Here is a 56,820-nt window from a genome sequence, read left to right as displayed (position 1 = left end):
GCGGTGCGCGAACGCCGTGACCAGCAGCTGGCGCGTGGTGATGCCGGTGATGTCGCGGTGCTGCTTGCTCAGCTGCGTCACCAGCTGCGGCGCGCCGAGCAGCCCGGCGAGAGTGCCCGCCTCCTCCGGCGCGAGCGGGATCGAGGCGGCCGTCGCGTCCGGGTCGTCCTGTTTGGACAATATGAGCTCGAACTTGCCGTCGCGGTAGGAGATCACGCCGATCCGGCGGCCGGAGCGGATGCTGAAGTCCTGCCTGACCCCGATGCCGGGCAGGGGCGTCACTTCGACGTTCACTGGCGTGCTTCCTGACTTGGGTTCTTGGGTTTTCTAGGGTTCGATCAGCCCGGCGCGGATCGCGTACCGGGTGAGTTCGAGGCGGTCCTTGAGACCGAGCTTCTGCAGCAGGTTGGCGCGGTGGCGCTCGACCGTCTTGACGCTGATGAAGAGCAGGTCGCCGATCTCCTTCGACGAGTGGCCCTCCGCGACCAGCTTGAGGATCTCCTCCTCGCGGTCGGTGATCGCCCGCGACGGGATGCCGCCGCCGTCCTTGGCGCGGTCGAGGTAGTTGCGGATCAACGAGTTCACCGCGCCGGGGTAGAGGAACGGCTCGCCGCGCATCGCCGCCCGGCACGCCTCCACGAGGTCGCGGTCGGCCACCGACTTGAGCACGTACCCGGAGGCACCGGACTTGAGCGCCTCGAAGAAGTACTGCTCGTTGTCGTACATGGTGAGGATCAAGATCCGCAGGTCCGGCAGCAGCCGCGACAGCTCACGCGCGGCCTGCAACCCGGTGAGCCGCGGCATGGCAATGTCGAGGATCGCGAGGTCGGGCTTCTCGGCACGGGCCTTGGTGACGGCCTCCGCGCCGTCGCCGGCCTCGGCCACGACGGTCAGGTCGGGTTCGTTGTCCAGGATCAGCCGGACGCCGCGGCGCACCAGCGCGTGGTCGTCGGCCAGCAGGATGCGCGTCTTCACCTGGCCGGCACCACCAGACGCACCTCGGTGCCCCTGGCCAGGGCGGTGATCTCGACCTCGGCGTGCACGAGCAGCGCCCGCTCCCGCATGCCGCGGATGCCGGCGCCCTCCTCGGCGTCGCCGATGCCCCGTCCGTCGTCGCGGATGCGCAGCTCGACCCCGGCGGGGTGGTTCTGCAGCGCGAGCTCGACCGAGGTCGCGCCGGCGTGGCGGACGGTGTTGGTGAGCCCCTCCTGCGCCACCCGGTAGACCACCAGCTCGGTCTCGGCGTCGAGGTCGGGCAGGTCCTTCGCGAACCGCTTGGTGACCGTGAGCCCGGTGGTGATCTCCGCGGTCAACGCCTTGAGCGCGCTGACCAGCCCCAGCTCCTCCAGCACCCCCGGCCGCAGCCGCCGTGCGATGCGCCGGATCTCGTCGAGCGTGCTGCGGGTGGTCTCCTGCACCTGCCGCAGCTCCTCGCGCATGTGCGCGGGCGCCTGGTCCGCCACCCGCTTCAGCTCCAGCAGCACCACGGTCAACGACTGCCCCACCTCGTCGTGCAGCTCCTGCGCCACCCTCCTGCGTTCCGCCTCCTGCGCGCTGAGCGCCCGCGCCGAGCTGAACCCGCGTTCGGCCTCCAGCCGGTCGATCATCGCGTTGAACGTCGTGATCAGCTCCGCGATCTCCCCGTGCCCCTTGGCGGTCAGTCGCGGCCCCGGTTTGAGCAGGTCGATCGTGGTCATGGCCTTGGTGAGCCGGTCCAGCGGCGCCAGCCCGACCCTGATCAGCACCGCGTTGGCGACCAGCATGGCCACGAGCCCGGCCCCGAGCACGACCATCTCCCCGGACACCGCCCGCGTCGACACCGTCACCGGGCTGAACGCCAGCACGGCCGTGGCGATGATCAGGACCAGGGCGTTGAGCAGGAAGATCCGCCCGAACAACGACACGCGCGCCGCCTTTCCGCGATCACTTCCCGCCACGCCTTGCGAGGCTGACGGGCGCACCCACCACGTGTCCATCCGTGGCAACACCCATGTTCGGCCTGCATGGGGGTCAGCGCTGGCCGGATCTGCGTGCCCGCCCGGATCGTTTTCCCCGGCAGCGCGGGAGAAGGTGGAGACGTCTCGACCGCACGGCGACGGGAGGCGGAGATGGAGACCACACGACGACCGCGCAGACCCGCACTGAAACGGGCCCCGAGGTGGACGCTGCTGGCCGTGGCGTTCTCGTCGGTGGCGACGGGGCTGGTGCTGCCGCACACGCTGCTGATCGCGGCCGGCCTGCTGCTGGCCGGGTGCGTGGCACTGCCCTAGCGGGCGCGCCGACACGAGGACCACGCCGGCGGAGGCCGCCGCTGTCAGGCAGAAGCTGACGGCGGCGGCCTGGTCTTCCCGGTCTCACCGGTTTTCCTGGTCTTGCTGGTCCGGGTCTACCCGGACGTGGGCTTGCTCAGAGCGCCAGCGCGCCTTCGATGCGCGCGAGCATCGCGTCCTCGGCGTCGACGACCACGCCGTCGGCCTCGGCCACCTCGCGCGCGATCGTCAGCACCGCGGCGGGGAACGACCTCGCGTCCTCCGGCGAGCGCGTGGTGAGGATCTTCATCGAGCTGCGCAGCGCCTCGAGGACGACCGGCTCGACCTCCTCGTCGGTGCCGGCGGGCACGGACGGGCGGGCGGCACCCATGACGAGGCGCAGGTCGGGCGACAGGTGCGACAGGGCGCGCAGGCCGGCGAACCGCTCCTCCAGGACGGGGCCGGGGTCGGCGTGGGAGACCAGCAGCATCGCGCCGTACACGGCGGTGCGCAGCGTGCGGCTCTCCTCGTCGGTGAAGAAGATCATGGCGTCCACTCTATGTCTTGTGATCAGGCGATTTCGGCGGTACTGGTACGAAGACTCGCCACCGCGCCGGTGGTTGCTCCCGGCGGCGAAACTGCGACGTGGCTCATCGGGCAGTTCTGCTCAGCGCGAAACCTCTCGTCACGCGGCGTACAAATGACATCTCCGGGCGTTGACATGAGTTGTCAGCCCAACCCCTGGAGGATCAGCGATGACGACCACCGTGGCCCGCCCCCGCATCACGGTACGGCGGGTGGTGTTCACGCTCGTCCTCCTCAGCGTCACGACGCTGCTGTTCTGGGTGCCGTTCGAGGGCCTGTTCGCGGCGTCGGCGCAGTGGCCGGGGCCGGTGCGGCCGATCGCGGCCGTCGTGTTCGCCGCGGCGGCGATCAGCATGATCGTGCTGTTCACCCGCAGGAACTCCGACCGCGCCGCGCGGATCTCGCACTTCCTGCTGGGGTTCGTGTGGATCGCGTTCGTCTGGACGCTGCTCACCGACGTGGTGCGGCTGGTGCTGGCGCTGGCCGGTGTGGAGAACCCGTTCCGCGCGCGGTTCATCGCCGTGCTGCTGGCGGTGCTCATCGTCGCCGTGACGGCGTACGGCGTGCACGAGGCCATGCGGGTGCCGCGGGTCAAGCGCCAGGACGTGACGATCCCCCGCCTCGACCCGGCGTTCGACGGGCTGACCGTCGCCGTCGTCACCGACACCCACTACGGCGCGATCAACCGCGCGAAGTGGTCGCGGGGCATGGTCGACGCGGTCAACGAGCTGAACGCCGACGTGGCCGTGCACGTCGGTGACATCGCCGACGGCACCGCCGAGCAGCGCCTGGAGCAGGCGACGCCGCTGGGTGACGTCACGGCGGCGCACCGGTTCTACATCACCGGCAACCACGAGTACTACTCCAACGCCCAGGGCTGGATCGACCTCATGACCCGGCTGGGCTGGAAGGCGCTGCACAACGAGCACGTGGTGCTCGAACGCGGCGGTGCCCGCCTGGTGTTCGCGGGCATCGACGACATCACCGCCGACCACTCCGGCGAGCCCGGCCACGCCGCCGACCTCGCGCTCGCGTTGCGCGGCACCGAGGCCGGCGACCCGGTGGTGCTGCTCGCCCACCAGCCCTCCGAGATCCGCAAGGCCGTCGAGGCCGGCGTGGACCTGCAGCTGTCCGGTCACACCCACGGCGGGCAGATCTGGCCGTTCCACCACCTGGTGCGGTTGCAGCAGCCGGTGGTGGCGGGCCTGAGCCGGCACAGCGACCGCACGCAGCTCTACACCAGCCGCGGTGCCGGTTTCTGGGGCCCGCCGATGCGGGTGTTCGCACCGAGCGAGATCACCCTGCTGACGCTCAGGGCCGCATGAGGTGCCCGGTGTCGTTGAACCTGACCAGCCGCGGTGACCGGCCGGCCGTGTAGCGGATGACGGTGAGGGCGGCGTTGTCGTTGTCCAGCGTCAGCCACTGCTCGGGTGCGGCGTCGAGCGCGTCGCGGACGAGCCAGCTGATCAGGAACGCGTGCGTCACCACCAGCACCGGGCCGTCACCCGGCCGAGCGAAGCGGGTCTCGGCCTCGTGCGCGAGCGCGGGCCCGCGGGTGCGCTCGGACTCGGGGAACCGGTCGAAGAACTCGTCGTGGTCGGGGACGAAGTGCGGCACGAAGTCGTCAGCGGCCGCCTCGGCCCGGCAGGGCACCCCCAGCACCTCGGCGATGATCGACGCGGTTTCGGCTGCCCGCGGCAGCGGACCGTGGTGCACGGCGGCGAACCCGGTGCCCCGCAACCGTTCCGCGAGCAGCTCGGACTGCCTGCGCCCGTGCGCGGTGAGCCGCGTCTCGTCCTTCGTCGCCTCGCCGTGCCGGACCAGGTGGAGATCTCTCGTCACGACGTGCAGTGTGCCTTGACGGCACCGGCGGCGTGATGGGCGTATGTCGGTCCGCGGCGGTTCCAGTCCTGACCTCGGTTGAGGAGCTGCACCGTCAGGGTTCCGCTGCTCCGGAACCTGCCGGCGGTGACCCACTGCCCGCGCCGGTCGACCTGCTTGATCGCGAACGACGCGACCGGCGCGCCCCCGACCCCGTTGCGGTCGTACACGAAGTACACGGTCGGGTTACCGCCGACGGCGGTCAGGTCCCCGCCGGGCACGTGCACCGACACCTCGCACGTGCCGGCGGCGGCGAACGTCCACATCGCGTAGGACGACGAGTCGTCCCGCCGCGCGTCACCCGACATCGGCACCGACACGAACGCCGACCCGCACCTGCCGTCGCCGTGTTCGACCCAGCCCCGCCGCCCGTCCCGGTAGGACCCGACGCTGCGGTAGCCCCCGCACCCCGGCCCCGACGTCACCGTCTTGGCACCGCTGGGCGCGCGCTCGACGGGAGGCGGCGGCGGAGCGGGCGGCGGCGTGGTCGTGGTCGGCACCAGCCCGAGCGCCGAGGAAGCGAACATCGGGTCCGTGCTCGCCGAGGACTCCACCGGCAGGTCCTCCGCGGGCGTGATCGCGCCGGGCAGGTAGCTGTGCGTGGGCATCGCCTCGGTCGGCGCACCGGGCTCGCTCAACCCCACGACCGCGATGCCGGCCACGACCAGCCCGGCGGCGGCGACGGCGATCACGACGAGCCGCCGCTTCACCGGCGGCGGCTTCTCCTCCGGCGCGGGCGCGGTCTCCTCCGCGAGGGCCCGACGTCCCTGTCCCCTTGCGCGGACAGCGGCGATCAACGCGGGATCGAGCATCACGTCGGTCGGGTCGTCGGGGTAGTCGGTCGGCACGCAGCGCAGTGTGCCAGCCGCACAACACCACCCGAACGCGTGGTTGTTTCACGAACGGGTCATTCGCGTTCAATCCACCGCACGCAGTAGCAGCCGCTCGCCGGTTCGGTCGACACGGTGTGCCGGGAGCGTTCCCGGCCGGTGTGCCGGGATCTCGGTGCGCGGGCCGTCCCACGTGCGGTCATCGGGTCGGCGAATCGCCGGGAAACGGTGGTGGGGCGGGAGTCCGCTCACGGTCTGGACACACCTGAGGATCGCGCCGATCCCGCCGCGTTCCGCGGCAGGTCAGGTGTCGAGCGGCACCGGCGAGCAGTCGCGGAGCTCGCGGATCAACGCCGAAGCGACCACCCACCGGATCTCGTGGTCGTCGTAGGACAGGTTCACCGCTTTCACCGCCACAGGACCAGATGGGCCTGCCCGGTGCAAAGCGCCCCGGACACCGGCAACGGGAAAGGCACGCGCTCGAACAGCCACCGCGCCGCGCCGCAACGCCGGGCACAGCGAGAGCGAGGTCGAGACGCAGGGCACGCAGACGGGCGGGTCGACGCACGCGGCGCCGTCCGGCCAACCGGGCCAGTCGTCGCGGAAGTCCCGCAGCAGCCACAGGACGCCGTCGGCGTTCCGGTCCGCGGGCTCGCCGCACACCTGGCACAGCAGCATCCGCATCGCCCGCCGTTGCCGCAGCGGGTGCACCTTGCCGAACTCGGGCCGGCCCACCTCCCGGCGGAGTGCGGTGCGAACCCACAGCACGCCGCGGGCATCGCGGTCGCCGATCAGCTCGTCCTGGTACCCGATGCCGCAACCGGGTCGTTCCACCACCCGGCACGGGAGGTCCGGCTCAGCGCTCCAGGCGGTGACGTACGGAACGATCATGGTCTTCACGGCGCCGAACGGTAGGACTGCGCAGCGTGATCGGTTGTACAAAATGTGTGACCGCCGGCTCGCTACAGTGGCTGCCTGCGGAACCGACCCGGCGAGGTGGATGTGGAGCACATCGGTGCGCGTGTCCGGTACTGGCGGCTGAGGCGGCGGTTGGGGCGCAAGCAGTTCGCCGACATGGTCGGTCGTTCGGCGTCCTGGCTCGACAAGGTGGAGACGGGGGAACGCGGGCTGACCCGGCTCCCGGTGATCCAGCGCGTCGCCGAGGTGCTGGACCTCGACCCGGCCGTGCTGACCGACGACGTCCGCGACCGGCGTGCCCGGCGGTGCGTCGACGGTGGCGAGGTCCGCGCGATCCGCCAGGCCCTGGCGAACCACCCCGGGCTCTGCGGCCCGTCGGTGCCGGACCTGGCGGCGGTGGCGCGGCAGGCGACCTATCTCGACCACGCGTGGAGCATGTCCCGCTTCTCCGTCCTCTCCCGGCACCTGCCCGAGCTGATGGGCAGTGCCCAGGCGGCGGCGGACCTCGCGACCGGGGCCGACGAACCGGCCGCGCACCGGGTGCTGGTGACCGTGTACCGGTTGGCCTCGTCGATGCTGCTCAAGTTCGGCGACGACGACATCGCCTGGCTGGCCGCGGACCGCGCTCTGCACGTGGCGATGCGGACCGGGGACACCTGGTCGCTGGCCCGCGCGACCCGCAGCACCGCTCGTGCGATGACGGGTGTGCACGAGCAGGCGCAGGCGGTCGCGACGTTGCTGGCGATGGCGGACCGGATGCGCGGTGAGGTGAGCGCCGCCCCGGCGGACCTGTTGGCGCTGCACGGCATGCTGTACCTCGCTGCGTCGATCGTCGCGGCCGAGCGGGAGGACGCCGATCTTGCCCAGGACGTGCACGACGCCGCCCTGGCGGCCGCGCGGACGATGCGGCCGGAGCACAACGACCACGGGACGTGCTTCGGCGTGACCAACACGCAGATCCACCGCGTCTCGGCCCTGGTGCGGCTGCACGACTGCGGCCGAGCACTGGAGTTCGCCGCCACCATCAGCCCACGCGAGGTGAAGGCCTTGTCCGTCGAGCGCCAGGCCGGCTACCTGCTGGACCTCACCAGGGCGCACGCGGGCGTCGGGGACCACCGGCAGGCCGCGCGCCTGTTGGGCAAGGCCGAGCAGATCGCACCCGAAGAGGTCCGTTGCCGACCGTTGGCGCACGGCCTGCTCCGCGCACTGGTGAACCACACCTCGGGCGAACCGGCGAGGCTGGTGCGGCGGATGGCCGGCCGAGCGGGAGTCGAGGCATGAGCGCCCCGGTGCTCTACCTCGTGGTCTGCGGAGCCGGACCCGCTGACCACGTGGACCGCGTTGTCGAACTGGCGCAGGCCGAGGGGTGGGACGTGTGGTGCGTCGCCACACCGGCCGCCGTCGAGCACTTCCTCGACCTCGACGCCCTCGAAGCGTTGTGCGGCCACCCGGTGCGAACGGGTCACCAGCGGACAGGACAGCCGGCACTGCCCCCGGCGGCGGCGGTGGTCGTCGCTCCCGCCACCTACAACACGATCAACAAGTGGGCGAGCGGGATCGCGGACACCTACGTCCTCACCCAGCTCGCCGAGCTCACCGGTCTGGGCGTGCCGATCGCCGTGCTGCCGTTCGTGAACACGGCGCTCGCGAACAACCGCGCGTTCCACCGCAGCGTCGCGGAGCTGCGCGAGTCCGGCGTGACGGTGCTGTTCGGCGAGGGCGGCTTCGTGCCGCACCCGCCGCGAACCGGCGGCCAGGCCGTGGAGCACTACCCGTGGAACGCGGCACTGGACGCGGTCAGGAGCGCACGCCACTCCTCATCCGCCCGGCCACCAGCAGCAACACCAGCCCGAGCACGCACATCCCGAGCGTGAACGCGTACACCGACCGGAACCCGATCCCCTGCGCCACCCCGAGCAGCGGCCCCGCGATCATGGTGCCCACGATCTGCGTGTTGCTGAACATCGTCGTGGTGTGACCGGGCCGGCCGGGGTCGAGGCTCTGGAAGTACGTGATCCCCACGCCCATGATCAGCGAGATGACCGTGGCGTGCAGCAGCTGCGCGGCCATCACCTGCCAGACGGAGTCAGCGACGAGCATGACTCCGTGGTAGCCCAACGAGATCGCGGCGCCGATGACGACCATCATGTGCAGCGACTTGCGGTTGGCCAGTGCGCCGAACCAGAGCATCATCGGGATCTCCAGCGCCGCGCACAGGCCCATCACCAGGCCCGCGTCGCCCGCGGTGCCCTCCAGGTTCGTGGTGACGAACAACGGCAGGCCGCTCACCGCCAGCGCGACGGAGCCCTGCAGGAACGTGAACGCCACCGAGACCACCGAGATGCGGCCGCGCGACGGGCCGGCGGGTGCCTCGTCCTCGACCACCTCCTGCGAGGCCTCGGCGGGCACGGGCAGGAACCAGGCGATCACGGCCACGCCGAGCTGCAGCGCGGCGGTCGAGGCGAACAGGCCGAACCAGCCGACCTTCGACACGAGCAGCGCGGCCACCGGCGGGCCGGCCACCCAGGCGACCGACAGCAGGGTGCGCAGGACGCTGACGACCATCGACGGGCCCTGCGAGACCGCGCGGCCGTAGGCGAACAGCTGTGGCAGCAGGGAGGAGGTGATCGCGATGAACAGCACCGAGGTGCCGAGCAGGAACCAGTAGTCGCGCGACACGGCGAACAGGCCGTAGCCGACCGCGCCCGCGACACCGCCCGCCACGAGCATGAACCGGCGCTGCACGCGGCCGTCGGACAGCCTGCCCATGACCGTGCTGGCGACCACCGACGCGATCGGTGAGGCCAGCAGGAAGAAGCCGAGCTGGAAGGGCGTGACCCCGATCTCGGAGGTCAGGAACAGCGAGCCGAACGGCAGCGCGAACGCCATCGACACACCGGTGACGACGCTGATCACCGCGAGCTGGAAGAAGGAACGGGACAGGAGCGGCGAGGGGGTTTTCTCGCTGATTGCCGTCACGAACGGATACTGCCTCCTGGCCGGTGAATCAGGAAACCAAATATCCCACTGTGCGGGCAACATCTCACACGACGACGACCGCGCCGTCGCGACGGTGATCTCCACCACCCCTGAGCAGGCCGGATCCGGTGCGCTGCACGACCTGGCAGCCGCCGAAGAACATGTTCGGCGCGCGGAAGAACGTCACCGGCAGTTCACTTTCCGGTCGAATTCCCGGTTCCACGTGGAGGTGGTCGCCGCTCAGGTGCAGGCGGGGTGCGTCGACCGCTTCCTGCGCGGGCATCCCGCGGTCCAGGACGTTCACGAGCACCTGCAGGATCGCGCCGCTGATGCGGCTGGACCCGGCGCTGCCGAGCACCAGTTCCACACCGTCGCGGCCGGTCACGACGGTCGGCGACATCATCGACGGCAGCCGGTCGCCGGGTGCGTGGCTGAAGAAGCCGTCGGGCGAGAGCTCCTCCTCGCCCATCATGTTGTTGAGGTGCACGCCGGCGATCGCGATGCCGGAGCCGGCGCCGTTCGTGGTCGTGACCGAGCACGCGGTGCCGTCGGCGTCCAGCACCGAGATGTGCGTGGTCGAGCCGAGCCGGTTGAGGGGCACCTTCGGCGTGGCCATCGCGCGGATCAGGTCGGCCTGCGACGGGTTGTCCGGCACCGTCTCCAGCATCTGCGCGAGCAACGCACCACCCGCGGCGGGCGGTGGGTTCGTGTGGACGTCACGGCCGCGGTGCCGCGCGTGCAACGGCTCGCGTTCGATGACCTCGTACGCCGCGAGGTCCGCCCTCGTGAGGTCACCGCCCGAGGAGCCGATGCGGTCGGCGATCGTGGCCGCGATGTCGCCGGTGTAGAACGGCTCGGCACCGTCCTGTCCCAGGCGCAGCAGGGACTCGGCGAGTTCGGGCTGCACGAGCAGCTCGCCTTCGGACAGCGCGGTGAGCCCCGCGCTGCGGGCCAGCGGCAACAGGATCGAGGTGACGTAGGCCTGGTAGCGGTTCACGCGGTGGCCCTCCCGCGCGTGCATCGCCGCCGTGGCCACGAGTTCGCTCAACGGCGCCGTGCCGTACCGGGCGGCGGCGGCCGCACCGGCGGGCATCCCGAACGCGGCGACCGACGACGGGCCGACGTGGAACTCCTGCTGGGCGTCGCCGAACCGGACCACGATCGGGTCGAGCGGCGCCCGCTCCGCCGTGGCGCCGCGACCGGGTGCCTGGGCGGAGAAGTCCAGCAGCACAGGGGGTTTCCCGGCCGGCGCGATCATCATGTACCCGGCCGCACCCAGACCCGTGAGCAGCGGCTCGGTCACGCACGACGTGAGCATCGCCGCGACGGCCGCGTCCACGGCGTTCCCACCGGCGCGCAGCAGCGCCGCACCTGCCTCTGCGGTGAGCGGGTGACCCGCCGCGATCGCTCCACGCACCGTTGTCGACCTCCACTGAAGAGACCGTCAACGGTAGCCCCGGTGGCGATCGCCGAGCCACCCGGCCCGGCGGGGCCGCTCACCGGATCGGTCGACGGGGTTGAAAGGCGGAGCAAAACGGGTAAATCGACAACCATGGACTGGATCACGAAGCTGATGGAGGCACTGGGCTCTCCCGGCGCGGGCCTCGCGGTCGCGCTGGAGAACGTCTTCCCGCCCGTGCCCAGCGAGGTGATCCTGCCGCTGGCCGGGTTCACCGCGGGGCAGGGCAAGATCTCGCTGGTCGCCGCGATCCTGTGGACCACGGCCGGCTCGGTCGTCGGTGCGCTCGTCCTCTACGGCCTGGGCGCGTGGCTCGGGCTGGAGCGGCTGCGCAAGGCGGCCGACAAGATCCCGTTCGTCACGGCGTCCGATGTGGACAAGTCCGACGCGTGGTTCGACAAGCACGGCAACAAGGCCGTGTTCCTCGGGCGCATGGTGCCGGTGGTGCGGAGCCTGGTCTCCATCCCGGCCGGGGTGTCCGGGATGCCGATCGTGAAGTTCACGGTCTACACGGCGGCGGGCAGCCTGCTGTGGAACACCGCCCTGATCCTCGCCGGGTACGCGCTGGGCGAGAACTACCAGCTCGTCGACCGCTACCTGGGGTGGGTGTCCACGGTGGTCATCGCGGCACTGGTCATCGCCATCGTGTGGTTCGTGGTCTCGCGGTCCAAGGCCCGCCGCTCGTAGAGCACCGACGCGACCGCGACCGCGAGGCCCGCCAGCGACAGCCCGACGCCGACCCACGCGGTGGACACGTAGCCCCAGCCCGCCGCGATGGCCAGGCCGCCGAGCCACGCGCCCGCGCCGTTCGCGACGTTGAGCGACGAGTGGTTGGACGACGAGGCCAGCACCGGCGCGTCCGGTGAGGCGTCCATCAGGCGGATCTGCAGGGCAGCGGCCAGGACCTGGATCACGAACCCGAGCAGGAACAGCAGCCCGAACAGGAACACCGGCATCGTCGCGGTGAAGCCGAACAGCACGAGGATCACGCAGACCGCGACCAGACCGCCGAACACCGACCCCATCGCCGAGCGGTCCACGAACCGGCCGCCGAAGGTCGCGCCCAGGGTCATGCCCAGCCCGAACACCGCGAGCATCCACGGCACCACGCCCGCGGGCAGACCCGCGACCTCGGTGGTCAGCGGCGCGACGTAGGAGTAGACGGCGAACATGCCGCCGAAGCCGATCATGCCGGTGAAGATCGCGAACCACACCGTCGGCCGACGGAACGCCCTGACCTCGCCCTTCATCGACGCGTCCGCGTCCAGCGGCACCCGCGGCACCCACGCGGCGATCGCGAGCGCCGTCATCACGCCGATCACCGAGACCGACAGGTACGCGGTGCGCCAGCCGATCTGCTGGCCCGCCGCGGTGGCGAGCGGGACACCGACCAGGTTCGCCACGGTCAGCCCGACCATCACCCGTGCCACCGCCGTGCCGCGGCGTTCCGGTGCCACGAGCGTCGCGGCGACGACCGCCGCGATGCCGAAGAACGCGCCGTGCGGCAGTCCCGCGACGAAGCGGGAGAGCAGCAGCATGGTCTTGTCCTGCGCGACGACGGACAGGCCGTTGCCCAGCGCCACGGCGAGCATCAGGCCGATCAGCATGCCTTTGCGCGGCAGCTTGGCGCCGAGCACCGCGATCAGCGGTGCGCCGACCACGACACCGGCCGCGTACAGGCTGATGGCGTGCCCGGCCTCGTAGTCGGGGATGTCGAACGTGGCAGCGATCTGGGGCAGCAGCCCCATGGTCGCGAACTCGGTGGTGCCGATGCCGAACCCGCCGAGCGCGAGCGCGGTCATGGCGCGGGTGGTGTTCACATTCGCTCCTGATCAGGTGTCCGGTCGGCGCTGACGCAGGACGAATTAGTTAGCAGCAGGAACCATCCTACGGTTCTTCTGACGCGCTTCAGAAGCCTCGGGCCGGTGCCTCTGCTCACACGCGGCCCGCCTGCGGCGCGCAACCGAACGCGTCTGCCCGGTGTCTCTGTCCGCAGGGGAGATCACACCCGGGGGAAGACGAGATGAAGGCTCATTCGTGGCTGGACGCCGCGCCGGCGCCGACCAGCGACCGCCCGTTCACGGTGCGGCGCTCCAGCGCCATCGAGGTGACGGCGACCGCGAGACCGGCGACGGCGAGCAGCGCGCCGATCCAGTTCGGGGCGGTGTAGCCGAGCCCGCGTTCGATCGCGAGACCGCCGAGCCACGCACCACCGGCGTTGCCCAGGTTGAAGGCGGCGATGTTGGCCGCCGACGCGAGCGCGGGCGCGCCCCCGGCGGTCTGCATCACCCGCATCTGCAACGGCGGCACGGTGGCGAACCCGGCGGCACCGAACAGCACGATGGTGACCGCGGCGGCCCACTGCGAGTGCGCGGTGAACACGAACGCCGTCAGCACAGCGGCCAGCGCGACCAGGATGACCACCAGGCTCTTCAGCACCGACCGGTCCGCAGCCCGGCCGCCCAGCAGGTTGCCCGCGAACAGGCCGACGCCGAACAGCACCAGCAGCCACGTCACGGCACCGGAGGAGAACCCGGCCACCGACGTCATCATCGGTGCGATGTAGGTGAACGACGCGAACACGCCCGCGAACCCGAGCGCGGTCATCAGCAGCGCCAGCCAGACCTGCGGGTTGCGGAACACGGCCAGCTCACCGCGCAGGTCACCCGCCCGCGCCTGCTGCCGGGGCACCAGGAACGCGATGCCGAGCAGCCCGACCACGCCCAGCGCGGTGACCGCCCAGAACGTCGAGCGCCAGCCCAGCTCCTGCCCCAGCGCGGTGCCCAGCGGCACCCCCAGCACGTTCGCGACGGTCAGACCGGTGAACATCAACGCGATGGCGCTCGCCCTGCGGTGCGGTGCGACGAGGTCGGCGGCCACCACCGAGCCGACGCCGAAGAACGCGCCGTGCGCCAGCGCCGCCACCACCCGGCCGCTCATCAGCGCGCCGTAGCTCCCGGCCACCGCGGACAGCAGGTTGCCCGCGATGAACAGGACCATCAGCCCCAGCAGCATCTTCTTGCGCGGCAACCGGCCGCCCAGCACGGTCAGCAGCGGGGCGCCGACCACCACGCCGAGCGCGTAGCCGGAGATCAGCAGGCCCGCGGAGGGGATGGAGACGCCCAGGTCACCCGCCACCTCGGGCAGCAGCCCCATGATGACGAACTCGGTGGTGCCGATGGCGAAGGCGCTGATCGCGAGCGCGAGCAGAGCGACAGGCATGTCACACAGTCCTTGAAGTCGTAGGTTGTCCGCGTCAAAAATAGTTGCACACGCGGGCAATTGCAGGCGACTTCTGAACCGGTGAAGCCCATCACGTGACGAGGCCGGCCCCCTGCGCGGGGACCGGCCTCGTCGGCGGTGGGTTCAGATGCGCGGCACCTCGTTGAGCGTCCGGCCGTTCAGCGGCTGCACGGGACGGGCGTCACCCGCCGGGAACAACGCCTGGAACCGGGCGATCGACGCGGCCGACACGGTCTGCTCGGCCGTGAGGTACCACTCGACGCCCTCGGTGAACGGCGCCGTGGTGAGCGAACCGGTGTAGTGCAGCGTGTGGTGGCTCGCGGGGAGCAACCGGTTGAGGTCGATCGGTGCGATGTCCACCGGCTCACCGCACTCCGGCGACAACGCCGACAGGACGGTGTCGACGGCCGAGCGTCCACCGGCCCGCAGCGGGACGCCGACGACGAGCAGCCTGCCCTCGGCGCTGCGGTGCACCAGGTGCATCTCCAGCGGGTAGCGCCGGCCGGAGAACTGGTGCTCCGACGGCGTGTGGAAGTGGAACTGCACGAGGTCGTACCTCGTACCGGCGACGGTGACGTGACCGGCACCCGGCTCGACCCCCGCCTCCTCGGTCTCCTCGTGGTCGCGGACCGCACAGCCGTCCGCCTCGTCCGCGTCCTTGCGGACGTACTTCAACTCCAGCGCGGAGTGCCCGTAGGTCACGTCGAGCTTGGGCGCGTGCGGGTCGAGCCGGATCGCGCCGGGCGTGACGTTGACGGGACTCTGCCTCGGTGTCCCCGACTCGGCCGGGCCCGCCGCGAAGAACGACGTGGCGAGCACCAGCGGCAAGAGAGCCGGAAGGGACCGTTTCAGGTTCATCGCGCCACAATTCACCCGATAGAGTGAAATGAGGAAGTGGAGTGTGTCCGCGCTCTCATTGAGACGTCTTTCGTCTTAGCACAAAAATCGGACTTAACCCCCAATACAGGAGCACAACCGCAGGTGAACCGCTTCAGAAAGGCGCGGCAAACAATACAAAAGTCGGAATTCAAGAACTTCGGAGTTCCCGTTTACGGACGCCCGTTTCGTTCCGATCGGGAGCAATTACCCAATGGTCACTATCGCCCACGACCGAACCAACGTCGACCGACTTTCTTTCAGTCAGCACTGAATCACTGAGCACATCGCTGTGGAGCGAGGCGACCGGCTGGTCCCACCAGTACGCGCGCCGGGTCAGGGTGCGCTCTCGCGGGTGGCCGAGGCGTGCAGCGCGGGCACCACGTGCCGCAGCCGGTGCGGCGTGGCCGCACGCCATCAGTCCATCACCGGAACTCGTGCACCACTTCGATCTCGCCGACGATGTGCTCGTTGAACTCGGCCAGCTCCTTCCGCGGGCACCCACAGCTCCAGGATCGTGCGCCCACCGGCCTGCTGCACCGGGTACCGCCGCAGGAAGCCGGTCTCGACGTGAAACCGGGTCACGTACCCGACCCCGCTGTGCGGCACGTTCCACTCGCGGGCGATCTTGACCGCGTACTCCTCGTTCAGCACGGGGTAGAAGATCGGCTGGTCGGGCAGGCGCGGCGGCCAGGCGCGCCAGCCGGACTCCCGGACGAGCTCCAGCTCCTCGGGTCCGGTCGGCCGCCACAGCGCAGTCGTGTTCACACCGGTGGACACTACCCACGGCGGCACCGCGCCTCATCGGGTTCTCGGCAGGCGGACAGGTGTCCGCATCGTGCTCACCCCCACCGGGCACTACCCGCCGGCGCGGCAGTCGCCTGCCGGCCCCACCCGCAACCACCACGCGGCCAAGGCGCGCGCCTGTGCGGGAACACGGGTGTCGGCGTGCATCTCGCGGAGCAGGCACCGGTGCGCGTCCGTACCGATGCTGTACACGAGACCGCGCAGGATGTCGTCGTCGAGCGGGGACGGCCGGTTCCGGAACAGCGCCGTCTGCGTCGCGACGATCGCCCGCCACACACCCTCGTCGAGCCAGCCGGGGCTGTGCGTGGAAGCCCATGCGGCGGCATGCCTGTTGCGGGCCGAGAGCGCGGGGTCGAGCAGCAGGGCGCGCACCAGGACGCGGTGGGTCGGCGCGCCCAGCTTGTTGAGCAGTCCCAAGCCCCGTTCGACCAGCAGCTCGTCGCGCAGGTCCTCTGCGGCGAGCCAGTCGGTGACCGCGGTGGCGAGCGGTTCCCGATAGGGCGTCGCGGTGATCAACGCGGTGGCGTAGAGCCGTGCGTCGGGGTTCTGGCGGAACATGGCCTCACCGACGAGCTCGGCCAGCACCTCGTCCACGCCGGGCTCCGCGGCCGCCGACCGGGCCTGGGCGGTGAGCGCGAGGTGGGCGCTGACCCGGTTGTCCACCACGGGCTCGGGGGTGTCGCGCAGTCGCAGCACGTGGCCGAGCTCCACGGCCATCGGGGTGACCAGCGGGTGGTCGTGCCCCTCGGCCAGCAGTGCGGTGGCCAGGTGCCGGAGCTCTGCGGTCTCGGTCACCGTGAAGTGCCCGCGCCGCACTTTGGCCACGGCCGCGAGCAACGCGCCGTGCAACGCCCGGACGCCGTCCGGGTCGCGCAGCTGGGCGAGCACGTACCGGCTCGCGCTCGGAAGAACGCTGTTGTCCAGCAACGAGATCGGCTCGATGCACACCGGCGTCGCCCGGTCGTCCGCCATGCCGGTGCAGATGTCGAGGGCGTGCGGTGCGCTCGCCCGGTGTTCGAGCAGTCGGCTCATGGCCTCCTGGCGGACGAGCCACTCCGTCTGCTCCGCGATCACCAGTTCTCCCAGCAGGTTCTCGGCGATCGCGACCCACAGGCGTGGCGGGTGCAGCAGCAGGTCCGGCCGGGCGGCGACCGCGCGGGTCAGGTCCCGCCAGTCCGTTCCCGCCATCGCGCCGGGGACGCACGCCCGGTCGAGGAGCTCGTGCAGTGCCGCGTCCGGCAGGTCACCACCTTCGGTGGTCGGCTGCTCGTCGTTCAGGAACCGGCGCGCTGCCTCGTTCGCCACGGTGAGCATCCGACCGGGAACCTGCAGAAGAGCTTCGTACCGGTGCAGGACCGTGCCGTCGGCGAAGGACTCGCCCTTCTCCCACCGGGTGATCTGCGACGGCGACAGCGCACTTTTCCCGTCGGCGCGGAAAGCCCTGGCGAAGCTCCTCGCGGATCGGAACTCGTCCCGGCGGCCGAGAATTCTGTTCGTCCGCAGGAGCCACGCCTGTCTTCGTCGCGCGCGCCTACCGATCATTTCCGCAGTGTTGCACGGAAAATGCGTTCCACTCGGGGGAATCCGCCGGAAGACGCCGTGCCACCGGCCGGATCGCACCGGTGGCACGGCAGCGGCGAGATCAGCAGTGGCCCACCGACGGCTGGTGTGACACCACGCCCGAGCTCAGGTAGCCGACGTTCGCGCAGTAGGTCGCCTTGAACCACCGGTTGGACCCGAAACCGTTGGGACCACCGTCGATCCAGCAGTTGATGTCCACCCACTGGTCGTGGATCGTGACGATGAGTGCCGCGCCCAGGTTGGGGTCTTTGCGCAGGTTGCCCTCGTCGACGTACCCGCGCGCGGCGAGCGCCCCCGCGTCCGGGGTCGCCGACGCGACGCCCGCCGTGCCGCCGAGCAGTGCCGTCACCAGCAACGCCGAACCCAGCAGTTTTCCGATCATGTGTCCTCCCTCGTCCGGGCTTTGTCCGCCCGAGAACAAGTTATGAGGACCGCACGCCGGGAATGCCGACCGTTGCACGACAATTTCACCGTGCAACAGCAGCACTGGACAAAATCAAGTCACAAAAGGCAAACAGAGGACAGATTCAGGACGTCACCTCAGCCGCGCATGCCCGCCGTCACCGGCTCGCCGAGCTCGTGTCCCAGCATCTCCTGCACCGCCAACGCGATCCGCTCCGACGGCGACCCGGTCCCGTACGGTGACGGGATCTCCCGCAGCGCCGCCCGGTGGGCCGGCACGTCGTCGAGCCACCGCAGCACCGACGTGCCGATGCGCGGACCCGGCGGCACGAGCGTGCCGAACGTGCCCTCGATCTCCGGGCGCTCGGTGCTGCGCCGCACCACGACCACGGGTCGCTTGAGGACGCTGACCTCCTCCTGGATGCCGCCCGAGTCCGACACGACGACCGCGGCGCCCTGGGCGAGGGCGAGGAACGCGCGGTACGGCTGCGGTTCCACGACGCGCAGCGCGGGCAGCAGGCCGTCGAGGCCGAACGCGCCGATGCGCTGCGCGGTGCGCGGGTGCAGGGGCAGGACGACCGGCAGCGGCAGGCGGCCCAGCTCGCGCAGGACGGTCTCCAGGTTCGCGGCGTCGTCGACGTTCTCCGGGCGGTGGACCGTGGCCAGGACGTACCGGTCGCGCGTCACACCGGCGGTGGCCAGCGCGGTGCGCTCCTCCTCCGGTGACGGGAGTGCGTGGGCGAGGGCCTCGACGACGGTGTTGCCGGTGACGACGACCCGGCTGTCGGCCATGCCCTCGGCCAGCAGGTTGTGGCGGTTCAACGGGGTCGGGGCGCAGCACAGGTCGGAGAGGTGGTCGATGAGCACCCGGTTGTGCTCCTCGGGCATCGCGCGGTCGTAGCTGCGCAGGCCCGCCTCGACGTGCACCAGCGGCACGTCGCAGGCGTTGGCCGCCAACGCACCCGCCAGCGCGGAGGTCGTGTCGCCCTGCACCACCACGGCCGCGGGGCGCTGGCCGGCGAGCACCTCGTCGACGGCGGAGACCGCGCGGCCCAGCTGGTCACCGCGGCGCAGGCCGCCGAGGCACAGCTCGTGGAAGGCGCCCGGCTCCGGCACGTCCCGCCGGATCTGGGAGTACATCGAGCGGTCGTAGTGCTGACCGGTGTAGATCATGGTGCACGCGCTGCCGAGGTGGTCGACCAGTGGTGCCAGTTTGATCAGCTCTGGCCTGGTGCCGCACACGATCGTCACGGTGTTCGTTTCCCGCACGGCGGCAAAGTACTTCATCGATCTTGAAGAACTCGCCTCGTTCACCCGAAAGCGTTGCTTGGCGTATCGCTCGAAAGTGTTGCGGCACAGGGGTGTCTATTGTCGGCCCCCGTTCAGTGGCGTAACGCGTCTTCGCCGAAACCAACGGAGAGTCCTTCGTGTCCGGTCATCTGGCCCTTGCGGTGTCGACTGTGCTGTACGGGCTGGGGATAGTCGCCCAGACCGTCGCGGCGCGCAGGGCGGACCAGCGCGAGGGCACCGGCGTCGGGCTGCTCGCGCGGCTCGCCTCCGACCGCCTGTACCTGCTGGGGTTCACCGGTCAGGTGGGCGGTTTCCTGTTCGCGTTCCTGGCCCGCGCGGAGCTGCCGCTGTACCTGGTGCAGGCCGGGTCGTCGTGCGCGGTGGGGCTCGCGACGGTGATCGGCGTGCTGGCGCTGCGGTGGCGCATCCGGGCCGTGGAGGTCGCGGTGCTGGTGGTCATGGCGTGCGGCCTGCTGCTGCTCACGGGTGCGGCGGCGCCGTCGACGGCCCGCGAGCTCCCCCTGCTGCCCAGCGTCGTCGTGCTCGGGCTGCTCACGGTGGTGGTGCTGCCGCTGGCCCGCACGTGGAAGGCCGCGACGCCGGTGCTGGCCGGGCTCGCGTTCGCCGTGGTCGCGGTGGCGGCGCGGACCGTGGCCGGCAAGCCGGTGCTCGACGTGGTGCTGCACCCGTTGACGTGGGTGATGGTGCTGGCGGCGTTCGTGGGGCAGGCGTGCCTGGCGACGGCGTTGCAGCGCGGCTCGGCCACGTCCGCGGTGGCCTCGATGGACGCCACGACCGTGGTGCTCGGCTCCGTCGCCGGGCTCGCGCTCATGGGCGACCGGATCGCGCCGGGCCGGGAGTGGTGGGTCGGGCTCGGCGTGCTGCTGGTCGTCAGCGGTGTGCTGGTGCTCGGGTCCGCGGCACGCCCGGCGCCCGCGCTGGTCGGAGCCGAGCGGTGAAGCCCGTCGCCAGCGTGTCGCTGGACCTCGACAACCTCTGGGCGTACCTCAAGACCCACGGCGACCCGCGCTGGGAGCGGCGGCCCAGCTTCCTGCCCTCCGCGGTGCCCCGGCTGCTCGACGTCTTCGGCGAGCAGCGCCTGACCACCACCGTGTTCGTGGTCGGCGCGGACGCGGAACGCGAGGACGGCGCCGCGGCGGTCGCGGCGATCACGGCGGCGGGACACGAGGTCGCGAACCACTCCTTCCGGCACGAACCCTGGCTGCACCGCTACTCCCCCGCCGAGTTGGAGGCCGAGGTCGTGCGCGCGGAGGACGCGATCACGGCCGCCGGGGCACCGCGCCCGGTCGGCTTCCGCGGCCCCGGCTACAGCGTCACGCCGCAGCTGCTCGACCTGCTCGCCCGCCGCGGCTACCACTACGACGCGAGCGTGCTGCCCACGTGGATCGGACCGCTGGCGCGGGCGTACCACAACCGCACGGCGGGCTCGACCGACGGCGGCGCCGACCTGTTCGGCGGCTTCGGCCGGGTCAGGGCGCCGAACAAGGCCTACCGGTGGCGCGACGGGCTCGTCGAGCTGCCGGTGACGACGATGCCGTTGCTGCGCGTGCCGATCCACGGCGCGTACCTGTTGCAGCTGCACCAGCTCTCGCCACGGCTGGCGCGCGGTTACTTCCGCACCGCGCTGCGGTTGTGCCGTGCCCGCGGTGTGTCCCCGTCGTTGCTGCTGCACCCGACCGACGTGCTGGCCGCCGCCGAGGCTCCGGGCATGGAGTTCTTCCCCGGCATGGCGGTGCCCGGCAGCGAGAAGGTCGCCCTGCTCGACTGGGTGCTCGCGTTGCTGCGCGAGCACTTCGACGTGGTCGGCACGGGTGAGCACGTCGCGCGCGTCGCGGCGACCGGGCTGCGGGAACGTGACCCGGTCGCATGCTGACCGTGCTGCTGCGGGTCCTGGCGTGCGGGACGGTGGCGCTCGCGCCGGTGGAGGGCTACCTGCTGCGGGTGCACGACCAGTCGGCCAAGGTGGTGCCCGCCGCGCTGATCGGCGTCTGGCTGGTCTCACTGGTGCGCGACCGGCGGCTGCCCGCACCGCACCCGCTGCACCTGCTGCTCGCGTTGCTGGCGGTGGTGCTGCTGACGACGTCGGCGGTGCACGCGGCGGAGCCGTTCACGTTCGAGTACCTGGTGCGGTGGGCGCCTTTCCTGGTGGTCGCGGTGGTGCTCGCGGACGTCGCGGCGCGCGCGGTGCCGGTCAGGGAGCTGCTCGCCGCGGTCGTGGCCGGTGCGGTGGTGGCGGCGGCCGGCGGGCTGCTCAGCGTCGTGGGCGGCGAGCTTCGGGCGACCGGGCCGCTGGAGGACCCCAACGACCTCGCGTTCTTCCTCGTGGCGGCGCTGCCGTTGCTGGTGGCGCTGCCGGCGGGGGGCCGGTTCCGGTTCGTGCCGCTCGTGCTGGGCGCGGTGCTCGCGGCCGGTGCGCTGGCGACGTTCTCCCGCGGTGGCGGCATCGCACTGGCCTGCGCGCTGGCGTGGCTGGTGCTGCGGCGGGTGCTGCCGGTGCGCGCGGTCGTGGTCACCGCTGCCGTGACCGGCCTGGCGGCGCTGGTGTTCGCGCAGGTGGCGCACGCCGAGCTGGACCGGGCGTTGCAGGAGAAGAGCCACATCGCGGGCACGAACGCCGACACGCGGGTGCTGCGCTGGCAGGCGGCGGCGCGGATGCTCGCCGACGAGCCGGTGCTCGGCGTCGGACCCGGCGGGTTCCGCCAGCACTACGCGGCCGCGTCGCACAACGCGGAGATCGACGAGCAGACACCGGTGGCGCACAACCTCTTCCTCGAAGTGGCGGCCGAGCTGGGCCTGCCGGGGTTCGCGTTGCTCATCGCGGTGATCGCCGCCGGGTTCGTCGCGGCGGAACGCGCGGTGCGGCTCGGCGCGGACCGGCGGCAGGTCGTGGCGGTGCAGGCGGCGCTGATCGCGGTGCTGGTCGCGTCGGTCTTCCTGTCCGAGCAGTACTACCTGCCGCTGTGGTCGCTGGTGGCGATCGCGGTGGCGCTGCACCAACGGGCTCGGGAGGGTCGATGCGCGTTCTCCACGTGATCAGCGAGATGGGCGCGGGCGGCGCGGAGGCGCTCGTGGCCGGGATGGCGGCGGCCGGACCGGACGTAGGCTGGGAGTCGGCGGTCGCGACCGCGGGCGGGTTCCGGGTGGCGGCGCTGCGCGACGCCGGTGTGCCGGTGTTCGACGTGCCACTGGCACGCCGGTCGGCGCTGGGCGTGGTGCGGGCGGCGTGGGCGGTCTCGGCGGCGGTGCGGCGGTTCCGGCCGGAGGTCGTGCTGGCGCACAACGTGTCCGCGAGCCTGGTGGCCCGGCTCGGTGCGCCGCGGACGCCGGTGGTGACGGTGTTCCACGGCGTGGCCGAGGCGGACGTCGCCGGTGCCGTGCGGGTGCTGCGGCGGGTGTCGGACCGGGTCGTCGCGGTGGCGGCGGCGTCGGCGGACCGGTTGCGCGCGGCCGGACTCGCCTCCGAGGTGGTCCCGAACGCGGTGTTCCCGTCGGCACCGGTCCACGACCGCGCCACCGTGCGTGCCGCGCTGGGCACCGCGCCCGACGTGCCGGTCGCCCTGTGCCCGGCCCGGCTGGAGCCGCAGAAGCGCCACGACGTGCTGCTCGACGCGTGGGCGTCGGTGGGCGGCGCGGTGGAGCTGTGGCTGGCCGGTGACGGCAGCCTGCGCGCCGAGCTGGAGGAGCACGCGGAGCGCGTCGGCGGCCGGGTGCGGTTCCTCGGCACCCGCACCGACGTGCGCGACCTGCTCGAAGCCGCCGACGTCACCGTGCTGACCAGCGACTGGGAGGGCATGCCGATCGCGCTGCTCGAGTCGCTGGCCGCGGGCCGGCCGGTAGTGGCGTCCGATGTGGACGGTGTGCGGGAGGTGCTGTCCGGCGGTGGCGGGGTCCTGGTGCCACGCCGCAGCCCGGCCGCGACCGCGAAGGCGCTGCGCGACCTGCTGCACTCCCCCCTCGCCCGCGAGGTCGCCACCGCGCGCGACGGGTCCGGTGACGCGCACGCGTTGATGAAGTCCTACGACGAGCTGCTTCGCACCGTGCTGGAGGCACGAAGAAGATGAGGGTTCCCCGAGCTGTTGTTGAAGGCGTGCTGGCCGCGGTCGTGGTCGGCGCACTCGTGTTCCTCGCCGTCGCCCTGCGCGACGGCGAGAGCGAGGGCAGGCTCGCCCTGCTCGCCACACCGTCCACTCCGGACAGCGCGCAGTTCGGCGAGGTCACCTCCCTGGCCACCCCCGCCGTCGTCCAGCTGGTCCGCAGCCCCTCCGTGCTGGACGCCGCGGCGCGCACGGCCGGTCTGCCCGCCGACCGCCTGGCCGGCGCGATCGCCGTCGAGCTGGTGCCCGCCTCCGGCGTCGTTCGCGTCTCGGTGCGCGCGGCGTCCCCGGAGCAGGCGGCGAAGGCGGTGTCGGCGGTCGCGCAGGCCGTGGTCGACGCGGACCTGCTGGCCCCCGCCGCCCGCTTCCGCCTGGTGGACCCGCGCCCGGAGACGACGGCGGTCGCCCCGGACCTGCGGCTGGCCACGGGCCTGGCGCTGGTCGCCGCGGTGGTCGCGGGTGCCGCCGCGGCCGCGGTGCGGCGGTTGCGCGGAACCGGGAGCGTGGTGCGGCAGGTGCTCAGCACCGCCGGCGTGCGGCACCCGGTGGTGGTCGCGCACGACGGCGAGGCTGGTTTGACCGAACGTCTGACGGCGCTGTGCGTGGCGGCCGCACGGCCGGTGCGGGTGGTGCCGGTGGGCCCTGACCTGACCGCGCGCGCCGAGGAGCTGGCGCGGGCGTTGCCGGACAAGGCCTCCGAGCCCGCCGACGGCACGGCGGTGATCGCGGTGGCGGCGAACGACCGGATGCGCCGCGACGACCTCGCGACGGCGCTGGCGGTGCTGCCGGCGTCGGCCGTGGTGGTGGCGGTGGTGCTGGCGTGATGACGGTTCTGCGTCCGGGCCGCGCACCGGCCGTTCCGGCAGCCGGTGGTCGCGGCGCGGACCCGACGAAGCTGCCCGTGCACGCACCGGAGAACCCGGACGAGCCTCCCGGTCCCGGTGCGCGAGCGGGCCGGTTCGACACCCCTTCCACCACGGCGGTGCCCCAGTGATCACCACCACCAACCGGTCCGGCCTCGCCAGGACCGTCCTCGTCGCCCTGGTCGCACTGGCCGGCACAGCGAGCGCCGTCCGCGCACTCAGGCCCGCCTGGGAGGTCCCGCTCCCCACCGAGGCGAACCTGCCCGAAGAGCGCATGCAGGACTTCCGCGACGCTCTCTACTTCCCGATCCGGGAGTTCCTCGCCGGTGGCAACCCGTACGACCCGGCGGTGATGTTCGCGCACTGGCCGGTGCGGCAGAACTTCAACCTCTACCAGCCGTACCACCTGGTGCTGCACCTGCCGTTCGCGTTGCCGGACTACCGGGTCGGCGCGGTGGCGTTCGCGCTGGCGTGCCTGGTGCTGCTGGTCGGCCTCGCCGTCATGGCCGCCGGTCACGCCAGGCTCCCGCTGGTCGCGGGCACCGCGGTGGTCGCCACGCTGCTGGTCACGAGCCAGGTCGGCAAGGCGCAGATGTACGTCGGGCAGGTCAACCCGCTGATCGCCGTCGGCGCGGCCGGGGTGTTGCTGCTGCGCCGCTCCCACTCGTGCTGGGCCGCGGCGGCGCTCGCGCTGGCCTGGTTGAAGCCGCAGTTCGGGTTGCCGCTGGCACTGCTGGTGTTCGTGCGCGGGGACAGGAGGGTCGCGCTCACCGGTACCGCGGTCGCCGCCGCCGCCAGCCTTCCGGTCGCCGCGCTCCTCGTGCTGCGGGACGGGCTCGGCGGGTTCCTCGACATCATCCAGCGCAACCTCGCGTGGGCCGGCAGCACCGGGTACGGCGCCGTCGACTCCGTGACGGCGCAGCGGATCGACCTGCCGGCGGTGTTCTTCCGCACCACGGGCTGGCTGCCGCCGGCGGCGGAGCTGGTCGCGCTCTGCGGGGTCCTCGCCGTCACGGCGGTGCTGGCGCGCAGGCTCGACCGGCGCGCGGACGGGGGTGCGGCGGCGGACGTGCTGACGTGCCTGGGGGTCGTCGTCGCACTGGTGCACCAGCCCGGTGACGTGCTCATCGCGGTTCCCGCGCTCGTCGCGCTCGCGGTCGTGTGCTGGCGGCGCAGGCAGGAGGCGCACTGGCGGTGGGCAGGGGCCGCGGCGCTGCTGCTCGCCGTGCCGTTCGCGCACCTGCACTTCGTCGACACCGCGGTCAAGGCCGCGCTCGGGGCACGGGCCGCCGTCACGCTCGACGGGGTCGCCGTGGTGGCCGCGTGGCTGGTGCTCGCGGTGTTCGCGGTCAGGCACACCCGGCGCGCGGCATGACCGACGTGGCGGTGCGGGGCTCGCTGTGGCTCTTCGCGGTCAACCTGGTGAGCAAGAGCAGCCAGGTCGTCGTCACGCTGGCGCTGGCGCTGTTCTTCAGCGAGGCGGAGCTGGGTGCGGTCGCGCTGGTCGTGTCGGTCGTCAACGTCGGTCAGGTGGTCCAGTCGATGGGCGTCTACGACATCATCAGCCGCACCGGACGCGACCCGCTCCTGACCGCGGGCACGGTGCTGACGATGAGCGTCGCGGCCGGGGCCGTCCTCGCCGTCACCGTCGTCGCCGCAGCCGACCCGATCGCCCGTGTGCTCGGCGCTCCGGAGGCGGCCGGGATGCTGCGGCTCGCGGCGCTCACGCTGCCGTTCACGGCGGCGGGCGGTGTGCAGATGGCGTTGATGCACCGCGACCTCGACTTCCGCCGCCGCATGCTGCCGGACGCGGGGAGCATGCTGCTGGGTGCCGCGGTGACGGTCGCGCTGGCGGCACGGGGCACCGGGCCGAGCGCGTTCGTCCTCGGCCTGCTGTGCACCGCCGTCGCGCAACCCGTCCTCGCGGCCGTCGCCGGTGCCCGCATCCGGCCGGTCTGGGACGGCGCGGCGGCACGGGAGGCCGCGGGCTGGCTGGCGGTCGTGGGGCCCGGCGCGCTGATCGCCGTGCTGCTGGTCAACGTCGACTACCTCGCGATCGGGCACGTGCTCGGTCAGGAGGCGGTCGGCGGGTACTCGCTCGCGTTCCGGATCGCCTGGGTGCCCTACATCGTGGTCGCGGTCGTGCTCGGCGGGGTGCTGTTCCCGATCTGCGCCGCGAAGGTCCGGAGTGGACGGTCCGGTGAGCTGCCGGAGGAGCTGCACCGGTTCACGACGGCGACGCTGGTGGTCACCGGTGGCCTCTACGTCGTGGTCGCCCTGAGCGCCGACGCGATCACGCTGCTCGGTGCGCAGTGGGCGGACGCCGCCGCGATCCTCGTCCTGCTCTGCGGCTACGGCCTCGGCCTCGGCCTGCTGCACGTCTGGTACCAGGTGGTCAGGGCCGCCGGGCACGCCCGCCAGTACCTCGCCCTCGAAGCCGCCCACCTCGTCACGCTGGTGACCGCGCTGGTCTTCACCACCCCGCACGGCCCGCAGGCCGTCGCCGTCACCCAGGTCGCCACGGTGTGGCTGCTGGTCCCCGCGACGTGGCTGGTGCTGCACCGCAACGGTCTCGCGGCCCCGCTCCCCCGGCTGGCCCGCACGGCCGCCGCGGTCGTCGCCGGTGCGCTCGTGAGCTTCGTGCTCAGCACCGTCCTGCCGGCTCCCGCGAGTGTCGCGGGCCTCGCCGCCACCGCCACCGCGCTGCTCGCCGGCTACTGCGCGGTGGTGCTGCCGTTGACCCGCACCGTCCTCATCGGACTCAAGGAGCGCACGTGAAGGTCGTCCACGTGACGCAGCCGGTCGAGGCCGGGGTCGCCGCCGTGGTGCTGGAGCTCGCCCGCGCCCAGCGCGACCGCGGCTGGGACGTCGGGATCGCCTGTCCCCCAGCCGGTTGGCTGGCCGACCAAGCCCACGCACACGGCATCCCGGTCCACTCGTGGCAGGCGACGCGACTGCCGGGTCCCGGTACCGCGCGGGAGCTGGTGTCCCTGCGCCGCACGCTCGACCGGCTCCGGCCGGACGCCGTCCACCTGCACAGCTCCAAGGCCGGGCTGGCCAGGCTGGTGCTGCGCGGCCGCGTCCCCACGCTGTTCCAGCCGCACCTGTGGTCCTTCCAGGTCGCCGGCGGGCTGCTGCGCACCGCGTGCCGCCGCTGGGAGGGGCTGGCGTCGCGCTGGACGGACCTCCTCGTCTGCGTCAGCGACGACGAGCTCGCCGCCGGTCGTGCCGCCGGGGTCACCGCACCGGCCGAGGTCGTGTGCAACGGCGTCGACACACGGCGGCTGCACCCGCGCCACCACGACCACGACGTCCCGACCGCCGTGTGCGTCGGGCGCATCGCCCACCAGAAGGGGCAGGACCTGCTGCTGCGGGCCTGGCCGGAGGTGCTGCGGTCCGTTCCGGACGCCCGGTTGCTGCTCGTCGGCGACGGCCCGATGGCCGCCGGTCTGCGGGCCGCGCACCACCACCCGTCGGTGCACTGGCACGGCCACCGCGCCGTGGTCGCCGACTTCTACACCGAGGCCGACGTCGTCGTACTGCCCTCCCGTGCCGAGGGCATGGCCCTGGTGCCGCTGGAGGCCATGGCCTGCGGGCGTTCCGTCGTCGCGTTCGACGTCGAGGGTGTGCGGCAGAGCCTCGGCGACGCCGGGGAGGTCGTGCCCGCCGGGGACGTGGACGCACTGGCGCACGCGATCGCCCTGCGCCTCACCGACCGCGAGCTCGCCGCCGCGGAGGGGAAACGCGGCCGGGTCCGCGCCGAGAACCTGTTCGACCGCGAGCGCATGACCGACCGGATCGTGACGCTCACCGAGAAGCTGCTGTCCGGGAGAGGACGAGGATGACACGGATCGCCTACCTGCTCACACAGGACAGCGGTGGCCCGGTGGACGTGACGGTCCGGCTGGCCGCCGCGCTCGCCGGGTCCGGTGACGCGGAGGTCAGGGTGTTCGGACCGCGACCGCGGCGCGGCGCCGAGCTGGTCGACCCGCACTTCGAGGAGATCCTGGTCCCCAGCAAGGGGGACGTGCGCGCCGCACGGCAGGCGCGCGCCGCGATCAAGGCGTGGCGGCCGGACGTGGTGCACGCGCAGGACCGGCGGTCCGGGCTGGTGAGCGCGGGCCTCGCGACGGCGGGCACCAAGATCGTGCACACCTACCACGGGGTGCCCGACGACGTGGACGAGTCGTGGTTCCGGTGCGTGCGGGGCTCGACGCCGCCGTCGCACTACACCCGCGCCGTGCTCGCCGGTGACGCCGCGGTCGCGCGGGTCGTGCACCGGACGGTGGTGCCGGCCAGGGAGATGGGCCGGTTCCTGCGCGAACGCCTGTACGTGCCACCGCACCGCATGACCCACATCGACAACTGCGTCGACGTCGGTGAGGCGCACCCGCCGACGGCACCGGTGCGCAGGCTGATCTTCGTGGGGCTGCTGGTGGAGCGCAAGGGGCTGCTGACCCTGCTCGACGCGCTGGAGACCACCATGCCCGCCGACGCCACGCTCACGGTCGTCGGCGACGGTCCACAACGGACCCAGGCGGAGGGCCGGGTGACCCGGCGGGGGTTGCAGGACCGGGTGCGGTTCCTCGGTTTCCGCACGGACGTCCCCGACCTGCTGCGCGAGCACGACGCGCTGGTGCTGCCGTCCACGATGGAGCAGCAGCCGCTCGTCGTCGCCGAGGCGATGGCCGCGGGCAAGCCGGTGGTGGCCACGGACACCGGTGGTGTGGCGGACATGCTGGGCATCCCCGCCGTCGAGTGCCCGCGTCCCGGTGACGTGACCGCGTTGCAGCAGCGGCTCACCGAGCTGTTCGCCGACCCGGAGCCCGGCCGCACCGGCCAGGCCCTGGCCGCCAGGGCGCGCGAGCGGTTCACCGCCGAGGTGTGCGCCCGCCGCCACCTGGAGCTCTACCGCGGGCTCACCGCTTCTGCGCGTTGACGTAGACCGCCGCGTCCGCCGGAGGCAGGTCGATCTCCGGCGGCACCGGCTCGCCCCGCAGCGTCGCGAGGCCCTGCGGCGGGGTCATCCGCACCGCGGCCTTGGTCGGGTTCACCGCCACCCAGCCGTTGCTGAACCGGCGGGTCCACGCCCCGCTGGGCAACCGGTTCGCCGCTTCGACCGCCTCCCCCAGCCGCGCGTCCTGGTAGATCGACCAGTACGGGCTCTTGTAGCTGGGATCGGCCTGCGTCCAGCACGTGTGCGGGCTCGCGAGCAACGCGGCCGAGGCGTACCCGACGCGTTCCTCCTGGTCCGACTTCGTGTGCGTGATCAGCAGCAGCCACGACTCGCCGAGCGCGGCCTGGGCGCGCTGCTCCTTGAACTGGTTGCCCTTGAACGTGATCAGCTCGCCGGCGCCGTTGTCGCCGCGCAGGCCGAAGTTCTCCTCCATCGCACCGGCGTACCGGGAGTGCGCCGACCAGCGGCCGGGCGTCAGCTGCGACTCCGAGACGTTGGGCACCAGCATCTTCCCCGACTTCTCCAGCGCGGTGCCGGCGAGGTCGAGCAGACCGTCCAGGCCCTCGCGCAGCAACCGGTCAGTGGCCGCGGTGTCGGCCGTGCCCGCGATCACCGCGGGCGAGTAGTACCGCAGCGAGCTGAAGTCGTTGTCGGCCAGCACGCCGTCCCAGCCCTCACGGGTCACCTCGGCGACGACCGCGTTCACCCAGGCCTGCTGGTACTCCCTGTTCCACACCGCCATCTGCCAGTGCTTGGGGTACCCGGCCCACTCGATGCGCTTGCCCGCCGTGTCGACCGCGAACCACGCGGGGTGCTGCTGCTGGGCGGCGTAGTACCCGATGCCGGTGGGCAGGTACTTGGAGTCGCGGTCGCCCTCCACCGCGCCGGGGTAGTTGCGGGTGCTGGCGAAGTCCTTGTAGACAAGCACCTTGATCTTCGGGTTGAGGTCGTGGAGGCGGCGCATGGCCGAGGTCTCCCACGCGTTGAGCACCACGACGTCGTAGTGCTTGGCCGCCTCGCGGATCTCCCAAGCGGCCGGCGAGTCGCCGATGCCGTACCACCAGGCGCACGGCGCGACCGGTTTCGGCGGCGGGCCGGTCGTGATCGGGTCGCTCGCCGCGGTCACCGAACAGGCCGTCGAGAACAGCACCAGCACAAGTGCGGTGAATCGGCGCATCAGCGATTTTTCCGGCAACACAACTCACCCGCCGTCATCAGTAGAATCCTCAGGTCGAGCCACAGCGACCAATTCGCGATGTAGTAGTTGTCGTATCGAGACCTGTCGGCGATCGAGGTGTCACCCCTCAACCCGTGAACCTGGGCAAGACCGGTGAGACCGGTCGGGACGCGGTGGCGCGCCCAATATAGCTCGTGAATGGCGGAGAACTCGCGAACGAAACCGGGACGCTCCGGGCGCGGCCCCACGACGCACATGTCGCCGCGCAGGACGTTCCACAGCTGGGGCAGCTCGTCGAGCGAGGTGCGGCGCAGGAACCGGCCGACCGGCCCGACCCGGGAGTCGCCCTCGACGGACCAGCGGACCTGGGAGTCGTCCTCACCGGACTGGCGGACGCTGCGGATCTTGTAGAGGACGAACGTCCGGTCGTCCATCCCCACCCTGACCTGCCGGAAGAACAGCGGGCGACCGCTTTCGACCAGCACGGCCAGCGCGCACAGGCCGATCACCGGGGACAGCACGACGAGCGCCACCGCGGCCAGCACGAGGTCGAGGACGCGCTTGACCCACCAGGTCGGGCGCCTGGTCGGGGACGTGCCCAGCCGCATCAGCGGGTAGCTGCGCAGCCGCTCGATGCCGGGGCCGTCGGGGTGCAGCTCGTACATCCGCGGCACCACGAGCGTGGAGCAGCCCAGCCGGTGGGCGGTGATGGCGGCCTCGACCAGGCGGGACTCGCGGGTGTGCGAGAACGCGAGCACGACCGTGCCCGCCCGCAGCCGCACGACGGCCTCCGCGAGGTCGCCGTCGATCACCTCCAGCGGCGGTCGCTGCTGGTCGGGGTCGGGACCGGCGTCGGCGAACGCGACCGGGCGCAGGCCGAACTGGGGGTGCTCCAGCATGGTCCTGGCGAGGTTCACGCCGACCGAGCCCGCGCCGACGATGATCGTGCGGTCGCAGCGGTCGAACCGCCGCCGGCACCACCGGCCGAACGCGAACACGCACCACCGCACCGGCTCGATGACCAGCGCGTACGTCATCATCGCCCACTGCGCGGCGCTGATGTCGGCCGCCGGTGCGGCCCCGAGCAGACCGGCGCAGGTGAGCAGCGCGAAGGCCAGTGCCGTGCTCGCGGCGGAGCGGGGCAGGTCCTGCAGCCACGACAGCCACAGCCGCCTGCGGTAGAGCCGCCAGCCCGCCCTGATGCCCAGCACGGTCGCCGCGATGGCGGCGGTCCAGCGCCAGTCGACGCCGCGGTGCACGCACACCGCCGCCAGTGCCGTGCTGTCGGCCAGCACGAGCAGCACGGCCACCGCGTTCACCCGGCTGAGCAGGTCCCGCGAGCGGCGGCGGGGCGTTGCGGCCCGCCCCAGGGGCGGCCTTCCGCGGTCAGCCGGCCGGACCTCGTCCGCCTGCGGTGGTGCGGCGGGAACGGCCACCGCCGAGAGTCGCCTCATGGAAGATCATCCGATCGATGGAGAGTGGACGGCACAGCGACACGAAAGAGTTAACGAGGGGCTTAAATTCAGCTCTTCGGGTATCAAATTTCCCTCTTCGGTGTGCTGAGCGAATGCAATTGGTGAGCTTTCGGCGTACTACTGCCCTGGTCTACGCCAGGGGCGTCTCAAAAGCTTTAGCACGTCGTGTCAATAATTCATGGCACCAACCGCGAGCCACCGAAGTGGGGGCATTGAGTGAAAGTCGGCGAAAACGGCGTCCGGCAATCGGCCGGGCACGCGACGACGACCGTGCAGGTCGTGCAGCAGCCCGTCCGGCAGTCCGTGCAGACGGCCCAAGCCGCGCAGAACGACGCCCGGCCGTGCGGCGACGTGCACGTCGTGCTCCCCGCCTACAACGAGGCGGTCGCACTCCCGGCGCTGCTGCGGCGCATCGCCGGCGTCGAGCTGTCCGACCGGATCACGGTGTGGGTGGTCGACGACGGTTCCTCCGACGGCACCGGCGACTGCGTGGCGGGCGTCCGCGGCCTGGACGTCCGGCTGGTGCGCCACCCGGTGAACCTCGGCCTCGGCCAGGCCGTCCAGTCCGGGCTGCGTGCGGTGCTCGACGCGGCCGCGGCGGACGACGTCCTGGTCGTGATGGACGCCGACGACACGCACGACCCGCGACTGATCTCCCCGCTGCTCGGGGAGATCGCGGCCGGCGCGGACGTGGTGATCTGCTCGCGCTTCGTCGACGGCGGCGACGACTCGACCGCACCGCGCTTCCGCCGGTTCCTGTCCCGCGGCGCGCGCGTCGTGTTCGGCCGGGTGCTGCACTTCGACGGCATCCAGGACTTCACCAGCGGCTTCCGCGCCTACCGGGTGAGCCTGCTGCGCCGGGCCGCCGCGCACTGGGGCGAGCGGCTGGTCGAGGAACGCGGGTTCGCCTGCATGGTCGAGCTGCTGCTGAAGCTGCGCCACTGCGGGCCGGTGGTCAGCGAGATCCCGTTCCGGCTGCGCTACGACCGCAAGCCCGGCGCCAGCAAGCTCCGGCTCGGCCGGACGCTGACCCAGTACCTGTTGCTGCTCACGCGTGACCGCCTCGCGCCCGTGCCGTACCGGAAGCTCTGATGGCGACGCCAGTGCGCAACGTCGTCGTGATCGGCGGAGGCATCTGCGGCCTCGCCACCGCACACCGGCTCGTGCGGGCCGGCCTGCCGGTGACGGTGCTCGAGAGCAGCGACCAGCTCGGCGGGCTCGGCACGTTCTTCCCGTCGCGGGGCCGGTGGGTGGAACGCTTCTACCACTGCGTGATGCCGACCGACGACGCGTTGCTCGGCCTGTTGGACGACGTGGGCCTGCGCGAGAGCATCGGCTGGCGGCGCACCACCATGGGCATGGTCGTCGAGGGCGCGCACCACCCGTTCAACTCCGCGCTGGACCTGCTGCGGTTCCGGGCGCTGAGCCTGCCGGACCGGGTGCGCTTCGGCGTGGTCTCGCTGCTGCTGCGGCGGTTGGGCAAGGGCAAGGACCTCGACCGCCTGCGCACCGAGGACTGGCTGCGGGGGTTGTACGGCGACGCCGTGTGGAGCACGCTGCTCGCCCCGCTGTTCGGCGCCAAGTTCGGTTCGGCGTTCGGCGACGTGCCCGCGCTGTACCTGTGGCAGCGCCTGGGCCGGGAGAGCAACGACTCGGTGCGCGGCTACCCGGCCGGTGGCTACAAGAACGTGGTCGACGCGCTGCGCCGGTCCATTGAGGACGGTGGCGGTGTCGTGCGCACCTCGGCTCCCGTGGCCCGCGTGGAGACCAGGGGCGAGCGGGTGGTCGTGACGCTGGCCGACGGCGAGTCGCTGGTGGCGGACCACGCGGTCTCCACCGTTCCGCTGCCCGCGTTGCGCGGTATCGCCGACGAGGAGCTGGCCCGGCGGCTGCCCGACGTGCGGTTGCGCTACCAGGGCGTCGTGAACACGTTGTTCTTCCTGCGCAAGCCGTTGTCGGGGCACTACTGGGCGCCGGTGCTGCGCTCGGGCACCGACTTCGACGGCGTGATCGAGATGTCCGCGCTGGCGGGCACCGAACCCTACGACGGCCGCCACCTCGTGTACGTCATGCGCTACACCGACCGCGACTCCGCGCTGTACCGCGAGGACGAGACCTCGATCGCACGGCGGTGGACGGAGCAGCTGCTGGCCCTGCACCCTGGCTTGTCGCCGGCGGACTTCGACGAGGTGCGCACGTTCAAGGCGCCGTTCGTGGAACCGGTGTACCCGCTGGGCTACCTGACCGACCGGCCGGCCGTCGAGGTGCCCGGCACCCGGCTGCTGCTCGCCACGACCGCCCACGTCTACCCGAACGTCACCAGCTGGAACTCGAGCGTCGAGCTCGCGAACTCGGTGACCGACCGCCTCCTGCGCGCCGCCAGGAGGCCCACGCCCCAGGAGATCGACGCATGGTCAGCAGAATCGGCGCGGTGATCACCGCTCTCACGGTCACCGCAGCCACCCTCGTTTCCTCCCAGCAGGTCCACGCCGACTCCGCGCCGCTGCTGCCCGACCTGCGGCAGGCGCCGATCGGGTGCCCCGGCGGGTTCGCCGGCAACCCGGACACGTGCCGCGACTGGGACGTGTGCCTGGTCGAGGACGCCTCGAAGCCGCGCGGCAAGTGCGCTCGCGAGGGCGGCCGGATCGAGGCGGTGCGCCTGCGGTTCACCACGTCCATCGACAACGTCGGCGACGGTCCCCTGCTGCTGCACGCGCACCGCGACAGCACCGACGTGCCGACTATGAAGGTGCGCCAGTCGATCCAGTCCGGTGTGGATGGTTCGATCGCGCGCACGTACGCCGAGGCGCGGCGCGAGACCACCTCGAGCGCCTACTACGAACCGGCGGAGTCGCACCAGCACTGGCACCTGCTCAACTTCGAGTACTTCCAGCTGCGCAGGCCCGACGGCGGCGTGGTCGTGACCGACCGCAAGAACGGCTTCTGCATCGGCGACCGCTACGACGTCGTGGACGACCTGCCGCGGCGCCCGCTCGACCCGGCCACGCCGGAGGGCCAGCTGGCGGCCCGGCTCAACGGGCACATGTGCGAGCACCACAACCCGGCCGCGCAGGACGTCCTGTTCGGGATCTCCGTCGGCTCCGGCGACGACTACAAGCACCGGGTCGACTTCCAGTGGCTCGACCTCACGCACGTGCCGTCGGGTGTCTACGACGTGGTCAACGCCGCGAACTCCGACCGGGCGTTGCTGGAGAAGGACTACAGCAACAACGCGTCGTCGATCGCGATCTCGCTGCAGTGGCCGCGCGGCGCGGTGCAGCCGCCCGCGACGATCACGTTCGCGCCGTCGGTGAAGCTGCTGCGCAGCTGTCCCGGCCGGGAGCGGTGCGCCGAGTCGAGGTAGTACCGGTTCGAATACCGAAACGGGGTGTCCGCAGTCGCGGGCACCCCGTTTCGCGTTTCTCGCGCGCTTTACCACACAACCAGTTAGCAGCACAAACTACTCACTCTGCGAAACCGCGTTCACCACTAGCACATCGGCACTCCGAACACAATTCGCCAGTTCGCGCAACCGAACACTGTTCGAGAACTGCATTCGCGCTCACGTCAATAGTCCGAGCAGTGCAATTTTGATCACAGTGGAGAGTGCCACACGCAACCCCGTTGGACCTTGACCTGGCCATGTGGTGAGTTGAGAGAATTCACTTCGCATTCCACCCCGACCGGACTGTGCCCTGACCTGATTCCCCAGCCGATCAGGAGACCCTGTCTTGAGCACGGCAGACTTCACCCTGCGCGATTTCGCCGTTGGGCAACTGCAGAGCCTGTTGCGCGCTGTCGGATTAGCGGATTCGGCGCGCAGTTCGACGGCGTTGCTGGGTGACGCATTGGGACCCGGCGCACTGCGCCCGTTGTCCGCTGTTCCGTCGTGGCCGTCATCGGTCGCCGACGACCACACACCTGTTGAATTCTCGGTCGCTTTGGCCAGGAACGAACCACCCGCGGTGCGGATGATCGTGGAGTCGCTCGCCGAACAGCCGGACAGCCGGGCCAACCTGACCGCGGCGCTGGCCGTGCTCGACCAGCTCGCCGCCCGGTACGACCTCGACCTGCGCCAGCTCGACCAGGTCCGCGACCTCTTCCTGCCGGAGGACCCGCAGGGCGCCTTCTCGTTCTGGTACTCGCTGATCGTCGGGGCCCACGCGGCACCGGCGATCAAGGTCTACCTCAACCCCGACGTGCGCGGCCCCGGACGCGGCACCGAGCTCGTCAGCGCGGCGCTGGACCGCCTCGGCCTCGGCCCCGCCTTCCCCGCCGTCGCCCGGCACGCCCTGCGCCGTGAGGGCCTGGACCGGTTCTCGTTCTTCGCCCTCGACCTGATGGACGACCACCGCGCGCGGGTGAAGACCTACGTCTCGCACGACTCCGCCGAGATCGCCGACGTCACGCACGCGGCGGCCGCGGTGCCCGGGGTGGACCTGGAGCTGCTGGCGGACGTCTGCGCGATCGCCGGTGCCGGCCCCGGCCCGTTCACCCGGCGCCCGCTGATGTCGGCCTACAACTTCCTCGCCGGCGACACCGAACGGCCGGGCGGCTACTCGGTCTACATCCCGGTGCGCGACTACGTGCAGGACGACCTGGAGGCGTGCGAGCGGGTCCTCGCGATCATGACCAGGTGCGGCCTCGACCCGACGCCGTTCGTGCTGGCGCTGACGAGCATCGTGCGCAGGCCGCTGGGTGACGGCGTCGGCCTCATCGCCCACGTCTCGCTGCGCCTGGGCCGGCCGCGCCCCGGCGTCACGGTCTACCTGTCCTCCGAGGCGTACGACGTGACCCCTCCCCGAACCACAGCCATGTCGTCGTAGTGCCGCAGTACGAGGAAAGAAGGCAGTGTCGTGGAGCCGTACCGCATCAAGGTCGTCGAGCCCATCCCCATCACCACCCGCGACTACCGCGAGCGCCGCTACGCCGAGGCGGGGTACAACCAGTTCAACCTCACCGCCGACGACGTCACGATCGACCTGCTGAGCGACTCCGGCACCGGTGCGCTCTCGGCCGAGCAGCAGGCCGCGGGCATGCGCGGTGACGAGACCTACGCGGGCGCCCGGTCGTTCTTCCGGTTCCGCGAGGTGGCCGAGGAGCTGACCGGCTTCCCGCACATCTACCCGGTGCACCAGGGCCGTGCCGCCGAGCGGATCCTGTTCTCCGCGCTGCTCAAGCCCGGCCAGCTCTCCGTGGGCAACACCCACTTCGACACCACCCGCGCGAACGTGGAGCTCGTCGGCGGCGTGGTGCGCGACCTGCCCTGCCCGGCAGCGGCCGACCTCGACAGCGACGCGCCGTTCAAGGGCGACATCGACCTCGTAGCGCTGGAGGCGGTGCTGTCCGGGCCGGAGGACGTCGGCCTGGTGCTGATGACGATCACCAACAACGGCGGCGGCGGGCAGCCGGTGTCGATGGCGAACCTGGAGGCCGTCAGCGCGCTGTGCCGCCGGTTCGGGGTGCCGTTCTTCCTCGACGCGGCCCGGTTCGCCGAGAACGCGTGGCTGGTGACGCAGCGGGAGGAGAAGTACCGCGACCACAGCCCGCGCGACGTCGCGAAGCTCGCGTTCCGGCTCGCCGACGGGTGCGTGGTGAGCCTGAAGAAGGACGGCATCGTCCACATCGGAGGGATGCTCGCCCTCACCGACCCCGACCTGGCCGAGCAGTGCGAGCTGCTGCTGATCGCCACCGAGGGTTTCCGCACCTACGGCGGGCTTTCCGGTCGTGACCTGGACATGTGCGCGCAGGGCCTGATGGAGGTCACGCACCCGGCGTACCTCAAGGAGCGGGCCGAGGCCACCGCGTACCTGGCCGAGTGCGCGCGCCAGGCCGGTGTGGAGAGCGTGCGTCCCGCCGGTGTGCACGCGGTGTACCTCAACGCGGGCCGGTTGCTGCCGCACATCCCGTCGCACCGGTTCACCGGTCACGCGCTGGCCTCGGAGCTGTACCTGGCGGGCGGTGTGCGGTGCGCCGAGCTGGGGTCGCTGTACCTCGGTGAGATCGACGAGTCCGGTGAGCTGCTGACGCCGGCGCCGTTCGAGCTGGTGCGCCTCGCGATCCCGCGCCGCGTCTACACCCGCAGCCACCTGGAGTACGTCGCCGAGACGCTCGCCGGCATCGCCAAGGACCCCGAGTCGGTGCCCGGCTACCGCCTCACCGAGGCACCCGCCGTCCTGCGCCCGTTCCGCGCCCGCCTCGCCCAGGTCCGCTGACGCGAGAAGGCCCCTCGGGTCACCACCGAGGGGCCTTCCGGTCCTGCGCGAAGATCAGGCGGGCACGCCGATGCGGCTCATCGCGTGCTCGATCACCCGCACCAGCACCGCCTTCGACGACTCGCGGTCACGGGCGTCGCACAGCACCAACGGCACCGCGTCACCGACGTCGAGGGCGTGGCGCACCTCGGCCTCGGTGTAGGAGTAGCTGCCGTCGAAGCAGTTCACCGCGACCACGAACGGGATCTGGCGGCGTTCGAAGAAGTCGATCGCCGCGAACCCGGTCTCCAGCCTGCGGGTGTCGACCAGCACCACGGCACCGATCGCACCGGAGGCCAGCTCATCCCACATGAACCAGAACCGGTCCTGGCCCGGTGTGCCGAACAGGTACAGCACCAGCTCGGTGTTGATCGTGATGCGGCCGAAGTCCAGCGCGACCGTCGTCGTGTTCTTGCCCTCGACGCCGACGATGTCGTCGATCTCCTCACCCGCGGCGGTGAGGAGCTCCTCGGTGCGCAGCGGGGTGATCTCGCTGACCGACCCGACCAGCGTGGTCTTGCCCGCGCCGAACCCGCCGGCGACGACGATCTTGACGGCGACGGGGACGGCGAGGTCGTCGTCGCGCTGGTCAGATTGCACGGACACCATCCAGCACCTTCTGCAGTAGGTTCATGTCCATCGCGGTCGCCATCCGCGACGGGTCGCGGGTGATGACGTCTCCGCGCTGGATCAGGTCGCTCAGCAGCACCTTCACCACGACCAGCGGTGCGTGCAGGTACGCGGCGACCTCCGCGACGGACAACGGCTTGCGGCACAGCTTCATGATCTCGGTGTGCTCCACCGAGAGCGAGGCGGGGTCGTTCGAGGTGCGGATCGACCGCACCTGGGTCGTGAGGTGCAGATCGCCCCACACCGGCCGGGTGCGGCCGCTGACCAGCGCGTAGGGCCGGACGAGCGGGCCGGCCGCCTCGTCGTACCACCAGTCTCCCGAGTGGACGGTCATGACAACCCGAGTGCGCTGGGCAACGGGGTGCGCGGCGCGGTGGACAGGTAACCGCCCACGCGCTTCACGAGCATGTTCATCTCGTAGGCGATCATGCCCATGTCCGCGTCCTCGTCACCGACGACGGCGAGGCAGGCACCCTGCCCGGCCGCGGTGACGAACAGGTACGCGCGCTCCATCTCCACGATGGTCTGGCGCACCTGGCCGCCGCCGAAGTGCCGGCCGGTGCCGCGGGCGAGCGACTGGAACGCCGACGCCATGGCGGAGAGGTGGTCTGAGTCGTCCTTCGACAGCTCGGGCGAACGGGCCAGCAGCAGACCGTCAGCGGAGAGCACCACCGCGTGCCGAGCACCGACCACTCTGCTCACGAGGTCGTCCAGCAGCCAGTTGAGCTTGGCCTGCCCGCCGGTCATCTCTTCCATGGGAAATCGCCTTTCGCTTTCCGGAGTCCCAGTGCGCATCACGGTTCGAGGTCGTGGGGGTCCGCGGTCCTGGCGTCACGAGCGCCGCGCTGGAACGCGGACAGGCCGTCACGGGCGCGTTCGGCCCGTTCCTCGGCGTCGAACTCGGTGAAGTCGGGATCGGGACGCAGGTCGTCGGTCGCCAGCTGGGGCACGAGGTGCTGCTGCCGCTGCCGGCGCGGCAGCTGCGGCCGTTCGTCCTGGCGCACTTCGCCACCTCCCGCGGCGGTGTCGGTGTCGGTGGGCCAGCTCTCCGGCCGGGTGTGCGCGCGGGACAGCTCGGTGCCGTCGGTGCCGGTGACCGGCACGTGGCCCTTGGTCGAGGCGCCCGCCCAGAACTGGTCCAGCTCGGACCCCGACTCCGCCGGCGGGCGTGCCTGCGACGGCACGTGGGTCTCAGGGCGCACCTGCTGCACCTGCTGGCGGTAGGAGGGCCGGGGAAGCTGCGGCACGTCCGTGGTGTCGGCCGCGCCCGCGTCGCCCGCGAGCAGCTCGGCCGGGATGAGCACCAGCGCGATCGTGCCGCCGGAGGAGCACTCGCGCAGCTCGACCCGGATGCCGCGGCGCGCGGCGAGGCGTGCGACGACGAACAGGCCCAGGCGCGACTCACCACGCAGGCGCATCGCCTCGAAGTCGGGCGGCGCGGCCAGCATCTGGTTGTGCAGCTCGCGGTCCTCGGCCTTGATGCCCAGGCCTTGGTCCTCGATCTCCACGACGATGCCCTGCGGCACCTCGCTGGTGTGCACCTCGACCTGCGAGCGCGGCGGGGAGAACGAGGTGGCGTTGTCGACGAGCTCGGCGATCAGGTGGATCGTGTCGGCGACGGCGGCACCGGTGAGCGCCACCTCGGGCACCGGGTTCACCTTGACCCGCGCGTACTGCTCGGTCTCCGCGACGGCCGCGCGCACCACGTCGAGCATGCGCACGGGCTTGCGCCACTGCCGGCCCGGCTGCTCGCCGGTGAGGATGATCAGGTTCTCCGCGTTGCGGCGCGCGCGGGTGGCGAGGTGGTCGAGCTGGAAGAACGCGTCGAGCTGCTCGGGGTTCTCCTCCTCGTGCTGCAGCCGGTCCAGGATCTTCAGCTGGCGGTGCACCAGGCCCTGGTTGCGGCGCGCGATGTCGAGGAAGACCCGGTTGACGCCCTCACGGGTCTGGCTCTCCTTGACCGCCGCGGCGACGGCGGTGTACTGCGCGGCGTTGAACGCGTCGGCCACCTGGCCGATCTCGTCGTTGCCGTAGTCGAGCGAGGGGACCTCGGCGGCGACGTCGACGTGCTTGCCCTCGCGCAGCCGCTCGACGATGTCGGGCAGGCGCTCGTGGGCGAGCTTGAGCGAGTCGCTCTTCAGGCTGGTCAGGCGCACGATCAACGCCTTGTTGACCAGCCGGTTGGAGATGCGGACGGCGACGAAGATGCCGGCGATGACCGCGAGCAGGGCGACGAGGCTGCCGATGAGGACGGTGTTGAACTTGTTCTCGCCGTTCTCCAGCGCGACGTTCACGGCGCCGTTGGACTGCTCCTGCACCATCGTGGTGAGCTCGGTGGACACGGCGCGGCTGGCGGTCTCCCAGTCGGAGGCCCCGACGGAGTTGCCGATGGGCCGTTCCGCGTTCTGCAGCAGGCGGTTCTCCAGCGCGCCCAGCTGCTGCCAGGACGGGCTGGTGATCACGCGCTGGTAGTGGTCGCGCACCTCCTTCAGCGCGTTGGGCTCGATCGCGTTGAGCGACGAGCGGTACGCGCCGACGAGGTAGACGAACTCGCGGTGGTCCTCGGGCGTGAACCGGCCGGCGGTGAGCGCACCGGCGGCGACGGACCCGGCGCGCGACATCGAGTCGGCGGCCTGGAAGTACTGCACGGCGGCCAGGGCGCTCTGCACCGTGGGCGCGTCGGGGACGATGCGGGCCTGCGTGTTGTAGAGCGAGGCGCCCGCGTCGAGCACGCTGTTGTAGAAGCGGTAGACCTCGGCCTTGGACGCGGTGCCCGCCTCGATCACGGCACGCTGCTGCGGCAGCTGGTCCAGCAGCCCGTTGAGCCTGCCGATGCTGTCCACGACCTCCTGCGGCGCCTGGGCGGCGAGATCGGTGAACGCGGTCTTCATCGTGCTGAGGTCGGAGTCGGTTTCCAGCCACTGCTTCTGCAGTGCGGAACTACCCGAACCCGGCCGGCTCAGGTTCGTCATGCTGAGCTCGCGTTCCTTCTGCAGGGACGCGAACGACTGCACCGCCGGAATCGACGCGTCCCGCACACCCGAGGCGACCAGCCGCAGGTAGAGACCGTCGAACACGGTGTACGACGAGAACAGCACCCACATCACCAGAAGCACGATGCTGGGAACAACGACAACACCGGTGAGCCGGGACCGAATTGTCTTGTAATTTGTGTCAGGCACGTTCTTCAGCTTCACAACGCTCCACGACCACCTGAATTGGCGACGGAAAGATAGCACCGCGAGAACAGCACGACCAACCGTAGATGATCATGCATTGCGGTTGCCGAGCAGGGTACTCAGTCAACCGGCCACGGCGACACCCAGGTCCACGTGCGCATCTCAGCATACGGAGCAGCGCAAGGCTGGTCCGTCAGGAGCACGCCAAACACCGTTCGAGCAGAGAGAACGACACGAATTGCCGCGCCGCTTGACAGCGGGTTGACCGATTTGGATTCGCTGACAATGTGAACCGAATCACATGAACGAGCCTTCGGTTGTTTCGGAAATTCACAGCGCACATCTCGACGGCCGCACCGGTTTGTGCTAACCGAAGAACGCACCGCGGCCCGTTCGGGCAGCCCGCTGTCCGGTTGCACCGGGAAACCCGCGCGCACCAGCACCGGGACGCGCGCACACCGAGCAGGCACCGCTCGGCCTCGTCCCCAGGCAGCCGCGCGAGCACCGCGTCGTACAGCTCGGGCAGCACCGGCTCGGCAGCCGCGACCACTTCGCGCCCGAAGTCCCTCCGGCCCTCACCCGGCCCGGCGGTGGACCGAGACCGCGTAGTCGCCGCCGCGGAACTCGGCGCGGTCCCACGTCGCGTAGCGCTCGGCCAGCTCCAGGCCCGCGTCCGCGCAGTGCCGGTCGTACTCGTCGGCCGAGTACCCGCGGTCGAGGCCGAACCCCGCGACGAGGACGGTGTCGACGTGCCGCGCGACCCCCGCGACCAGGGCGCCCTGCGTGCCGGGCGGGGTGAACAGCGGCACGTTGCCCGCCATCACCACCACGTCGAAGACCCGGCCGAGGTCCAGTGCGGCCAGATCGGACTCGACCCAGTCGATCTCCGGGGCCTTGGCGCGCGCCGTGGCCAGCATGGACGCGTCCACATCGGCACCGACGACCTCGATGCCGTGCCGGGCCAGCTCTATCCCGACCCGCCCGGTGCCGCACCCGGCGTCCAGCACGGACGTGGGCCCGTACGCCCGCACGAAGGTCGCTTCGCCGTGCACGTCCACTCCCGACGCGGCGAGCTCGTCGAACCTGGCCTGGTACTCCGCTCCGTTCCACACGGACCCGAGCCTAACCCTCGGATCGGCGGATACCGCGCGTGTGGGAGCGCTGCCAAGGTCGAGTGCATGACGCGCTTTCTGCTGGCAGTGGCGTTGGTCGTGGCCGCGGCCTCTCCCGCGCAGGCTGCTCCCGCCCGGTGGTTCGGGACCTGGGCCGCCGCACCGTCCTCCGCGGTCCCCGGCACGGAGAACGGCTACGCGAACCACTCGTTCCGCAACATCGTCCACGTGAGCGCGGGCGGTCGTGAGATCCGCGTGCGGCTGTCCAACGCCTACGGCCGCACACCGGTGCTGTTCGGGCAGGTCACCGTGGCGCTGGCGGCCGGACCGGACACCCCGTCCGCGCTGCCCGGCACCATGCGCACCCTCACGTGGGGCGGCGCGGCGTCCATCACCGCCCCGCCCGGTGCCGACGTGGTGAGCGACGGCGTGGCGCTGACCGTGCCCGCCGACTCCGACCTGCTGGTCTCGGTCTTCACGCCGGCGGCGGGCGGCCCGGTCACCCACCACCAGCTCACGATGCAGAACTCGTACCTGACCCGCGAGGGCAACCACACCGCCGCCGAGTCGGGCGCCGCCTACCGCGAGCGCACGACCGCCTGGCACTACGTCTCGGGCGTCGACGTGCGCTCGTCCACGTTGCGCGGCAGCGTGGTCGCACTGGGCGACTCCATCACCGACGGTGCGAACTCCACCTGGGGCGCCAACCTGCGCTGGCCCGACCAGCTCGCCGACCGCGTCAACACCCGCTACGGCATCGTGAACGCGGGCATCAGCGGCAACCGCCTGCTCCTCGACGGCGGCTCGGCCGGACCGAACGCCCTGGCCCGGCTGAACCGCGACGTGCTGACCCAGTCCGGCGTCCGCACGGTGATCGTGTTCGAGGGCATCAACGACATCCAGCAGACCCCGCACGAGACGAACCCGGAGAAGATCATCGCGGCCCTGCGGCAGATCGCCGCCCGCGCCCACGACCGCGGCCTGCGCGTGGTGGGCGCGACGATCACGCCGTTCAAGGGCTGGTACAGCTACACCCCCGAGCTCGAACAGGTGCGACAGGCGGTCAACGCCCACATCCGCGGCAGCGCCGAGTTCGACGCGGTGGTGGACTTCGACGCGGTGGTCCGCGACCCGGCCGACCCGCAGCGGATCAGGCCGGAGTACGACCAGGGCGACCACCTGCACCCCGGTGACAAGGGGTTCGAGGCGATGGCACGGGCGGTGCGGGTGGCGGCGCTCTGAGCCACACGGCCCAGGGCGTGCTGATCTTCGACTGCTCGCGCACGGGGGTGGCTAAGCTCGCGGTGTGATCACTCCAGGGGGCCGTGAGCTGTGGGTGGACCTGAACGAGGTCGTCGCCCGTGACCACGGCGACGAGCGCACGGCGGCGTTGGAGGAGGTCGTGCGGCGCGCGGACGCCGCGGACGCACCGCGTGTGACCTTCTTGGCGCGCAGGGAGTTGGCGGCCGCGCACCAGACGGACGGGCGCTGGGACCTCGTGTACCCGCTGCTGGAGGAGTGCCTGCAGGAGCACGAGCACCGGCCGTGGCGGTTTGAGCGCGACGACGAGGCCGAGCTGCTGGAGTGGTACGCGTGGCTGGTCGAGGCCATGGTGGACTTCCCGGAGCGGGCGCTGTCGGAGATCCACGCGAGCGCGGCGGACCTGGAGCACCGGTTCCGGCAGCGGGACCTGCCGCTGGGCGACGTCTACCGGGCGCACCACGGGATCGCGGTGCACGTCGGCGACCTGGCGTGGGCGCGGGAGGCGTTCGCGCGGCAGGTCGCGGCGACCGCACCGGAGGACCCGTGGCTCGACGCCCACCGGATCGACCACCTGCTGGCGCTGGGTGACGAGGAGCAGGCGCTGCGGCTGGCTGAACCGTTCCTGCGCGAGCCAGGGGTGTCCGACGAGCTGACGACGCGGGTGCGGCACCTGGTGCTGTTACCGCTGGCCCGTGCGGGCCGGTGGGAGGACGCGGCGCTCACGTTCCGGCGGCTCACGCGCGGGATGTCCGGCGAGTACTCGCGGTTGGAGGACCACGGCGGGATGGCGCAGTTCTGCGCGCTCACCGGCAACCTGAGCGAGGGCACGATCTGGCTCGGACCGGTGGAGGAGCTGGGCGAGCGCAAACGCCCACTGGCCACAATGGAGTACGCCGCCTCCGCCACCCTGCTCACCCGCCAGCTCGGCTGGATGGACACCGAACGCCGCCTGCGCGCGCTCGCGCAGGACCTGGCCGCGCGGTTCGACCGCCGCAACGCCACCACGGCGTGCGGCGACCGCGTCCGGCGCAAGCTCGAAGCAGAGCAGCTCGTCGACTTCCTGCCGCTGTACCCCACCAGCCGCCCGCCGCTCCCCGCGCCACCGCCGCGGCTGAGCGACGCCGAGCTGCTGCGCCGCTCCGAGCTGCACGACCTGCGCTGCGAACCCGACGAGGCGCGCGTGTGCCTGTCCCTGGTGGGCGACGACCTGCCGGAACCGCTGCGCGCCCAGCGCGACGAGCTCACCGCGAAGTTCTTCCAGAGCCCCGAGACCGGCACGGTCCTGCGCCGGGCCGCCCGCACGTACGAGGAGCACGGCGACCACCGGCGCGCGGAGCTCACCCGCTGCTGGATCGGCCTGTGGGTCGTGCACGAGGGCGACGTCGAGGGCGGGGTCGCCGCGGTGAGGGACGCCGTCGAGCGGCTCCACGAGGTGGGCGACGGCCAGGCGTGGGGCGAGTACTGGCTCGCGTACGTGCTGGCGGGCCAGAACGAGCACGAACAGGCGCTGGCCGCCGTCGAGCGGGGCAAGCGCCACGCCCACGACCCGCTCGCCCTGGGCACGCTGCAGGCCCTCGAAGCACAGCTCACCGGCCAGCCGCCGGTGGAGGCCTACGAGACGTTCGTGCGCAACGACGTGCCGGAAAAGGCCCTGGAGGCGCTGTACCTGCTGCCGGAGGACATCACGCGCACGGCACCGGAGCACCCCCGCGTCGCCGGGCACCTGAGCTACCTGCGGGCGCTGCGCACGATCAACGCCGGCATGCCGGAGCTCGCCGTCGACGACCTCAACGAGGCCGTGGGACAGGCCCAGCGCCGCAACAACGCCACCGTCGAGCAGTGGTTCCACCTGACGCACGCGAACTACGCCGCACGCCGCTACGAGGACGCCGTCGACGCCGGGCTCAAGGCCGTGGCGTGGCTCGACCACCTCAAGACCGAGGACGCGAGCTGGGAGCAGGCCGCCGACGAGACCCGGTTCCTGGTCGCGCAGTGCTACCAGCTGCTCGGCGACCAGCCGGCCGCGGTCCGGGAGTACCGCGTGCTGGCGGCCGGTGACGGGCCGATGGCGGCGGCCGCGTTCGTGGCGGCCACCGCCCTGCTGGAGGCTTAAGGCCTGTGTCGAGGTCCGTGTTCGCGACAGCCGGGCGCTCGACACAGGCCCTAGCGCGCCATCCGGCGGTGCTGCAGGGCCACCTCCCCCGGTCGCGCGGCCCGGTCCAGGAACATCAGGCCGTCCATCCGGCAGGTGCAGGCGTTGCCCTCGCGGTCGTTCTGCGGGTAGCTGCCGCCGACCTTGAGGCCGCGCGGGTCGGTGGCCGACGCGACGTCCGGTTCGGGTTCGCCCTCCAGCCGCCACGGGTCGCCGGCCGTCACGTACCGACCGGCCAGCGGCTTCCCGTTGCGGTACAACGCCATCTCGCCGGTGTCGAAGTCGAACGTCGCCGCCAGGAACACCCATTCGCCCACGGGCAGCAGCTCCCGCCAGTCCGCCGACGCCGCGAACGTCTGCGAGGCACCGCCGTCGAGCCGGCGGGCCAGTGCGACCAGCTTCAGGGAGCCGTCCACGCTGATGAGCTCCAGCAACGCGCGCACCGCGTGGCCGTTCGAGTCACCGGACAGCACACCGGCGAGACCGATGGCGTCGTAGAGGTCGTCCGGGTCGGGGGTGTTCGAGTTCGGGGCCGGGTTCTGGCCCGTCATCTTCACCCAGCCCAGGATCGACGCTTCACGAGCGCCGTTGAACGCCCGCAGCGACGGCACGCCGGACGCGCTGTAGAGGCCTGCCTTCCAGTCGTCGTTGCCGGCGGTCGCGGGGTTGACCTGCTTGAGCTGCACCGAGGTGCGCGAGCCGCGGTACGCCCCGTCGCGCACCCGCATGTCCGCGCCGCCGTTGACCAGCGACAGCGCGGTGCCCGAACGGCCGCGGTCCTGTTCCAGGGCAGCGTTCCCAGGTACCGGGTGCTCGAAGTCGTAGTGCGCCAACAGGTTCGGCGCCAGCGCTAGCAGCACGGACGGCGCAGCGGACGAGGCGGGTGCGGCGAGACCGGCCGCGAACACCGCCGCCACCACCAGGGTGAGCAGCCGCATCACCGCACCCCCTGACCGCGCACCAGGAGGTCGCGCAGCCGGCCGACGTTGTCGAAGGAGCCGAACCCGACCCGGCCGGACGTGAACGTCCGGTCCACAGCGGTCATCAGCGGGTACCGCGACCCGTCCAGGTACACCGCGATCTCCCCCGAGCCGGCGCAGTGCCGGACGCGGACGCGGTGCCACGCCGTGTCGGTGACCGCCGGGGCCGCGCCGACCGAACGCACGGCGTCCCACTGGTGGTCCAGGCGCACCCGGTCGGCGTTGTTCACCACGAAGATCCCGTTGTGCGGGTAGGTCCTGTTGTCCGACGACAGGTGTGCGTAGTAGAACTCCGTGTCCGAGCGGTACCCGAACACGATGATCACGTCCCGGTTCGGCTCCGCCACCGGCGTGTCCAGCCGCACGGAGGCGTCGACCTGCACCGAGCCGAACTCCGGTCCCCTGCTCAGCACCGCGTACTCGAACGGCCGCCGCGGACCGGGTCGCGCCGTGCCGGCCTGCGCCAGCACGACCTCGCGGCCGGGGAACTGCCACAGCGACGGCGTCACCGGTGCCCACGAGTGCTCCGAGGTGGCGCCGGCGACGAGGTCGTGGCCGGTGGAGCAGGCGGCGAACGTGCGCGCGCCGGTCACCTTCCAGACCTTGCCGTTCGCCTTGGCCAGCACGTACAGCTCACCGGCCGCGTCCTGCCCGAACCGCAGGTCGACGCGGGGGTCACCGGCCAGCGCCTGCAACGTGGTCCGCTGCCCGCCGGAGTACACCGCCAGCTCGCGCGACTCGGCGAACGGCCGCCCTGCGCTCAACGCGCGTTCGTCGGCGGTGAACAGCAGGCCCTTCACGCCTTCGCCGTAGACGTACTTGCCGCGCAACGAGGGGATCTTCGCGCCGCGGTAGACGAACCCGCCCATCAACGCGTTGCCGCTGTCCGCGCACGGGCGCGTGGTGGAGGACCGGTTGTGGTCGAACCCGGTGACCGGGTAGGTGTAGCCGAACCGCGCGTCGTCAGCGGGCAGCGGGAACACGCCGCACGACGGGTCGCCGCGGCGGAACACCCACTGCGCCTCGCGTTCGCTCCAGCCGAGGTTCGCGCCCTTGCGGACCTCGTAGACGGCGTCGACGGCTTTTTCGCCGATGTGGCCCATGAACATCTTGTGCGTGCCGCCCGCGTCCCAGCTGAAGCGGTACGGGTCGCGCATGCCGTAGGCGTAGATCTCGCCCAGCGCGCCCGCCTTGCCCACGAACGGGTTCGAGCGCGGGATGCCGTAGCGGCCGTTCGCGCCGTCGGTGCCGGCGGGGTCGATGCGCAGGATCTTGCCCTGCGGCAGCGAGAGGTCCTGCGGCACCGCCGTGGTGAAGCCGATCCCGCCGTCACCGGAGGCCAGGTAGAGCAACCCGAAGTCCTCGTCCCGCGGGCGTGCGGTCGGGTTGAAGCCGATCTCCTGGAAGCCGTGGATGAACGAGGCGTAGCCGACCCGCAGGACCTCGCGGCGGGTGCCGGAGAAGACGTCGGCGCTCGGGTCCGCCGCGGTCCACTCGGTGACCACGCCGTGGACCTGCGTCTCGCCGGAGGACGGCAGGTCGGGCTTCTTGCCGGTGAGCGCGGACCCGGTCTCGGTGTGCACGGTGAAGAACCTGCCGGTGCGCCGGAAGTCCGGGTGGAACGCGGCGAACCCGAACCCGCTGCCCAGGCCGCGGTGGTTGTGGAAGTCGGGTCCGACCGCGGCGGCCAGGTCCAGGTAGGCGTGCCGGGTGCCGCCGTCGAGCAGGTACAGCGTGCCGTTCATGTCCGGCACGAACAACCGGCCGGACCCGTCCGGCACCTCGCCGAGGTAGTTGATCCGGTTGTAGCGCTGCAACCGCGAGTCCGTCGGCGGCGGCACCGGTTGCGACGCGGGCAGCCGCGCGACCTCGGTGAGCTCCAGGCCGATCCCGGACTGGCCGGGCGTCGGCAGCGGGTCGGCGATCGGGGCGTCCTGGGCGGACGCGGTCGGGACGAGGAGCGATGACAGCAGGATCATCGGTGCGGCCAGCCGGAACAAGCGTCGGTACATCCCCACCACCCTGTGGGCCAGGCCGTGCCAGCACGGCGCGGAAAGCGCTTTCCAAGCAGTGCCTCCGGAATGTACCCAGCTAATAATGCCGGTACAACCCTCCTTCGGACCGGCTCGGTTCAGTCGTGTCCCGTCACAGCTCCCAGCAGCTCCCGGATGTGCGCTGTCGCCGATGCGAACTCCGGCCGGGCCATCGTGGCCGCGTAGTCCCGTTCGGCGGGCAGGCCGACCTCGACCACCTCCCGCACCAGCGCGGGCCGCCGCGTCAGCACGACCACCCGGTTCGCCAGGTACACCGCCTCGGCGATCGAGTGCGTCACCAGCAGCACCGTCGTGCCGGTCTCGCGCCACACCCGGTGCAGCTCCACGTTCATCTGCTCGCGGGTCAACGCGTCCAGCGCACCGAACGGTTCGTCCATCAGCAGCACGCGCGGCTGGTGCAGCAGAGCGCGGCACAACGCCACGCGCTGCTGCATGCCGCCGGACAGCTCGTGCGGGAGGGCGTTCTCGAAGCCGGTGAGACCGGTCATCTCGATCAGCTCGTCGGCCCGGCGACCGGCCTGCGCCGAACCCATGCCGCGCATCTCGGCCTGCAACAGGATGTTCCTGCGCGCGGACCGCCACTCCAGCAGCGCGGCCCGCTGGAACACGAACCCGATGTCGTGCCGGGGCCCGCGCACCTCCTCCCCCAGCAGCCGCACCGAGCCCGACGACGGCCGCAGCAGCCCCGAGACGAGCTTCAGCAGCGTCGACTTGCCGCAGCCGGACGGGCCGGCGATGGACACGAACTCGCCCGGTGCCACGTCGAGCGAGACCTGGTCGACCGCGGTGGTCTCCGCGCGCTTCGAGCGGAAGCGCACGGACACGGCGTTGATCGCGATGGCGCTCGTGGCGTTCAAGGTGGTGCTCATCCCTTCGGTGCCACGCTTTCCTCCCAGTACGCCGAGGGTTCCGACGCCTTGCCGATGATGCCGGTCTGCTGGAAGGTGTCGATGGTCTTCTTCCAGTCCTCCGCGGTGTTGACGCCCGGAGCCTTGCCCTTCGTGGCGTCGGTGTGCAGCAACGTCAGCGTGGTCTTGAACTGCTCCAGCACGACCGTCGGCGACGGCAGCTGCTCGGCGGCGCCCTTCATCGAGTCGGCGGCGGCCTGCGGGTCCTTCTCCGCGGCGGTCCACGCCTCCTGGGTGGCCTGGACCATCCTGCGCACCAGGTCGGAATCCTTGGCCAGCACCGACTTCGACGTGATCAGGCCGTTGCTGAAGTAGTTCAGGCCGAAGTCGGAGAACCGCAGGTAGGACACGTCCTTGCCGGCCTTCTCCCTGATCGTCGGACCCTGGTCGGAGGCGAACCCGAGCAGCACGTCGGTGCGGCCGGAGATGACCGCGGCCATCTTGCCAGCGGGGTCGATGTTCTGGATGGAGACGTCGGACTCCTGCATGCCGTTCCGCTGGAGGAACGCGGGGAACGTCTTGGTCAGCGCGTCACCGGCGGTCGTCGCGACGGACCTGCCCCTGAGGTCGGCCGGCCCGCTGATGTTCTTCTCCGTGAAGAACTGCACCGAGGCGGGCGTGGTCTGCAGGTACACGCCGATGCTCCTGGCCGGCACGCCGTTCTCGACGGCGGTGGCGAGCGCCGAGGTGTCCGCCCAGCCGAAGTCGGTCTGCCCGGCGCCGGTGGCCTGCACGGTCTTGCCGGATCCCTGGCCCGCCTGGATCTTCAGCTTGATGCCGTGCTTCTCGAAGATCCCCTGCTGGAGCCCGTAGTAGAACGGCGCGTGCTCGCCGTAGGGGTACCAGTTGAGGGTCAGCGTGACCTCCTCCGCGCCACCACCGGCGGCGGAGTCGCCGCCACCGCCGCAGCCGGCCACCAGCAGCACCGCGGGAAGTAGGCCTGCGAGCACTTTCCTCATCGGTCAGCCTTTCGCGAGAAGGGTTGTGGTGACGGTGGAACCGCGCCGGCTGGCGTGCCACGGCAGCACCAGCCTCTCGGCGAGGTCGAGCAGGGCGAACAGCAGCACGCCGACGACCGACATCACGATCAGCCCCGCGAAGAGCATCGGGGTGTCCATGTTGCCGTTGGCCTGCAGGATCACGTAGCCGAGACCCTCGTTGGCGCCGACGAACTCGCCGACCACCGCGCCGGTGACGGCGAGCGTGATCGCGACCTTCAGCCCGGCGAACAGGTGCGGCAGCGCCGCCGGGAAGCGGATCTTCGCGAACGTCTTGAGCGGCCCGCCGCCCATGGTCGCGGCGAGCTCCAGCATCTCGGTGTCGACGGACTTCAGGCCGGTGACCATCGAGATCACCACCGGGAAGAACGCCATCAGCACGGCCACGACCACCTTGGGCCCGAAGCCGAAACCGAGCCACACCACGAACAGCGGCGCGATCGCGATCTTCGGGATGACCTGCGCGAACAGCAGCACCGGGTAGACCGTGTTCTCGACGGTCCGCGAGTACACCATCGCCACGGCGACCAGCACGCCGACGACCGCGGCGATGACGAAGCCGGCGAGCGTCTCCCAGGTCGTGGTCAGCGTGTGCGGCCACAGGTAGGACCACCTGTCGACCAGCACCTCGGCCGTTCTGCCCGGTGAAGGCACGAGGTAGGGCTCGACCAGTTCCGCGGCGGTGACGAGCTGCCAGAGGAGCACGAAGGCCGCGATGAGCGCGACCGGGCGCCAGGCCCGCTCGACCACCCCACCCCGCCTGCGGTCCGCCGAAACCGTGTCCACGAGGCCTCCTAGCTCGGAAAGCGCTTTCCAGTACGCTATGGCCGGTTCGCGGACCGGTCAAGGTGGAGGTTCGACGAAGCTGAGCGACCCGCTGGCCGGACATGGCAGCCGGTCTGGGCGCCGAACGAGCCGGTGGTGCGCGCATCGGCGGCCGGCGTCCTGGCGCAGCAGGCCGGTCTCCCTGTCGTAGCGCGGACACCACACCGGAGACGGTCCATCACGGCGATCCGTTCGCGGTGCAGCTTCTTGAGGAACGTCCTGGCTTCCAGCCGCAGTCGTGCGTCCAAGTTGGACAACGGTTCGTCCGTCAGCAGCACCTCGGCCGACGCCGCCACCGCCCGTGCCGGTGCGGCCCGTTGCCGCCGGCCGCCGGAGCACGGCGGCCACGAGGTCCCGACAGGTGTCTCAGCGCCCTCTCAGCGGGCGGCTGCAAGGCTGCCGCTCGAAGGGGGTAGATCAACTGTGCAACTGCTGCTCGCGGCCGTCCTGGCCGCATCGACCCTGGTGACACCGCAGGTCACCGGCCCGTTCCCGGTGGGCGTGTTCGACGCCCACCTCACCGACACCCGCGCTGATCCGTGGCACCCGGACCAGCGCAGGGAGCTCATGGTCACGGTCACCTACCCGGCCCGCGCGAAGGGCGAGCGGGCGCCGTTCCTGTCCCCCGCCGTCGCCGCAGCGGCCGACCCGGTGCTCTCCAGCCCCGGCTACCTCGACGTCCCGGCGGGCACGGTCGACTGGGCCGGCACGCTGCGGCAGGCCAGGACGCGGGCGCCCGCGCTCCCCGGCCGGTTCCCGGTGGTGCTGTTCTCGCCGGGACTGCAGTCGCCGCGCGAGTTCTACGCGGGTGCCGCGGAGGACCTGGCCAGCCGCGGGTACGTCGTCGTCACGGTCTCGCACACGCACGAGTCGCTGGTCGTCGAGTTCCCGGACGGCCGCCTGGTGCCGAGCGAGGTCGGTGACGCCCGGCCGGAGACCATGAGGAAGGCGATCGACGCACGGGTCGCGGACATGCGGTTCGTGCTCAGCCGGCTGCCCGGCCTGCACCGGGGCGCGGACCTCGGCCGGGTCGGGATCGCCGGGCACTCCTACGGCGGCTACACGGCCGGCGAGACGATGGTGCGCGACCGCAGGTTCGACGCGGGCATCAACATCGACGGCGCCATGGAGCACAGCGGGTCGGGCCCGTACGCGCCGGGCGAGATCGTCACGAGGGGCGTCGACCGGCCGTTCCTGCTCTTCGGCGGTGACCTGCGCGAGCGCGAGCTCTCGCACGTCGACACGAGCCTGACCCGGTCGTGGGCGGACTTCTGGCCGAACCAGCGCGGCTGGAAGCGGGACGTGCACCTCGACGACGGCGCGCACCTCGGGTTCAGCGACCTGCAGTGGGCGGTTCCGCAGGTCGGGGCGGTCACGGCGGAGCGCAGGGCCGACCTGATCGGCACGATCGATCCCCGGGACTCGCTGAAGGCGCAGCGCGACCACGTGGCCGCGTTCTTCGACCTGCACCTGAAACACCGCGCCACCACGCTGTTCGACCGCGTGCGCCACCCGGGAGTCCGCCTCGTGGGCTGACGGCGGCGGTATGGTCTGGTCCAATGGCTGTCGAGTTCGCCGTCCTCGGACCACTGCTGGTCCGCGTCGACGGCAGGGAGCTTCCGCTGGGCGGGTTCACCCGCCGGGCGGTGCTCGGCTTCCTGCTGCTCAACGTCGGCCGGGTCGTGTCGGTCAGCGAGCTGACCGGGGCGCTGTGGCCGGACGACCCCCCGCCGACGGCGCGCGGGATCGTGCTGAACGCCGTGTCGGCGTTGCGCAAGGCGGGCCTGGACCTCGTCACCCGCAAGCCCGGCTACCTGCTGCGCGCGGAACCGGACCGCGTCGACCTGCACCGGTTCCGCGCCCTGCTGGGCGGCGCCGCCACCGCCGCGACACCGGAACGCGCTGCGACGCTGCTGCGCGACGCGCTGGCGCTGTGGCGCGGGCCGGTGCTCGCCGACCTGGTGGCGGACGGCGTCACCTGGCCCGCGCTGGTGGAGATCGCCCAGCTGCGCGAGGTCGCGGTGGAGGACCGGATCGACGCGGAGATCGCGTGCGGGCGGCACCGCGAGGTGGTCGCGGAGCTCGAGGCGCTGGTGCGCGACCACCCGCTGCGGGAACGGGTGCACGGCCTGCTGATGCTGGCCCTCTACCGCTCCGGCCGCCAGGCCGACGCGCTCGCCGTGTTCCGCCGGGCCCGCGACCGGTTCGCCGCGGAGCTCGGCATCGACCCGGGACCCGACCTGGTGGCGCTGGAGCAGGCGGTCCTCACGCAGGACCCGGCGCTCGCGCTGATCCCGGCCCCGGCGCCGGTCGTGCTGGAGCGCAAGAAGGTCAGCGTCCTGGTGACCCGGCTGGAGCTCGGCACCGACGAGGCGGCCGACGAACAGCTGGAGGTCCGCGGCGCCGACGTCCGCGACCTGGTCGAGGCCCTCGGCGGGGTCGTGGTGACGACGCTCGGGTCGACCCTCTGCGCCACCTTCGGCGCACCCGCCGGGAGTGAGGACGACGCGGCACGGGCGGTGCGCGCGGCGTTCGAGGTCGTCGGACGCCACCCCGCGGCCGCTGCCGTGTGCACCGGTCCCGCGCTGGTGACGTCGGGCGACCGGCTGGAGGTCAGCGGCACGTTGCTCGACGCGGGGCTCCGGCTGGTCGCCCTGGCCGCGGCGGGCGAGGTGCGGACCTGTCCCGCCACCGACCGGGCGCTCACCCCCGCGGGCGACGACGCGCCGTTCGTCGGGCGGTCGGCCGAGCTCGCGCGGTTGTGCGAGGCGTTCGACGAGGTGACGCGGACCCGGCGGCCCCGGCTCGTGACGCTGGTCGGCGAACCCGGTGCGGGCAAGTCGCGGCTGGTGCGCGAGTTCACGGCGGGGCGCCCCGCGCTGACCGGCCGCACGCCGCCGGTCAGCCACAACGACCCGCTGGCACCGCTCGCGGAGGTCCTGCGCGCCCACGCCGGCGTCTACGACACCGACTCGGGGGCGGCGGTCACCGCGAAGATCAGGGCGATCAGCTCCGAACCGTGGCTCGTCGCGCAACTGTCGGCGTTGCTCGGTGTCGGCCCGCAGGGCAGCGATGTGCTGATGGCGTGGCGCAGGCTGGTCGAACAGCTCGCGGCCGACCCGCTCGTGGTGGTCGTGGAGGACGCGCACCGGGCCGACGACCTGCTGCTGGACTTCCTGCACGGCCTGGCCGACACCGCCGACGACGTGCCGCTGCTGGTGCTCGTGACGGCCCGGCCGGAGCTGCTGGCCCGCCGCCCGTCCTGGGGCGGCGTCACGACGCTGGCCCCACTGTCCGAAGAGGACACCACGCTGCTGCTGAAGGTGCTGATGACCCGGCACGACGTGACGGCGGACCTGGACGAGCTGCTGCACCGCTCGGCGGGCAACCCGCTGTTCGCCGGGGAGTACGTGCGGATGCTGCGCGACGGCGCCGGGGACGCGTTGCCGGACACGGTGCAGACGGTGATCGGCGCGCGGCTGGACTCGTTGCCGCCGTTGGAGAAGGTCGTGCTGCAGGACGCGGCGGTGCTCGGTGCGACGGTGTGGCCGGGCGCTGTCGCCGCGGTCGCCGAACGCGCTGTAGAGGAGGTCACGCGGTCGCTGGAGGTGTTGCGGCAGCGGGATTTCCTGCACCGGCTGCCGGTCAGCAACGTCGTGGGCGAGGCCGAGTACGCGTTCAGCCACGTGCTGGTGCGCGACGTCGCCTACGACCGGGTGCCGCGCGGGTCCAAGGCGATGAAGCACTACCGCGCCGCGGAGTGGGTGCGCGCACTGCCGCTGGAGCACGTTCCGCTGCTGGCGCACCACTTCCAGGAGGCGGTGTGGCTGGCCGAGGCCTCCGGGCGGCCGTGCGACATCCTCGGCCGGCACGCGCGGGAGGCGTTGACCGAGACCGGTCGCAAGGCGGCGGCGCTCGCGGCCCGCGCCACGGCGACGCGGTGCTTCGAGGCCGCGCTCGCCGTCTGCCCGCCGGGCCACGGCGACCGCGCGGAACTGCTGACGTTGCTGGGAACCAGCCTGTCCGGGGACGGCGCCGGCACGGCGGAGCTCGCCGAGGCGGTCGAGCTGCACGTGGCCGCCGGCGACCTCGCCGGTGCCGCGGACGCGTCCAGGGCGGCGTGGCAGGCGTGCTGGAACCGCGGCGAGCACCGCGAGGCCGTGCGGCACCTGGACCGGGCGCTGGAGCTCCTGGCCGCGGCTGAGCCCGGTGAACGGGTGTGCGCCGTGCTGGCCCAGGCCGCGCACGCGCTCACGCTGGTGGGCCGCACCGACGAGGCGATCACCGCGGCACGGACGGCGTTGACCGGGGCCACCGGCACCGAGCGCGCCATCGCGTGGGAGACGCTGGGGTTGTCGCGGGTGAAGAAGGGGGACGCGGCGGGGATCGACGACATGCGCCAGGCCGTGGCCGAACGGCAGGCGGCCGGTGTCTCCGCGAGCCTGTGCCTGTTCACCATGGGCACCGCGTACGCGATGCTCGGCGATGCGCGCGCACGACGTGCCGTGCGCGCGGAGGCACGGGCGGCGGCGTTGCGCCACGGCGACCGGCACACCCTGGCCTGGCTGGAGTCGTCGCGGTACGTCGAGCTGTTCTGGGACGGCGACCACGAGGCGGCGCTCGCGAACCTCGGCGAGTCGATCGCGGCCGGGCCGACCGAGCCGTTCTACCACGCGATCCGCGCGCGAATCCGGTTGCTGACCGGCGACCTGCCCGGTGCCCGCGCCGACGCCGCCCACGCGCTCGACCTGGCCCGCCGCAAGAACCACCCCGGCGAG

At 71.8% G+C, this 56,820-nt stretch carries 52 protein-coding genes and 1 pseudogene (2 of these 53 only partly in view); 24 read left to right on the top strand and 29 right to left on the bottom strand.

Features of this window, described 5'->3' with window-relative positions; all coding sequences use genetic code 11:
• The 3 genes in view from AB0A63_RS09665 to AB0A63_RS09655 are tightly spaced (at most 33 nt apart) and all read right to left on the bottom strand, a layout consistent with a single transcriptional unit that may run on beyond the window.
• Positions 1-294 carry the 5' portion of a TrkA C-terminal domain-containing protein gene (locus AB0A63_RS09665; protein WP_360387633.1) on the bottom strand. It extends 180 nt beyond the left edge of the window, so only the first 294 of its 474 coding nucleotides appear in the window; its start codon is at positions 292-294; its stop codon lies off the left edge, out of view.
• Between the two features lie 33 nt (positions 295-327).
• On the bottom strand, positions 328-975 hold the full coding sequence (locus AB0A63_RS09660) for a response regulator transcription factor (protein ID WP_360387631.1): 648 nt from the start codon (positions 973-975) through the stop codon (positions 328-330).
• A complete protein-coding gene (locus AB0A63_RS09655) occupies positions 972-1,937 on the bottom strand; it encodes a sensor histidine kinase (protein ID WP_360387628.1) in 966 nt (321 codons plus the stop codon). Before AB0A63_RS09655 ends, AB0A63_RS09660 begins: the two co-directional genes overlap by 4 nt.
• Positions 1,938-2,108: 171 nt before the next feature.
• Here AB0A63_RS09655 and AB0A63_RS09650 point away from each other — a divergent pair, with 171 nt between their 5' ends.
• A complete protein-coding gene (locus tag AB0A63_RS09650) occupies positions 2,109-2,270 on the top strand; it encodes a hypothetical protein (protein ID WP_360387625.1) in 162 nt (53 codons plus the stop codon).
• Between the two features lie 136 nt (positions 2,271-2,406).
• On the opposite strand, the gene AB0A63_RS09645 is transcribed toward AB0A63_RS09650, so the two are convergent.
• On the bottom strand, positions 2,407-2,796 hold the full coding sequence (locus AB0A63_RS09645; protein WP_360387623.1) for a hypothetical protein: 390 nt from the start codon (positions 2,794-2,796) through the stop codon (positions 2,407-2,409).
• Between the two features lie 208 nt (positions 2,797-3,004).
• Between AB0A63_RS09645 and AB0A63_RS09640 the strand changes: the two genes are divergently transcribed.
• The gene (locus AB0A63_RS09640; protein WP_360387621.1) at positions 3,005-4,159 is read left to right on the top strand and encodes a metallophosphoesterase; all 1,155 of its coding nucleotides are present in this window, start codon (positions 3,005-3,007) and stop codon (positions 4,157-4,159) included.
• Here the strand turns inward: AB0A63_RS09640 and AB0A63_RS09635 are convergent.
• From AB0A63_RS09635 to AB0A63_RS09625, 3 genes are all read right to left on the bottom strand, one after another.
• Entirely contained in the window at positions 4,146-4,676 is a 531-nt protein-coding gene (locus tag AB0A63_RS09635; RefSeq protein WP_360387618.1) for a histidine phosphatase family protein, read from the bottom strand. The genes AB0A63_RS09640 and AB0A63_RS09635 overlap by 14 nt on opposite strands.
• On the bottom strand, positions 4,673-5,563 hold the full coding sequence (locus tag AB0A63_RS09630) for a hypothetical protein (protein WP_360387615.1): 891 nt from the start codon (positions 5,561-5,563) through the stop codon (positions 4,673-4,675). The genes AB0A63_RS09635 and AB0A63_RS09630 overlap by 4 nt, the downstream gene beginning before the upstream one ends.
• A gap of 285 nt (positions 5,564-5,848) precedes the next feature.
• The gene (locus AB0A63_RS09625; protein WP_360387612.1) at positions 5,849-6,445 is read right to left on the bottom strand and encodes a hypothetical protein; all 597 of its coding nucleotides are present in this window, start codon (positions 6,443-6,445) and stop codon (positions 5,849-5,851) included.
• A 96-nt stretch (positions 6,446-6,541) separates the two neighbouring features.
• On the opposite strand from AB0A63_RS09625, the gene AB0A63_RS09620 reads away from it, so the two are divergent.
• Positions 6,542-7,744: a helix-turn-helix transcriptional regulator gene (locus AB0A63_RS09620; RefSeq protein WP_360387610.1), complete on the top strand. Its 1,203-nt coding sequence runs from the start codon at positions 6,542-6,544 to the stop codon at positions 7,742-7,744.
• A complete protein-coding gene (locus AB0A63_RS09615) occupies positions 7,741-8,337 on the top strand; it encodes a flavoprotein (RefSeq protein WP_360387607.1) in 597 nt (198 codons plus the stop codon). Before AB0A63_RS09620 ends, AB0A63_RS09615 begins: the two co-directional genes overlap by 4 nt.
• Here the strand turns inward: AB0A63_RS09615 and AB0A63_RS09610 are convergent.
• Together AB0A63_RS09610 and AB0A63_RS09605 are read right to left on the bottom strand one after the other, a co-directional pair.
• Positions 8,261-9,442, bottom strand: a complete 1,182-nt coding sequence (locus tag AB0A63_RS09610; RefSeq protein ID WP_360387604.1) for a sugar efflux transporter — start codon at positions 9,440-9,442, stop codon at positions 8,261-8,263. The two genes, AB0A63_RS09615 and AB0A63_RS09610, sit on opposite strands and share 77 nt — an antisense overlap.
• 64 nt (positions 9,443-9,506) lie before the next feature.
• Positions 9,507-10,859, bottom strand: coding sequence for a gamma-glutamyltransferase (locus tag AB0A63_RS09605; protein ID WP_360387601.1), 1,353 nt, complete (start codon positions 10,857-10,859; stop codon positions 9,507-9,509).
• Positions 10,860-10,994: 135 nt separating this feature from the next.
• Here AB0A63_RS09605 and AB0A63_RS09600 point away from each other — a divergent pair, with 135 nt between their 5' ends.
• Positions 10,995-11,588 carry a DedA family protein gene (locus tag AB0A63_RS09600; RefSeq protein WP_360387598.1) on the top strand — a complete coding sequence of 198 codons (594 nt, stop codon included), beginning with the start codon at positions 10,995-10,997 and terminating at the stop codon, positions 11,586-11,588.
• Here AB0A63_RS09600 and AB0A63_RS09595 read toward each other — a convergent pair.
• The 7 genes from AB0A63_RS09595 to wecB all read right to left on the bottom strand — a co-directional run bounded on the left by AB0A63_RS09595 (position 11,495) and on the right by wecB (position 19,079).
• A complete protein-coding gene (locus AB0A63_RS09595) occupies positions 11,495-12,721 on the bottom strand; it encodes an MFS transporter (RefSeq protein ID WP_360387595.1) in 1,227 nt (408 codons plus the stop codon). The genes AB0A63_RS09600 and AB0A63_RS09595 overlap by 94 nt on opposite strands.
• Before the next feature lie 211 nt (positions 12,722-12,932).
• Positions 12,933-14,123, bottom strand: coding sequence for an MFS transporter (locus AB0A63_RS09590; protein WP_360387592.1), 1,191 nt, complete (start codon positions 14,121-14,123; stop codon positions 12,933-12,935).
• Between the two features lie 144 nt (positions 14,124-14,267).
• Positions 14,268-15,002, bottom strand: a complete 735-nt coding sequence (locus tag AB0A63_RS09585) for a carbonic anhydrase family protein (protein ID WP_360387589.1) — start codon at positions 15,000-15,002, stop codon at positions 14,268-14,270.
• 435 nt (positions 15,003-15,437) lie between these two features.
• Positions 15,438-15,788, bottom strand: coding sequence for a hypothetical protein (locus tag AB0A63_RS09580; protein ID WP_360387586.1), 351 nt, complete (start codon positions 15,786-15,788; stop codon positions 15,438-15,440).
• A gap of 90 nt (positions 15,789-15,878) precedes the next feature.
• On the bottom strand, positions 15,879-17,369 hold the full coding sequence (locus AB0A63_RS09575; RefSeq protein WP_360387583.1) for a hypothetical protein: 1,491 nt from the start codon (positions 17,367-17,369) through the stop codon (positions 15,879-15,881).
• A gap of 100 nt (positions 17,370-17,469) precedes the next feature.
• A complete protein-coding gene (locus AB0A63_RS09570; RefSeq protein WP_360387580.1) occupies positions 17,470-17,790 on the bottom strand; it encodes a hypothetical protein in 321 nt (106 codons plus the stop codon).
• 158 nt (positions 17,791-17,948) lie between these two features.
• Positions 17,949-19,079, bottom strand: coding sequence for a UDP-N-acetylglucosamine 2-epimerase (non-hydrolyzing) (gene wecB, locus AB0A63_RS09565; protein WP_360387577.1), 1,131 nt, complete (start codon positions 19,077-19,079; stop codon positions 17,949-17,951).
• Positions 19,080-19,237: 158 nt separating this feature from the next.
• Here wecB and AB0A63_RS09560 point away from each other — a divergent pair, with 158 nt between their 5' ends.
• The 10 genes from AB0A63_RS09560 to AB0A63_RS09515 are packed head-to-tail and all read left to right on the top strand — an operon-like array spanning position 19,238 to position 29,017.
• On the top strand, positions 19,238-20,059 hold the full coding sequence (locus tag AB0A63_RS09560; protein ID WP_360387574.1) for a hypothetical protein: 822 nt from the start codon (positions 19,238-19,240) through the stop codon (positions 20,057-20,059).
• Positions 20,056-20,994 carry a polysaccharide deacetylase family protein gene (locus tag AB0A63_RS09555; protein ID WP_360387571.1) on the top strand — a complete coding sequence of 313 codons (939 nt, stop codon included), beginning with the start codon at positions 20,056-20,058 and terminating at the stop codon, positions 20,992-20,994. Before AB0A63_RS09560 ends, AB0A63_RS09555 begins: the two co-directional genes overlap by 4 nt.
• Positions 20,988-22,154 carry an O-antigen ligase family protein gene (locus AB0A63_RS09550; RefSeq protein ID WP_360387568.1) on the top strand — a complete coding sequence of 389 codons (1,167 nt, stop codon included), beginning with the start codon at positions 20,988-20,990 and terminating at the stop codon, positions 22,152-22,154. Before AB0A63_RS09555 ends, AB0A63_RS09550 begins: the two co-directional genes overlap by 7 nt.
• Positions 22,136-23,182 (top strand): glycosyltransferase, encoded by a 1,047-nt coding sequence (locus tag AB0A63_RS09545; protein WP_360387565.1) that lies wholly within the window; start codon positions 22,136-22,138, stop codon positions 23,180-23,182. The genes AB0A63_RS09550 and AB0A63_RS09545 overlap by 19 nt, the downstream gene beginning before the upstream one ends.
• A complete protein-coding gene (locus AB0A63_RS09540; RefSeq protein WP_360387562.1) occupies positions 23,179-24,039 on the top strand; it encodes a hypothetical protein in 861 nt (286 codons plus the stop codon). Before AB0A63_RS09545 ends, AB0A63_RS09540 begins: the two co-directional genes overlap by 4 nt.
• Positions 24,039-24,209, top strand: coding sequence for a hypothetical protein (locus AB0A63_RS09535; RefSeq protein ID WP_360387559.1), 171 nt, complete (start codon positions 24,039-24,041; stop codon positions 24,207-24,209). The genes AB0A63_RS09540 and AB0A63_RS09535 overlap by 1 nt, the downstream gene beginning before the upstream one ends.
• Entirely contained in the window at positions 24,206-25,453 is a 1,248-nt protein-coding gene (locus AB0A63_RS09530; RefSeq protein WP_360387556.1) for a glycosyltransferase 87 family protein, read from the top strand. Before AB0A63_RS09535 ends, AB0A63_RS09530 begins: the two co-directional genes overlap by 4 nt.
• Positions 25,402-26,856 carry an oligosaccharide flippase family protein gene (locus AB0A63_RS09525; RefSeq protein WP_360387553.1) on the top strand — a complete coding sequence of 485 codons (1,455 nt, stop codon included), beginning with the start codon at positions 25,402-25,404 and terminating at the stop codon, positions 26,854-26,856. Before AB0A63_RS09530 ends, AB0A63_RS09525 begins: the two co-directional genes overlap by 52 nt.
• Positions 26,853-27,923, top strand: coding sequence for a glycosyltransferase (locus AB0A63_RS09520; RefSeq protein ID WP_360387550.1), 1,071 nt, complete (start codon positions 26,853-26,855; stop codon positions 27,921-27,923). The genes AB0A63_RS09525 and AB0A63_RS09520 overlap by 4 nt, the downstream gene beginning before the upstream one ends.
• Entirely contained in the window at positions 27,920-29,017 is a 1,098-nt protein-coding gene (locus tag AB0A63_RS09515; protein WP_360387547.1) for a glycosyltransferase family 4 protein, read from the top strand. The genes AB0A63_RS09520 and AB0A63_RS09515 overlap by 4 nt, the downstream gene beginning before the upstream one ends.
• On the opposite strand, the gene AB0A63_RS09510 is transcribed toward AB0A63_RS09515, so the two are convergent.
• Together AB0A63_RS09510 and AB0A63_RS09505 are read right to left on the bottom strand one after the other, a co-directional pair.
• The gene (locus tag AB0A63_RS09510) at positions 28,998-30,212 is read right to left on the bottom strand and encodes a putative glycoside hydrolase family 15 protein (protein ID WP_360387545.1); all 1,215 of its coding nucleotides are present in this window, start codon (positions 30,210-30,212) and stop codon (positions 28,998-29,000) included. The two genes, AB0A63_RS09515 and AB0A63_RS09510, sit on opposite strands and share 20 nt — an antisense overlap.
• Positions 30,212-31,666 carry a sugar transferase gene (locus AB0A63_RS09505; RefSeq protein ID WP_360387542.1) on the bottom strand — a complete coding sequence of 485 codons (1,455 nt, stop codon included), beginning with the start codon at positions 31,664-31,666 and terminating at the stop codon, positions 30,212-30,214. The genes AB0A63_RS09510 and AB0A63_RS09505 overlap by 1 nt, the downstream gene beginning before the upstream one ends.
• A gap of 237 nt (positions 31,667-31,903) precedes the next feature.
• On the opposite strand from AB0A63_RS09505, the gene AB0A63_RS09500 reads away from it, so the two are divergent.
• The 5 genes from AB0A63_RS09500 to AB0A63_RS09480 all read left to right on the top strand — a co-directional run bounded on the left by AB0A63_RS09500 (position 31,904) and on the right by AB0A63_RS09480 (position 37,902).
• Positions 31,904-32,779, top strand: a complete 876-nt coding sequence (locus AB0A63_RS09500; RefSeq protein WP_360387539.1) for a glycosyltransferase — start codon at positions 31,904-31,906, stop codon at positions 32,777-32,779.
• Positions 32,779-34,122 carry an FAD-dependent oxidoreductase gene (locus AB0A63_RS09495; protein ID WP_360387537.1) on the top strand — a complete coding sequence of 448 codons (1,344 nt, stop codon included), beginning with the start codon at positions 32,779-32,781 and terminating at the stop codon, positions 34,120-34,122. The genes AB0A63_RS09500 and AB0A63_RS09495 overlap by 1 nt, the downstream gene beginning before the upstream one ends.
• On the top strand, positions 34,098-35,051 hold the full coding sequence (locus tag AB0A63_RS09490) for a lysyl oxidase family protein (RefSeq protein WP_360387534.1): 954 nt from the start codon (positions 34,098-34,100) through the stop codon (positions 35,049-35,051). Before AB0A63_RS09495 ends, AB0A63_RS09490 begins: the two co-directional genes overlap by 25 nt.
• A gap of 367 nt (positions 35,052-35,418) precedes the next feature.
• Positions 35,419-36,513, top strand: a complete 1,095-nt coding sequence (locus AB0A63_RS09485) for a tryptophan dimethylallyltransferase family protein (RefSeq protein ID WP_360387531.1) — start codon at positions 35,419-35,421, stop codon at positions 36,511-36,513.
• Between the two features lie 30 nt (positions 36,514-36,543).
• The gene (locus tag AB0A63_RS09480; RefSeq protein WP_360387528.1) at positions 36,544-37,902 is read left to right on the top strand and encodes a tryptophanase; all 1,359 of its coding nucleotides are present in this window, start codon (positions 36,544-36,546) and stop codon (positions 37,900-37,902) included.
• 54 nt (positions 37,903-37,956) lie between these two features.
• On the opposite strand, the gene AB0A63_RS09475 is transcribed toward AB0A63_RS09480, so the two are convergent.
• The 5 genes from AB0A63_RS09475 to AB0A63_RS09455 form a co-directional block, all read right to left on the bottom strand.
• Positions 37,957-38,550 (bottom strand): ATP/GTP-binding protein, encoded by a 594-nt coding sequence (locus AB0A63_RS09475; protein ID WP_360387526.1) that lies wholly within the window; start codon positions 38,548-38,550, stop codon positions 37,957-37,959.
• Positions 38,531-38,905, bottom strand: coding sequence for a DUF742 domain-containing protein (locus AB0A63_RS09470; protein ID WP_360387523.1), 375 nt, complete (start codon positions 38,903-38,905; stop codon positions 38,531-38,533). Before AB0A63_RS09470 ends, AB0A63_RS09475 begins: the two co-directional genes overlap by 20 nt.
• The gene (locus AB0A63_RS09465; RefSeq protein WP_360387520.1) at positions 38,902-39,327 is read right to left on the bottom strand and encodes a roadblock/LC7 domain-containing protein; all 426 of its coding nucleotides are present in this window, start codon (positions 39,325-39,327) and stop codon (positions 38,902-38,904) included. The genes AB0A63_RS09470 and AB0A63_RS09465 overlap by 4 nt, the downstream gene beginning before the upstream one ends.
• A 38-nt stretch (positions 39,328-39,365) precedes the next feature.
• Positions 39,366-41,675, bottom strand: coding sequence for a nitrate- and nitrite sensing domain-containing protein (locus AB0A63_RS09460; RefSeq protein ID WP_360388365.1), 2,310 nt, complete (start codon positions 41,673-41,675; stop codon positions 39,366-39,368).
• A gap of 650 nt (positions 41,676-42,325) precedes the next feature.
• Entirely contained in the window at positions 42,326-42,862 is a 537-nt protein-coding gene (locus AB0A63_RS09455; RefSeq protein ID WP_360387517.1) for a class I SAM-dependent methyltransferase, read from the bottom strand.
• 66 nt (positions 42,863-42,928) lie between these two features.
• Here AB0A63_RS09455 and AB0A63_RS09450 point away from each other — a divergent pair, with 66 nt between their 5' ends.
• Together AB0A63_RS09450 and AB0A63_RS09445 are read left to right on the top strand one after the other, a co-directional pair.
• Positions 42,929-44,104, top strand: coding sequence for an SGNH/GDSL hydrolase family protein (locus AB0A63_RS09450; protein WP_360387514.1), 1,176 nt, complete (start codon positions 42,929-42,931; stop codon positions 44,102-44,104).
• A 64-nt stretch (positions 44,105-44,168) separates the two neighbouring features.
• Complete coding sequence (locus AB0A63_RS09445) at positions 44,169-46,238, top strand: hypothetical protein (RefSeq protein WP_360387512.1); 2,070 nt, start codon at positions 44,169-44,171, stop codon at positions 46,236-46,238.
• Positions 46,239-46,288: 50 nt separating this feature from the next.
• Here AB0A63_RS09445 and AB0A63_RS09440 read toward each other — a convergent pair whose 3' ends face one another.
• The 6 genes and pseudogenes from AB0A63_RS09440 to AB0A63_RS09415 all read right to left on the bottom strand — a co-directional run.
• Positions 46,289-47,215 (bottom strand): hypothetical protein, encoded by a 927-nt coding sequence (locus AB0A63_RS09440; RefSeq protein WP_360387510.1) that lies wholly within the window; start codon positions 47,213-47,215, stop codon positions 46,289-46,291.
• Positions 47,215-49,269: a PQQ-dependent sugar dehydrogenase gene (locus AB0A63_RS09435; RefSeq protein WP_360387507.1), complete on the bottom strand. Its 2,055-nt coding sequence runs from the start codon at positions 49,267-49,269 to the stop codon at positions 47,215-47,217. Before AB0A63_RS09435 ends, AB0A63_RS09440 begins: the two co-directional genes overlap by 1 nt.
• A 119-nt stretch (positions 49,270-49,388) precedes the next feature.
• A complete protein-coding gene (locus AB0A63_RS09430) occupies positions 49,389-50,180 on the bottom strand; it encodes an ABC transporter ATP-binding protein (protein WP_360387504.1) in 792 nt (263 codons plus the stop codon).
• Positions 50,177-51,178, bottom strand: a complete 1,002-nt coding sequence (locus AB0A63_RS09425; protein WP_360387501.1) for an ABC transporter substrate-binding protein — start codon at positions 51,176-51,178, stop codon at positions 50,177-50,179. Before AB0A63_RS09425 ends, AB0A63_RS09430 begins: the two co-directional genes overlap by 4 nt.
• Before the next feature lie 3 nt (positions 51,179-51,181).
• Positions 51,182-52,003 carry an ABC transporter permease gene (locus AB0A63_RS09420; RefSeq protein ID WP_360387498.1) on the bottom strand — a complete coding sequence of 274 codons (822 nt, stop codon included), beginning with the start codon at positions 52,001-52,003 and terminating at the stop codon, positions 51,182-51,184.
• A 230-nt stretch (positions 52,004-52,233) separates the two neighbouring features.
• Positions 52,234-52,377, bottom strand: a pseudogene (locus AB0A63_RS09415) (ABC transporter ATP-binding protein); the annotation flags it as partial.
• An 88-nt stretch (positions 52,378-52,465) separates the two neighbouring features.
• On the opposite strand from AB0A63_RS09415, the gene AB0A63_RS09410 reads away from it, so the two are divergent.
• Both AB0A63_RS09410 and AB0A63_RS09405 read left to right on the top strand, forming a co-directional pair.
• Positions 52,466-53,578 carry a prolyl oligopeptidase family serine peptidase gene (locus AB0A63_RS09410; RefSeq protein ID WP_360387496.1) on the top strand — a complete coding sequence of 371 codons (1,113 nt, stop codon included), beginning with the start codon at positions 52,466-52,468 and terminating at the stop codon, positions 53,576-53,578.
• A 23-nt stretch (positions 53,579-53,601) separates the two neighbouring features.
• Positions 53,602-56,820 carry the 5' portion of a BTAD domain-containing putative transcriptional regulator gene (locus tag AB0A63_RS09405; RefSeq protein WP_360387494.1) on the top strand. Its footprint extends 294 nt past the window's final position, so only the first 3,219 of its 3,513 coding nucleotides appear in the window; it begins with the start codon at positions 53,602-53,604; its stop codon lies off the right edge, out of view.

The organism is Lentzea sp. NPDC042327 (assembly GCF_040647275.1).
Classification (GTDB): Bacteria; Actinomycetota; Actinomycetes; order Mycobacteriales; family Pseudonocardiaceae; genus Lentzea.
Note: the sequence above shows the minus strand (reverse complement) of the source record. Positions and strands in the feature narration are given on the sequence as shown.

Coding starts and splice junctions, on each gene's coding strand:
- AB0A63_RS09430 (WP_360387504.1), bottom strand. CDS start 50,180: ATGAGCACCACCTTGAACGCCACGAGCGCCATCGCGATCAACGCCGTG.
- AB0A63_RS09440 (WP_360387510.1), bottom strand. CDS start 47,215: ATGCGGCTGCTCACCCTGGTGGTGGCGGCGGTGTTCGCGGCCGGTCTC.
- AB0A63_RS09570 (WP_360387580.1), bottom strand. CDS start 17,790: ATGATCGGAAAACTGCTGGGTTCGGCGTTGCTGGTGACGGCACTGCTC.
- AB0A63_RS09515 (WP_360387547.1), top strand. CDS start 27,920: ATGACACGGATCGCCTACCTGCTCACACAGGACAGCGGTGGCCCGGTG.
- AB0A63_RS09475 (WP_360387526.1), bottom strand. CDS start 38,550: ATGGTGTCCGTGCAATCTGACCAGCGCGACGACGACCTCGCCGTCCCC.
- AB0A63_RS09615 (WP_360387607.1), top strand. CDS start 7,741: ATGAGCGCCCCGGTGCTCTACCTCGTGGTCTGCGGAGCCGGACCCGCT.
- AB0A63_RS09640 (WP_360387621.1), top strand. CDS start 3,005: ATGACGACCACCGTGGCCCGCCCCCGCATCACGGTACGGCGGGTGGTG.
- AB0A63_RS09510 (WP_360387545.1), bottom strand. CDS start 30,212: ATGCGCCGATTCACCGCACTTGTGCTGGTGCTGTTCTCGACGGCCTGT.
- AB0A63_RS09645 (WP_360387623.1), bottom strand. CDS start 2,796: ATGATCTTCTTCACCGACGAGGAGAGCCGCACGCTGCGCACCGCCGTG.
- AB0A63_RS09450 (WP_360387514.1), top strand. CDS start 42,929: ATGACGCGCTTTCTGCTGGCAGTGGCGTTGGTCGTGGCCGCGGCCTCT.
- AB0A63_RS09460 (WP_360388365.1), bottom strand. CDS start 41,675: ATGTGGGTGCTGTTCTCGTCGTACACCGTGTTCGACGGTCTCTACCTG.
- AB0A63_RS09435 (WP_360387507.1), bottom strand. CDS start 49,269: ATGTACCGACGCTTGTTCCGGCTGGCCGCACCGATGATCCTGCTGTCA.
- AB0A63_RS09585 (WP_360387589.1), bottom strand. CDS start 15,002: ATGAACCTGAAACGGTCCCTTCCGGCTCTCTTGCCGCTGGTGCTCGCC.
- AB0A63_RS09425 (WP_360387501.1), bottom strand. CDS start 51,178: ATGAGGAAAGTGCTCGCAGGCCTACTTCCCGCGGTGCTGCTGGTGGCC.
- AB0A63_RS09550 (WP_360387568.1), top strand. CDS start 20,988: ATGCTGACCGTGCTGCTGCGGGTCCTGGCGTGCGGGACGGTGGCGCTC.
- AB0A63_RS09490 (WP_360387534.1), top strand. CDS start 34,098: ATGGTCAGCAGAATCGGCGCGGTGATCACCGCTCTCACGGTCACCGCA.
- AB0A63_RS09590 (WP_360387592.1), bottom strand. CDS start 14,123: ATGCCTGTCGCTCTGCTCGCGCTCGCGATCAGCGCCTTCGCCATCGGC.
- AB0A63_RS09465 (WP_360387520.1), bottom strand. CDS start 39,327: ATGGAAGAGATGACCGGCGGGCAGGCCAAGCTCAACTGGCTGCTGGAC.
- AB0A63_RS09575 (WP_360387583.1), bottom strand. CDS start 17,369: ATGATCGGTAGGCGCGCGCGACGAAGACAGGCGTGGCTCCTGCGGACG.
- AB0A63_RS09545 (WP_360387565.1), top strand. CDS start 22,136: ATGCGCGTTCTCCACGTGATCAGCGAGATGGGCGCGGGCGGCGCGGAG.
- AB0A63_RS09505 (WP_360387542.1), bottom strand. CDS start 31,666: ATGAGGCGACTCTCGGCGGTGGCCGTTCCCGCCGCACCACCGCAGGCG.
- AB0A63_RS09495 (WP_360387537.1), top strand. CDS start 32,779: ATGGCGACGCCAGTGCGCAACGTCGTCGTGATCGGCGGAGGCATCTGC.
- AB0A63_RS09535 (WP_360387559.1), top strand. CDS start 24,039: ATGACGGTTCTGCGTCCGGGCCGCGCACCGGCCGTTCCGGCAGCCGGT.
- AB0A63_RS09650 (WP_360387625.1), top strand. CDS start 2,109: ATGGAGACCACACGACGACCGCGCAGACCCGCACTGAAACGGGCCCCG.
- AB0A63_RS09600 (WP_360387598.1), top strand. CDS start 10,995: ATGGACTGGATCACGAAGCTGATGGAGGCACTGGGCTCTCCCGGCGCG.
- AB0A63_RS09470 (WP_360387523.1), bottom strand. CDS start 38,905: ATGACCGTCCACTCGGGAGACTGGTGGTACGACGAGGCGGCCGGCCCG.
- AB0A63_RS09540 (WP_360387562.1), top strand. CDS start 23,179: ATGAGGGTTCCCCGAGCTGTTGTTGAAGGCGTGCTGGCCGCGGTCGTG.